We start from the raw sequence: 55,246 nt of genomic DNA on the forward strand, positions 1-55,246 counted from the left end.
TTCCTGTGCTGCGAGCAGATCGCTGCTGCTGAAGGTTTGGCTGTCGGCGCGGCTGAAGCTCTGGATCAGCCGCTGGGCGATCTGCTGCAGCGGGCCATGGCTCACCACGGCGAGTTTCTGGGGGCGATGGCGATAGTCGCGGATCAAAGCCAGATGTTGGCGTAGGGCTCCAAGGGCGAGCCAGCCATCAAACTGCCGCAGATCTAGCAGCACCCGCGGCCGCTCCACCTGGCTGAACAAATTGGCCAGGTCATCGTCGATTCGGGCGTAGACATCGGCATCGAGTAGCCCGATCAGGCTGATGGTGATCACCTCACCCTGGCGCTCGAGGTGCACGGTGCCCAGCGCCTCGCTCAACCAACGCCGGGCGTTCTCCTGCTCATCCAAGCCAAACAGCTGCACCGGGTAGGGCAACAGCAGGGCCAGGGCGCGGCTGGCCTGCCGTAGCCAGGCCAGATCGGTGACCACAGCCAGGCGCTCAAAGCCATCCCAATGACGTAGCGCGAGGTTCGTGTCGTCCCAGGCGGCCTCCAGGTTGAAGCCTGTAAAGCCTGGATCGAACACCACCAGCGCCTTCACCCGCTCCTGCTCGCGCAATGCCGCTTCCACAGTGGGAATCACCTGCCGTTGCATGTCCTCGCCGCTGATCAGGCCACTGCAGCTGAACCCCAGGGTTCCGTCTGGAAGGTTGTCGATCAGCTGGATCATGGCCGCCAGGGTGCAGTGCCGCCGAAACCTATGGATGGGCCAGGCGGCTGGCGGGGTGTGCGTTCTGGTTTGCTGCAGTCCTGCTGCGTTCGCGCTCGAGGCGCCAGCCGGAGCCGTTGGTGCGCCATCGCCACCCCTCGGCCGCTATCTCCAGGCTGAGTTGGTGCTCGAGTAGCTGTCGGTCGGCGGTGCTGGCTTGGTGGAGCTGAAAGCCGCGCAGCACAAATGGCTGCAGCTCAAGCGCGTGCAGTGCACCGCTGCTGCGCTCCAGCTCCACCCCGTAGAGGCACACCAGATCGGAGCGCCAGGGGGCGTGGGCGGGCAGCCCTTCGTAGTCGTTCATCAGATCACCGCAGCCGTAGAGGATCAGCCTGCCCTGATGGATCTCCATGGGTAAGGGGTGATGAGCGGAGTGGCCAAATACCACATCCACGCCTGCCAGCTCGATCAGTTGGCGGGCTAACCAGCGGTGTTGCTCCGGAATCACCGGCACCCAGTTGGCACCCCAGTGGAGCGAAACCACCACGATGTCGCCGTTGCGGCGGCGGCGCTGGATGCTGCGCACCAGCCAGCGCACTGTGGCGCTGTCGATCCGGGTGAGCAGCGCCAACCCCGGATGGCAGGGGGTGGCACCCCAGGCTTGCGGCACACCGCTGCTTGTCAAAGCCCAGGCGAACAGCAGTAGGCGTCTGCCCTGGGGTAACTCCCAGCTAGCGGGTCGCTGGGCCTGGTGGGGCGTGTGGCCTGCCCCGGCGCTTTGAATGCCAGCCAGCCGCAGCACCTGCAGGGTTTCGGCCAGGCCGTTGAAGCCCCAGTCGAGGCTGTGGTTGTTGGCCAGGCTGCAGCCATCGATGCGGGCCGCCTGCAGGCAGGCCGTGTTGGCGGGGTGTAGGCGGAAGTGGGCGCCTTTCCCCGGCCAGGCTTGATGGCTGGTGGTGATCGCAGTTTCCAAATTCACCAGCCGCAGCTGCGGCTGGAACTGCTCCATCCAGGCCAGGCTTTCGCCCCAGGCTGTTTCGGGGCCGAAGGGCGCTGGGATCGGGCCGTGGCGCTGCTCGGCGAGCTCAACGACGTGATGGGCATCGCGCACACCTGCCTCCTGCAGGCCTGGCTCGCAGTGGCGGGGCATCAGCTGATCGATGCCGCGGCCGAGCATCAGATCGCCGCCAAGCAACAGCTTCAGGGTTGGCGCTTCCACAGCTGCTGCAGCGAGGCCAGAACGAACACGAGCAGGCCGGCGGCAATCAGCGCCGCGCAGAGTTGCACCGCTAGGGAGACCGGAATTACAGGGATCACCGCTGCGCTCCTGCTGTTCACGATCTACATGCAACCCGTGGATGCAACGCGATGGGCAGCAGAAGCGCGCGCGTTCTGCGGCGGTGGCGCTGGAGCCTGGATTGCTGCGGTTTGGAGCGCTCACCCTGTGCGGAGTGTCTGAGTTGGCTGGCCGATGGGGAGCAGCAATGGAACCTTCCATTTGGAATCGCCGGCTTTCCGTGATGGCGAGTTGATTCCGCTGATTCACACCAGCGAAGGGCTCAATTTGTCTCCCCCGCTGCGTTGGAGCGGGGCACCAGAGGCCACCCGCAGCTTCGCTCTGGTGCTGGAGGATCTCGATTCGCCGGCCGGCGGCTGGGTGCACTGGCTGCTGTTCAATATCCCGGCTTCGCTGCGGGCGTTGCCGGCCGGACTGGAGCGGGCCCCTGAACTGCCCAACGGTGCCCGCCATGGCAGCTGCTGGGGCGTGGGGCGGTTCGAGCGGATCGGCTACCAGGGGCCGCTGCCGCCCCAGGGTGCGGCCCATCGCTACGTGTTCCAGCTGGCGGCTCTGGATGCAGCCCTGGATCTGCCGCCGGGCTGCACGGTGTTCGACGTGCGTGAGGGGATCGAGGCTCATGCCCTGGCACGGACAGAGCTCACTGGGCTCTATGCCAGCGGTGCATAACCCCTCCGCTGCTTTAGAAGGGGTGCAGCAGTCTGCTGCAAAGTGCTGTGGTGCGTTTGTGTGGTCTGGGGTTGCGATGGCCTTTGCGCGTTGTTCTGGCTCTGCCCTTACTTGTTTTGAGTGGGAGTTGATGTGATCGATCGCAGGCAGCTTTCGATGGTGTTGCCGGTTGAGCTGATCGAGGCGATCAAGCAGCGCGCCCGTGGCCTGGGGCTGAGTATCACGGCCTATGTGTCGGCGCTGGTTCGCGCCGATCTGGGCCAACCCGCCCCTGCTGATCTGCCGGAACTGGCCGAGCAGCTGCGCCAGCTCCAGGTGCGTGTTGAGCAGCTGGAGCGCCTGGCCGCCAGCAGCGTTGGCGCAGTGCCTGTAGATCCGATGTAGAAAGGACTCGTGTGGCTGTCGCGGCCTTGGTCGACTTGTCGAATCAGCGGGGAAACCGCAATGCACGCTTCACTGTGAATCTCACGCTGCACGAGTTGGTCACCTTCAAGGCGGCAGCAGAATCGGAGGGTCGCAGTTTGAGCAATCTCTGTTATCAGCTGATCCAGGCTTACCTAGAGCAGCGCGATCGCAGCAGCTAAGGAGCAATCGTGCGAGGTCAGCGGCGTCGCGGCTTGATCCGGCTTGGTTGGGGTGCCGATGCGCGCGAACCATGCAGATGCTGCACAACTGGGGATTCACCGAGCAGGCTGAGCGCTGGAACGGCCGGCTGGCGATGCTGGGCTTTGTGATTGGTGTGGCCACGGAATTACTCACCGGTGATGGTGTGCTCTCCCAGCTGCAGGCCCTCTGGCCCTAACCCTGCGCAGAACTGCAGCAGCACAGCTTCAGCCTGGGCATTGCTTGCTGGGATGGCCTCAGGCTGGTTCTGACCTCCGTGCGTGGAGCCGTGTGATGAATCACACCAACTGGGAGATCGGCGTGTCGGCCGACAGCCTCGATGAGCTGTTCAGCGGTGAGCAGGCCGGCATGAATCTGTGGTTTCTGGCCGGTTATGTGAAAGGCATTACCGATAGCCATGCCCTGCAGATCGGCGAGCGCCACATCGTGTTGGAGCCCGACGGTGAGCAGGGCTGGCGGCTGCGCTGTGCTGCGGGGGAGGAGCAGGCTGGATGAGCGCTTTGCCCACCACCACCGCCTGCTATCAACTGCGCATTACGGAGCTTCAGGTTCAGATTCAGAGCCTGCTCGAGCAGATGCGTGTTGGCTGTTGCACACCGCTTGAGGTGGAGCGGATTGGTTGCCAGATCCAGCCGCTCTATGCCGCCATCTGGGCCATGCATGCCGAGACCGACGCTTAATCGCCGTTGCCTCGCCATCCTCCTTGGCATGCCCAGCCCCTGGCGGCACTGCCGGCCGGTAGCGCCGCCGGGCTCAGCAGCGAGCAAGCTGCAGAGCGCCTGGCGCGCCTGGGGCCGAACCGCTTACCGCAGGCTGTGGCTCCCTCGCTGCTGCAGGTGCTGCTGCGCCAGTTCGTCAGCCCTCTGATCGCAGTGTTGCTGCTGGCGGCATTGCTGTCGTTGGCCGTGGGCGACCGCAAGGATGCCCTGTTCATCGCAGCGGTGCTGCTGCTCAATGCCCTGGTAGGAGGCCTGCAGGAGTGGAGAGCGGAGCGCCGCAGCCATGCCCTCCGCCAGCTGCTCAAGGTGCAGGCGCTGGTGTTGCGTGATGGCGAGGCGGCGCTGCGCGATGCCGAAACCCTTGTGGTGGGTGATGCGGTGTGGCTGGAGAGCGGCCAAGTGGTGCCGGCGGATCTGCGCCTGCTGCGCAGCCACAACCTCGAACTCGATGAATCGCTGCTCAGCGGTGAATCGTTGCCGGTCGCCAAGCAGGCCGATGCCGCGCTCCTGCCTGAGACCCCTTTGGCGGAGCGAAGCACCATGGCCCATGCCGGATCTTCGGTGGCCCGCGGCCGTGGGCTGGGGCTGGTGGTAGCAACCGGCCAGGCCACGCAGGTGGGCCGGCTGGCCATCGATCTGCAAACAATCCCGCCCGGGCGGCCGCCGCTGTTGCAGCGCATGGATCGCTTCAGCCGCAGCATCGGCCTGGTGGTGGCCGCCGCTGCGTTTCTGGTGGGTTGGTTGGCCATGGTGCGCGGTGGGCTGGATCGTCTCGACGCCCTTCTCTTTGCGGTGGCGCTGGCGGTGTCGGCGATTCCAGAGGGCTTGCCGGTGGCCCTCACGGTGGCGCTGGCGGTGGCCAGCCATCGCATGGCCCAGCGCCAGGTGATCGTGCGCCGGCTACCAGCGGTGGAAGGCCTCGGCAGCTGCACCCTGATCGCCAGCGACAAAACAGGCACGCTCACCTGCAATGAGCTCTCGGTGCGGCGGGTGCTGCTGCCAGATGGGCGGGAGCTTGGATTGGGGGATGAGCCGCCGGCGGCGCCACAGCTGGCTCTGCTGCAGCGAATGGCACGGGTGGCGGTGCTCTGCAATGAAGCGGATCTGCATCACCGCGATGGTCGCTGGCAGGGGCGCGGTGATCCCACCGATGTGGCGCTGCTGCAGTTCGCTCTGAAGCTTGGTTGGAGCCGGGAGCAGGCACTGTTGGCCGAACCGCAGTGTGATGGGGTTCCGTTTGAACCGGAACACCGCTTTGCCGCCAGCTTCCATGCCCGGGCTGATGGCCAGCTCAGCGTGCTTGTGAAGGGAGCCCCTGAGCGGGTGCTGCCGATGTGCGGTCTGGAGGCAACCGGCGCGGCGCCACTGGCCGGTGCCGGGCTGCGGGTGCTGGCCCTGGCAGAGGGTGTTTGCCCTGAACCTTTGGCTGAGCCCTCCGGTCTGCGGTTTCTGGGCCTGGTGGGCCTGCAGGATCCTCTGCGGCCGGGGGTTTGCCAGGCGATCGAGCGCTGCCATCAGGCCGGCATCCGCGTGTGGATGATCACCGGCGACCACCCCACCACAGCCGCCGCCATCGGCCGCGAGCTGGGCCTGCTGCAGAGCGCCGATGCCGTAGTGGAGGGCCATGAACTCGACCAGGCCAGTGAGCGGCAGCTCCAGCGCCTAGTGGCTAGCCGCTGTGTGTTCGCCCGGATGGCGCCGCATCAGAAGTTGCAGCTGGTGCAGGCGGCGCAGCGGGCTGGCCACTTTGTGGCTGTGACGGGCGATGGCGTGAATGATGCGCCCGCTCTCCGGGCGGCCCAGATCGGCATCGCGATGGGTCGCAGCGGCACCGATGTGGCGCGTGAGGCTGCCGATCTGGTGCTGGCCGACGATGGCTTTCCCTCGATCGTGGCCGGCATTGAGGAGGGTCGGATTGCTTACGCCAATGTGCGCAAGGTGATTGCCTTGCTGGTGTCGTCGGGGGCGGCAGAGATCGTTTTGATCGCCCTGGCTGTGGCCTGGGGCTTGCCATTGCCGCTGCTGCCGGTGCAGCTGCTGTGGCTGAATCTGGTGACCAACGGCATTCAAGATGTGGCCCTGGCGTTTGAACCGGCCGAGGGCGATGTGCTGGGCCAGCGGCCGAGACCGCCTGCCGAGCCGGTGTTTGAGGCACTGATGCGCCAGCGCACCCTGCTCGCCGCGGTGGTGATGGGTGTGGTCGGCTTTGGTCTCTACGAGCAGTTGCTGGCCAGGGGCTGGCCGCTCGAGCTGGCCCGCAACGCGCTGCTGCTGCAGATGGTGCTGTTTGAAAACATGCAGATCGGCAACTGCCGCTTGGAGCACTGCTCGGTGTTGGCCAGTTCGCCGTTGCGCTCCCCTTTGTTGTTGGCGGGCACCGCGGCGGCCTTTGCGTTGCATGTGGTCATGATGCATTGGCCACTGGGGCAGAGCCTGCTGGGCACGGCACCGCTACCGCCCCAGCAGTGGCTCGTGGAGCTGGGCTTGAGCCTCAGTGTGCTGCTGGCGGTCGAGATCCAGAAAGCGCTCCGCCGCCACCACGCTCCAGCGAGCTTTCCAGCAGGTAGGCGGCCAGGTTGCTGATCGAGCGGCCCTCGCAGCTGCTGCGCAGCACCAGGGCTTCCATGGTGGATTGAGCCACGGTGATGGTGAGGCGGTGGCTGGAGCGGAAGGCGCTGGGGCCCATCGGAAGGTCCGTAAGGATTGCTTAAGGATTCACTGTTTGTGGCTCTGTTGTCTAGTTCCTGTTTCTGGGACTCCTGATTAGGGGTGGCTAGTGGTAGCTGGATGTGGGTCTATGGCTTTTATGCAGATCCTGAATAAGCGCCCGATGAATGGTTCGTGTTTTCAAGATGTGTTGGTAATCTGATCTCTTCATTGCACAGTTGGCGGTGTTTGGCTCCGGCGTCGTGGTTCTTGACGACCACCGCATGGTGGCCCAGGCAATCGCGGGGGTTTTGTCAGAAGTAGGCGGCTTTCATGTGCTGGCGGTGTGCACCACGGCGTCGGAAGCCTGTGAGGTGATTCGGCGCTCGCCACCACAGCTTCTGGTGTTGGATGTGAACTTGGGTGGCGACAGTTATCGCCTTGCAGCTGATCTGCTGCATCAACGCAACCCTGGCTCACAGCTGTTGTTCGTTACGGCTCTGGCGGAGACCTTCACTCCGCCTGCTGATCTGGCTGCAATCACCGTGGCTGTGGTGGATAAGGCTCAAGCCTGGGATCAGCTGTTGGCAGTGCTGCATCGCTGGGGGGATCAGAGAAGGCAGGCATGGGCCGCACCGCTGAGGCCCTGTGATCAGCAGTTGCTAGCGATCAAGCGGCTCAAGCCGCGGGAGCAGCGCTTGCTGCGGGAGTTGGGCTGCGGCCTGTTGAACAAAGAAATCGCCCAACGGCTTGATCTCAGTGTTGCCACGGTGGAGACCTACCGCAAACAGGTGGCCGGCAAGCTCGGCATCAGCGGCGCTGAGCTGGTGCGGCTGGCCACCCTGTATCGAGCCACGGCCTGGGCGTTTACGGAGCCGCAGGAAAACTGAGGCTCACCTCAGCGCCCCCTAGATCGGTTGATGTCCCCAGCTGCAGTTCGCCGCCATGGCCTCGAGCAATGCTGCGCACCATCAGCACGCCTAATCCCATACCTCCGGACTTGTGGCTGTTCAGCGTCAGAGCCTCTGGATCGTTGCTCGGTAATCCCGCACCGCTATCGGCGATGTGGAGCACGATCCGCCCGTGCGCCTGGCTGAGTGCCACGCGCAGCAGCCGTTGGGCCGGTGCTACTTCCAGCAGGCTGTGCTCAGCATTGCGCAAGAGGTTGTTGATGGCGATCGCGAGCTGTTGGGAATCACCCATGACGAAGGCTGATTGATGCAGTCCATCGAGCTGGAGCTGGATCCCGGCATCTAGGGCTGTTCGCTGTAGCGGCAGCAGGCATCGCCGTAGGAGATCACTGAGATCCATGCGCTGCACGGCGGCCTCATTTCTCAGCAGCCGGCGGATCGCTGCCGTGAGCTCATGGATGTGTTCACCGCTTTGCTTGAGCTGCTCAAGCGGCTTGAGCGCTTCGCTGGGAATCTGATCCACTTGCTCCAGCCGGTAGTGCACCAGCCTTGTTTGCAGTAATAGCTGGCTGAGGGGCTGCCCTAGCTCATGGGCCAAGGCCGAAGCCTGCAGGCTGCTGTGTAGTTTCCGTTCGAGATCGCCTTGTTGACGAAGCAACTGAAGCTGCTGTGTCTTGCTGTGCAGCCGTAGCTGAGCGAGCCACACCAAGGCGAGCATGAGCGGTATGGGGCCCAACAGCGAGAGGATGAAACGCGGTGTCCATGCATCACTGCCGATTCGCGTGATGATCCAGCTCGCGAAGAACACCAGGCATACGCCTAGTTCCTCGAGTGGTGAGAGCAGAAAAGGCCCAATCATCGCGGGTAGAAAACACAACGGCGGTCCAGCGTTGTGGGGGAGTTGTCCGATGTTGAGATCTACGCTTGTGAGCAGCACTGTTGTCAGAGCGAGAACGGCGGCCATGGGCCTGTTGTGCCGCGGGCTCTGCTGCATCCAGCCTGTCCAAGCCTTCATTTGTTGAGGCTCTCTACAGCCACTATCAGGCTTGCTTGGCTGGGCTGTCTCTCAGGGGTTGCAGGTGTGCACCGTTTGTGATGTCGCCACCGCTGGTTGCTTCCAGGCTGCGCAGGCTTGAGATCGATCCAGGTGTGGTGTTTAACGGATGGCCCCCTTCTGGAGCCGAGAGCGTCTGCAGGGGCTCATCCGAGAGGGGTTGGGGGGACTGCCGTTGATCGTGGTCTCCAACCGGGAGCCCTGGATGCATCAACGCGATGGCCACGGCCTGATTCAGGCGGAGCGCCCCGCCAGTGGTCTCGTAACAGCCCTCGAACCCTTTGCCGAAGCCAGTGGCGGCACCTGGATCGCCCATGGCAGTGGTGATGCCGATCGCTGCAGCGTGGATGCCCGCGATGCTGTGGCAGTGCCGCCGGGCAGGCCCTGCTATCGCCTGCGGCGGGTGTGGCTGAGTGATGCTGAGCAGGAGGGCTACTACACCCATCTCGCCAACCGTGCACTCTGGCCCCTATGCCATGTGGCCTTTGTGCCACCTCGCTATGAGGCGGCCCACTGGCACACCTACCGCCAGGTGAATGCCCGCTTCGCAGAGGCGGTTCTGCAGGAGGCGGCCGGCGAGGCGGCCCTGGTGTTTCTGCAGGATTACCACTTGGCGCTGGTGCCACGGCTGCTGCGCCAGGCCAATCCCCATCTGCTGCTGGTTCAGTTCTGGCATGTGCCCTGGCCCAACCGCGAGCTGCTGCGCACCTTCCCGCAGGCCGATGCCCTGATCGAGGGGCTTTTGGGCAACGATCTGATCGGCTTTCAGATCCCAGCCCACGCCAGCAATTTTCTCGATGCCGCCGATCGCCTCGTGGAGGCTCGGGTGGATCCCGATGGCGATCTGGTGCATCAAAACGGCCATCGCACCCAGGTGGGTGCCTATCCCATCAGCATCGACTACCAGCAATGGAATGAGTCGGCCGCATCATCAGCTGTGGCTGAGGCTATGCAGTACTGGCAGCAGCAGATCGGTGTGCATGATCCAGCTCTGCTCGGTGTGGGCATGGAGCGGCTTGATTACACCAAGGGTTTGCCACAGCGGCTGCTGGCGGTGGAGCGGCTGCTGGAGGATCACCCCGAATGGCATGGCCGTTTTTGTTTCGTGCAGTTGCTGGCCATCTCCCGCACGCAGATCACTGAATACCGCCAGCTACGCAGCGAGCTCGAGCAGATCACCGCCCGCGTGAATGCGCGCTGGGCCTCGGGGGGTTGGCAGCCGCTCCAGCTGCGCATCGAGCAACGGGATGTGCAGGAGCGACTGGCGTTGCAGCGGCTCGCTCGTTTCTGTGTGGTGAGCTCCCTGCACGACGGCATGAACCTGGTGGCCAAGGAATTCGTGGCCTCCCGCTGCGATGGTGATGGGGTGCTGATCCTGAGCCGCTTTGCTGGCTGTGCCCTCGAGCTTGGAGGTGCCCTGCAGGTGCATCCCTACTGCGTGGAGCAGATCGCTGTAGCCATGGCGCAGGCCCTGGGCCTTGAGCCTGCCGATCGGCGCCTGCGTATGGCGCAGATGCGCCGCCAGGTGTCCGACTACAACGTGTATCGCTGGGGCGCCTCGATCTTGGCCGACAGCCTGCGGCTGCGGGATCAGATGCAGCTGCAACCTGCTGCGCTGCTGGGGTGAAATCGCTGCAACGCAGTCGGTGATCGAGGGTTTCGGTTCAGGCTGATGATATGCATGCACATCTTTCTCCACTCCTGCTGGCTCAGTTCGCCAATCGCGCCTCTCTGGCTGCGGCACTGGCGGTGGGATTGCTGGTGGTGATAGCGATGGTGATCGGTGATGTGCTCGATCGCGAGCAGCGCCGCCACCACCAGGAGTGAGCATTGAATGAGCGACTTTGCTTTCAGCAACGGCGCTAGCCATTGGCACCTCGATGCTGTGTTCTATCAGGTGTATGTGCGCGGATTCAAAGACAGCAGCCGTGACGGTAATGGTGATCTGCGTGGCCTGATTGAAAAGCTTGACTATATCCAGAGCCTTGGCGTGAGCTGCCTTTGGTTGATGCCCATCGTGCGTTCCCCCCTGCGTGACGACGGCTATGACGTTTCCGACTTTCTCGATATCGATCCCAGTATCGGCAGCCTAGCTGATTTTCAGCAGCTCACCGATGCGGCTCATCAGCGAGATCTACGTGTGATCACTGATCTGGTAATCAGTCACACCTCTGATCAGCACAGCTGGTTTCAGCAAGCGAGACAAGGGCCAGAATCGCCCTACTTCCATTACTACGTGTGGAGTGATCGGGATGATCGTTATTCCGAAGCTCGAGTGATCTTTGCCGATACCGAACACTCCAATTGGGCTTGGGATCCCAAGGCTAGGCGCTACTACTGGCATCGCTTCTTCAGTCATCAGCCCGATCTCAATTACGACCATCCACCGGTGCAGGAGGCGATGCTCGATGTGATGCGCTTCTGGCTCGATCTCGGGATTGATGGATTTCGTGTGGATGCGGTGCCCTATCTGTTTGAGCGCGAGGGCACCAACTGCGAAAACCTGCCGGAAACCCATGCCTTCTGCAGACGTATGCGCCAGCTGATCGATGCTGAATTTCCAGGGCGCATTCTGTTGGCGGAGGCGAATCAATGGCCCGATGATCTGGTGCCCTACTTCGGTGATGGCGATGAATTTCACATGGCCTTCAATTTTCCCTTGATGCCCCGCTTATTTTTGGCGCTGCGTCGTGAGGAAAGCCGTCCCTTGATCGATGGCATTGAGCACCTACCGGCGATTCCAGAGGGTTGCCAGTGGGCCACATTTTTACGCAACCATGATGAGCTCACCCTGGAGATGGTCACCGATGCCGATCGCGATTATCTCTACAGCGAGTATGCGCGTGATCCGCGCATGAAGCTCAATTTCGGCATTCGCCGCCGTCTGGCTCCGTTGCTCGATCATGACCAGCGCCGTATCCAATTGCTCTACAGCCTGCTATTCAGCCTGCCGGGTGCACCAGTGATCTACTACGGCGATGAGATCGGCATGGGCGACAACATCTATCTCGGTGACCGCAATGGCGTTCGCACGCCGATGCAGTGGAGCGATGAACGCAATGCTGGCTTTTCCACCGCCGATCCCTCGATGCTCTACCAGCCGGTGATCGCCGATCCGCTGGTGCATTATCAGGCCGTGAATGTGGAAGCTCAGCTGCGCTCACCAGCTTCCCTGCTGCATTGGTTGCGCCATCAGCTACGGCTTCGCCGTAGCCAACCCCTGCTGAGCCGGGGAGATATTCGCTTCCTCACGGTGAGTAACCGCAGCGTGGTGGCCTTCAGCCGCAGCCATCGCGATGCCACAGGTTTGTTTGTGCACAACCTTTCAGCCTCGGTGCAGCCGGTGCATCTGGATCTGGCTGCCTATGCCGGCCTGCGCCCGGCCCAGTTTGGAGGCAATCACGGTTTTCCCCTGATCACCCCTGAGCCTTATTTCCTTAACCTCGCGCCCTACGAGTCGTTGTGGTTTCTGCTGGAGCCAGTGTGAGCGATCTCGCAGCGTTGCAGGAGGCGATCGCCCAGGCCAAGGCCGTGCTGCTCTACCTCGACTACGACGGCACCTTGGCGCCCTTGCGCCGCGATCCAAGCCACTGCCCCCTGCCGATAGGTGTTGGCAATGTCCTGCAGCGCTTGCGTGAGCGCCATGAGCCGCCGGCGCTGGATCTGGCGGTGATCAGTGGACGCAGCCTGGCGGATTTGCGCCGGCAGCTTGGCCCTGGCCTCGATCGCCTGGCCTTAGCCGGTAACCATGGCCTGGAGATCGGTTGCGGTGACAGCAGCTGGTGTGATCCGCGTGCCGTTGCACTGGTGCCCCAGCTCGATGCTGTGGCGCAGCGCCTGCAGGCTGAGCTGGAGGCTTGGCCGGGGGCCTGGCTTGAGCACAAGGGCCTCAGCCTTAGCCTTCATAGCCGCTGTCTCTCCGGCCAGCAACGGCAACAGCTCGAGCAGCAGCTTCAGCCGCTGCTGGCGGAGATTCATCAGGCCGGTGTGTTTGTGCTGCGCCGTGGGCGGATGGTGCTGGAGGTGCGCCCGGCGATCCTTCACACCAAGGCTGATGCTGTGGAGTGGCTTGAGGCGGCGGCACGGCGCCGCGGCCTCTGGTCTGCGGACGATCTCCACGGCCCATTGCGCTTTTATTTCGGCGACGACGAAACCGATGAAGACGTGTTTCGTCTCTGGCCTGGTGTGATCGGTGTGCGCGTTGGCCCCGGGGCTTCTCACACGGCCGCCAGCCATCGCCTCAGCGGGCCCGCTGGCATGGCCCGCTGGCTCAAGGGGCTGGAGCGGCGGTTGTCGATCAGCGGTTAGCGCTGCTTCACCAGAACGGTGATCATCGGTAGCCGCGCGCTCACCACATCGGGCACCCCCAGCCCCCGGTGCCGGGGCCGTGGTGCCAACCGCCGCCAGTGGTGCGTTGGCAGCTGTCGAGCTCGCTGAGGTTGGTGGCAGCATTGAGGCAGCGCAGGCGTTGTTGCAGCCGCGCCTGCATCTGTTGCGTCACCTGGCGCATCAGCAGGCGGCGCTCCTGCAGCTCAGCGGTGTCAGCGGCGGCTGGAATCGTGCTCATCAGCATCACCGCAACCGCACGCGTTGCAACAGCGACTATTCCAGGCTTCATGGCGCCTAACTGAGGAGAGAGACCTCTTGCCTATCGGCACTGTGCCGCCGTGTTGTCTCCCTCAGCAGTTGTGCTCAGCATCAGCGCACGGCCATGAGCTGCTGCATCAGCAGCGCTGCATTCCGGCGGGAGTGGCCCACGCTGGTGGCCCCCAGCAGGCCGTGTTCGCTCAGGGCGCCCAGTCGCATCGGGATGCAGCCCCTGCGGCTGGCACTGCTGAAGTACACACCACGCTGCACGAGGGCATCAATCAGCTGTTCTGGCAGTAGGCCGCGCCATGGGGGCTGATGCAGCTCATTGCTGGCTTCGTAGAACACCGCCCTGCCATCGCTGTTGAGCAATTGACCGCTGCTGCAATCAAAGCCTGCGCCTGTGGCGGTGGCGGCTAGCTGGAAGGGATGGGTGGTGCCCCCCTTGCGCAGGTTGATCTCGATCGCCCACAGCTGCCAGCCCTGTTGCCTGCGCCGCATCCAGGCTCTGGCGGCGCTTGCCTGGCGATTGCAATCGCCAGCTGTTGAACGACAGCTTCAGGAGGGCATTGCCCCTGCCGCCTGCCATGTGGTTGAGCTTCACCACCACCTGTCAAATGTCTTGATGGCTTAGAACCAATGCTTCGGTGGCATCGCCAAGCTCTTGCAGCGATTGGCACAGCTGCGTGGTGCGAGGATGCGGCAGGCCTAGGGCCTCAAACACCTGCGCCGATCCCGCCTTGCTGCCTAGTGGTGCCAGCTCAGCCGGGCTGCCCTCCAGCTGCAGCTGGAGGCGTTGGGCGAGGCTCGTCTCCTACCCCGAGACGCTGTAGCAGGCGAGCACCGATCCCGGCCGGAGCTGCGTTGCCAGTTGATCGAGTAGGCGGGGGCGCTGCAGCAGCTTGGCTGTGAGGCTGCGGGCGGAGTGGTCGTTGAGGCTGATGCAGTTCAGGCGGCAGCGCCACCAATGGGGCGGTGCTGCTGGCATCAACTGCAGCACTGCATCCAGGCAGGCGTTGCTGATGGGGGTGGGTGTGATCAACACCAGGCGATTGCCTGGCTGCATCAGATGGCGCAGCTCGATGAGATGTCGCTCTGCCCAGCTATCCAACCCATGAATGCAGCTCAGGGTGCGTGGATCGGCGCTGTAGGAGGGAACGAGCAGCAGATCGGTGCCGGCTGCGTGCTGCTCCATGGCGATCGCTGAGAGGCGTTGAACTCCGCTATTGAGTCTTCTTCGTTTTGGCAGTTTGCTGGCTGCAGATTGCTGGCAGCTCTGCCGCTGATGCGTTGGCCTTGCAAGCCGCTCAGGTGTGGTTCTTTGTTGAAACTGGAGGGTGTGCAACAACCCTGTGAATTCTGCTGCGTTGCGTGTCGCTGGCCTGTGGGGAGCTTGGTTGCTGTTGATGCTCTTTCATGTGGAATTGGGCTTGATGCCCCTCTTCCATGGGGCCTCAGTGGAGATCAAAAGCAAGGTGCCTACAGCGCAGTTGCCGCGGATCTTTATGGCGATGCTGGTGTATTTTTTAATTCCCGTGATTGCCATGCTCCTGGCGATTCATGCCGTGTCTGAACCGACGGGTTGGAGTAACACCAGGCCTTGGCGGCAAGCTCAGTTTCTCTTAACTGTGATCTACAGCATCACGAATGTTGCTCACACGGTTGCTGATATTCGCATCCCCGATTCGCGCCGCGATCAGGTGGTGTTGATGCTGGTGCTGACCTTGGTGGGTTTGTTGCTCAATCTGGACACCTGGCTGTGGTGGCAGGCATGAGCAGCGGTGCCACGATTGTGATCGGCAGCCTGGTGATGTCGCTGGTGGCGTTGGTGGGGGGCGTCACGTTGGTGTTGCCGCCTTGGCGCTTGCAGCAGTTGCTGGCTCCCCTCGTGTCATTGGCAGCTGGCTCGTTGTTAGGTGGAGCTCTGTTTCACATGATGCCGGAGGGATTCATCGTGTTGAAGCCCCTGCAAGCGGGCGAATGGATTGCCGCAGGTTTTACGGCTTTTCTTGCCCTTGAACAGTTTCTTCACTGGCATCACTCCCATCGCACTGGGCGTAAGGGACAGAGCAGGCACGAGCCGATGGGATTGCTGATTCTTCTCGGTGATGGCCTGCACAACTTTATTGGTGGACTGGGAATTACCAGCACCTATCTCATCAATCCACCAGCAGGAGTTGCGGCTTGGCTAGCCGCTATCGCCCATGAAATTCCTCAGGAGATGGGCGATTTTGGTGTGTTGATACGCAGCGGTTGGCGGCCCCGCAAAGCACTGGCCTGGAATCTGGTCTCAGCTTTCACCTTTCCTTTGGGCGCTGTTCTGGCCTGGTGGGTGCGGGATTCTGTCTCACTAGCCCCTTTGGTGTTGTTTGCAGCTGGAAATTTCTTTTACATTGCGGCTTCTGATCTGGTGCCTGAAATCAAGCATCATGCCGAGCCAGGTTTTGCGCTCAGAAGCTTTGCTTGCTTTGTCTCTGGCTTGCTGTTCATGTGGTTGATGGCAACGATCGCCTAACAAAAAGCTTCTGAAAGCAGGCGCCGAGCTGCTCCCAGAAGCTTTCATTGGGTGATGGCTGATGGTCTCAGATGATTGTGATGTCGCTGCTGCTGATTAGGGGTGAAGACTCAAGAATGGCGAACAAGCCTCCCTTTTTGCCGAATCCTTTGCTGTCGTCGTTAGCATTGAAGTAAAGCTTGCCTGATGATTCATTGTAAATGATGTCTGTATCCGTGCGCGCTGCTCGCTTGCTGCTGCGCTTGTTGGATGCAGTTGTGAAATCTAGCTCGCCAATTCCCTTGAATGCTTTCCGTGAAAGCTCCATGCCATCACCAGCTTCGCTGCTGAAGTTGGTGATGCGATCCACGCGTGCTTTTTTGCGACCACCACGGAAATACCTGCGCGAGTCAAAGCGATAGATTCGTCCAATCCTGGAGCTGCTCACACTGCAGTTGAAGTCATCGCTGCTTGCTCCCATCAGCTCAGCGCTCGGCTGGCCGAGCTGATTGGTCAGGCTCTCTTGGCTTTGAGTTGAGCTGTAGTTGTACATGGTGAATGTGTTCACCGATTGGTCGATGTTGGAGTTCACGTACACCTGGTTGTCATTGGAGGTGTTCGGTGAACTGTCTTGCTCTGGTGCCAAGCCAGTGATGGGATCAAGGGGTTCTTCTACTACAGGATCCAAGGTTTCAGTGGCAGCAGGCTCGATTACAGCTGGATCAACAACTGCTGGATCAAGAACTGCTGGATCAAGAACCTGGGTGTCGTTAGCCATCCTAAAAGGTGTAGGGATGATTCACCAGTAGCCTATTGATGATAGTGTTGATTGATCGGCGTAGAGATGCTCCATCTCCGCTGCATCTGTGTGTGTTCAGGCGCCTGTTGATAGGCGCAGCTTGGTGAGAATGAAGCCAAGAATGGTGGTTTGTCGTGTCACAATGTCGGCCTGCACATCCATGCCATGGCGCAACATGCACTGGCGGTTTCCGCTCCTGAGGGGTTTACTGTTTGGTTGTAGGGAAATCTGAAAGCCAGGTTGGACGTTGCCCTGGCCCGTAGCAGTAGCGATTGTGTCGGCGGAGATACTCAGCACCTTCGCTTTGAGCACACCGAATTCGGGATACGGACATCCAGCGATCCGCAGGTATGCAGGCTGACTGGCTTTGATATTCCCCACATCTGTGCTTGGTACCGTGAGCTTCACCTGCAGATGTCCTTGATTGGGGGCAATCTGCGCTAACACCTCTCCACCGCGGATCACCTGTTGGGCGTGCCTGAGGTTGTTCACAATCACGGTGCCAGCTTTTGGTGCCTTGATCACGCTGTTGAGCAAGGCACGTTTTACCTCCTCCAGCCGAGCACGGGTTTGATCCACCTGCTTGAAGAGTTCCCTGCTGTCGCGCGAAGCCTGGTTAGATCCCTGGCCCAGCCGCGCTAGTTCTGCTGTGCCCCGTGCCTGCTGTTCGCGCAGTGCCTGCCGGGCTTTGGCTAGATCGTTGCGGGCCAAGATGGCCTGGGCCTGCTTTTCTTCAACCACTGTCATCGCCACGGCACCGCTTGAGAGCAGGCCTCTGTAGCGCTGCAGCTCTACCTCCCGGTAGCGCAGGGTGGAGGCTGCACTGTCGAGGTCCCGCCGGGCTGAATTGAGTTGTGCCTGGTTCAGCAGTCGCGTAGCTGCGGTTTGCTGCTCAACATCCAGAGTCTGGGCTTGGCTATCACGCTGCTGGGCCAGTGATTGGTTCAGCTCAGCTTCCAACTTGCGCCGTTCATTCTCCAAGCTGCGCCGATCCAGCTCCGCCAGTGGCTGCCCCTGTTTCACCTGTTGGTTCTCCTTCACCAACACCCTGGCGAGCACCCCATCCAGTTGGCTTTGCACGATTGTGTTCTCGCCCGCTGGCCGGATCACACCACCGGCCCGCACGGTTTCCTGCCATGGCCACAGTGCAAGCGCCATCACGCTGGCGGCACCCACAGCCAATGCTCTCTGGCCAAGGGTTTTGCTCCAGCCACCTAATTCCGGGAGGAAATCGTCAGCCTGCAGGGGAGTGAGTAAAGCCGGGATCTGCTCGCTGCGGCGTTGGAGGTTGCTCATCGTCAGGCTGCCTTGAGATAGGGGGAAACCATGGCGCTGTCGCGCAGAACAGTTGGGTTGTCCTGCTGTTTCACCTGTCCGCGTTCGATGTACACAATCCAATCGGCACGCAGGATCACCGATGGGCGATGGCTCACCAAAATCGTGGTGCGTCCCTTGCGGTGATTGAGTAGGCGATTCATCAACCTCTGCTCCAGGACTGGATCGAGGGCTGAGGTCGACTCATCCATAATCAACACCGGTGGATCGTTGATCAGGGCGCGAGCAATCGCCAGGCGTTGTTTTTGACCGCCAGAGAGGTTGGCGCCGAATTCACCCAGTACCGTGCCGTAGCCATCGGGTAAGTCATGGATGAAGTCGTCGGCCATCGCCAGCTGGCACGCCTCTACCACCTGAGCGAAATCCACGCCCGGATGGGTGAAGGCGAAGTTGTCGAAGATGCTGCGATTGAAGAAGTGAGATTCCTGTGGCACCAGCACCACCTGCCGGCGCAGGCTGTCGAGATTGAGATCCCGTGAGCTGAAGCTGCCGTAGTGGATGCTGCCGTGCTCCAGGGGGTAAATGCCGGCGATCAGTTTGGTGATGCTGCTTTTGCCGCAGCCCGATTCGCCGATCAGCGCAGTGGTTAGCCCGCCAGGAATTTCCAGGGTGAAGCGATCGAGCAGGGCCCTGCGGCCGGGATAGTGCCAGCTGATGTCGTTACAGCGAATCGGTGCCTGCGAGCTGATGCCGGCATGATGTTTCTCGGCTTCATTGGCATTCTCTGGATCGCGCTCGAGCACTTCAGAGAGCCGCCGCAGCACCACACCGGAGGTGATCAGCTCCTGAGAGAGGCCACTGAGACCCGCCAGAAAACCGAGCACATTGGCCCCCATGCCATTGAAGGCCAGCAGTTGGCCGATGCTCAGTTGGCTATTGATCACAAAGCTGCTGCCGTACCACAGCAAGGCAATCGAGGTGAGCCCACCCAGCAGGCTGGTGGCGGTGCTCTCGTTCAGTCGCAATTTTGTGGTGTCCCAGCTCAGCCGTGCCAGCCGCCCGAAATTGCGTTGGTATTCCTGCCAGGCCTGGGGTGTGGCCTCAGTGGTTTTGAGCACGGTGGCAGCGCGGAACACCTCCACCAGATAGCCCTGGTTTTCAGACGAACCCACCAGCAGTTTCTTGATCTTCGATTGCACTGCCGGCAGGAAGCTCAGATTGCAGATCACAACCGCGGCGTAGCAGGCCACGGCTGCCAGAGTGAGCGGTGCGCTGTAGGTGAGCATCCAGATCAGTGAAATCGCAGCGATGCACAGTTGGCTGGGTAACCCGGTCACCACACCGGTGAGCAGGCCGTTGATGTGTTCGATATCACCGATGCGGCTCACCACCTCTCCACTGCGGTGGCTTTCGAAATAATTGATCGGTAGATGGAACAGGCGCTGGCCGTAGTGCATGATCATCTGCAGCTGCAGTTTCTGGCCGAAGTGCCCCACCATGTGGCCTTGCACCCAGCCCAGGCCATTGCGCAGTGCTGTGAGCAGCATGATGCCAATGGCCAAGCTGGTGAGCATGTGGTAATCCCCCCGCACCAGCACGTCGTCGGTGAGGATTTGCATCAGCACAGGCATGCTCAGGGCAAGCGTGCCGATCACAATGTTGAGCATCAGCACCTGCAGTAGCAGGCCCTTGAACGGTTTCACGAATTCCGCGAGCACCCACAGGCCTTTATTGGGCTCTCTCTCTTCCCTGTTGTTGAATCGAGCTGGATCAGGCTCTAATAACAGCACAACTCCGTTTTGCCAGTGCTGAAGAAAGCGATCCCGTGAGATTTCTCGAATTCCAACAGCCGGATCAGCGATCACCAGCTTTTCCGCCTTGCGGCCGTGTAATACAACCCAATGGTTGCCATTCCAATGGCAGACCATCGGGAGGGGCAGGTCGTCCAGGTTGTCGATCAGTGATTCATCGGCCCGAGCTGCTCTTGCTTGTAGACCCAACTGCTCAGCGCCACGTTTCAGGCCAAGCAGTGTGGTGCCGTTGGCCATTGTGCCCACGCACTCACGCATCTGCCCCAGGCCGATCTTGCGGCCATGGTGCTCACAGATTGTGGCAACGCAGGCAGCACCACAATCTTCTTCATTGAACTGGCGTACGCAGGCATATTCCTTGCCCTGACCAGTAATGACTGCATGGACCTGGTGTTTGAAGGTTCGCCACGATGGAGCTTTGATGTGTGGGATTAGCATGGGCTCGGCATCGCCGAACAGTAAGGGCTTAGAAAGGCTCTGGAGCAGCCAGAGCCATTGATGTCATCACCTTGAGGGTTCCTGAATGAACCTCAACGCCTACGACGAGAACCAATCAATGTGGTCAGACTGTTCCAGAGGAATGCCCCATTGCCTTGGCCTACATTGGCGCTGCCTCCCAGAACTCCGACTGCGGTCCCGGCATTGATCTGAGGGACAGCATTGACCAAGATGCTTGGGCTGATCTGGATGTTGGGTAAGGTGATGCCGAATCCCCCGCAAAGGCTTTCGGCTTCTAAGTCGCAGAGTGTATGCATGTTGAGAGTGGATAAATGCAGACTAAAAAAGGGCCGCGAATGGCGGCCCAGTTTGTTGTTGATGCCTCAGAAGGCCAGGCTGAAGCCAAAGTTGTTCAGCGCCAGGAAGTTCTTCTGGATGTTGGTGGCTTCGGCTTCCACCTCGCTCTTGCCGCCGCCGCCGTTGCCCTTGCGGCCCCAGCCACTGTGGCCAGTGCCAGCACCAGCGAGGGCTCCAGATGCCCATGCAGAGCCCACATTCGACTGGCTGATCAGGTTGTTGATCTCCATTGAAGATGTGGTGCTGGTCAGGCTGGGGGCACGGCCCCACCCACCGGCGAGCTGTTCGGTTTGAACGTCGGAGAGCAGTTCAATCTTGGTCATGTGTTTGTTGTTGGGTTGATGATGGGCAGCGCCCAACCTTGTTGTAGCCCTCGTCAACCCTGAGGATGCTTGTTCATCATTTCTGCATCACTCTGGAGTTTTGTCGATTCACAATCTCTTTCCTTTGGTTCCTGGGCTGGATTTTGGATGAAGTGGCGCTGCGGTTTGTTGCCGAAATGCGCTCTTGCATGCGCTAGCAACTCCTTTTCGCTACAGGCGGTGTCGTCAACACTGATCGTTTCAATTCGTTCGAGGGTGGCTGGATGGTGGCTTTCGATCTCCTTCAGGAGGATGTCTCGAAGATCGCTTTGGCCGTGGCCGTGCCCCAGAAGCAGAACCTGGTCTGCTTGCACAATCGCTTGCCTCAGTTGATAGAGATACGCGTAGTCGAGCGGTGCCCTTTGTCCGGCCACGTCGCGGTCGTGGCGGTGGCTAAGACGTTGATGACTTGCCCATAGGCCATGGGGTTTCATGGTGGTGGCTTCGATCGCGTCGCCCTCAAGCCACCACAGACGCGCTCCGCGGTGATCAAGGTGGATCACGAGGCGTTTGGTTTGATCGTGATGGGCGTGGGGCTTTGGCGGTTCAGGATGCTCGGGTGTGATACCCGCGCGTTCAAGAAAACGCCTGAGGCGCAGGATGCCCTCTTCATCAAGGAATTGATGTTGCAAGCCGGGCGCTGCATGCAACATCAGCGTTTCGCCGCTGGTTAGACGGAGTTTGAGGCGGTGTTCAGACCCATGCTCCACCTGCGCATTCAAATGCAGCATAAGCGCTTCTACATCACGCATGCGCAAGTTGTGCTGGAGTGGATGGCTGAAGAGTGCCTCTAGTGTGTGGGCGTGCTGGTGTTTCATCAGCGCTGTGCATAGAGTTCAATCAAACGCTACGGAGCTCCGCTCGCTTTGATGTTGGTTGGCATCGCGCTTCAACAGATGCGCGGTAATCGTTCACCCCGACCGATATCGAGCGGTCGAAGGATCCCCAAACTGTTGCGTAGAACTACTGGATGGAGATTCCTCGCGTCCGTCCCAGCCTTCAACGTGCCTATCTTCGAAGCAGCTGCGTGTTGGCGCTGCAGCACTGTGAGAGTTCTATCCACCTCTGATGCTGGGCAGATCACCAGCATCCGCCCTTCATTGGCCATCGATAGCGGATCTAGGCCTAGTAGATTGCATGCACTGCGCACTTCCAACTGCACTGGAATTGCCTCTTCCTCAAGTTCGATCGTGCAGCCTGCTGCTCGGGCGATTTCATCTGCAGCACTGGTCAGGCCGCCCCGGGTGAGATCACGCAAGCAATGCAGCTCAACTCCCTCATTGATCAACTCTTGCACCGTGGTGTGTAGCGGCGCCAGATCGCTCTCCATGGTGGAGCGAAATCCCAGTTCTTCTCGAGCGATCAGGATCGCTACGCCATGGCGGCCTAGATCACCGCTCACCAGCAGTGCGTCGCCCTCTCTTACCGCTGTGGGGTGGATCCAGAGCCCTCGCTCCACCGCTCCGATGCCACTGGTGTTGATAAACAGACCATCGCCTTTACCGCGCTCCACCACCTTGGTGTCGCCGGTGATCACCTTCACGTTGCAGCGATCAGCCGCCGCTCGAATGGCTTGCACCACTCGCTCCAAGGTGGCCATTTCGAGCCCCTCCTCCAGGATCAGGCCAAGGCTGAGGGCCACAGGTATAGCTCCGGCCATCGCCAGATCATTCACGCTGCCGTACACCGCCAGCTCACCGATGTTCCCCCCTGGGAAGAACAGGGGCCGCACCACATAAGAGTCGGTGGTGAAGGCCAGCGTTTGCCCTGGGCTTGGCAGCAGCGCCGCGTCATGGAGCACCCCGTTGGCGGGTCCGAAGGCCGGCACCAGCAGCTCCTGGATCAGCTGTTGGCTCAGGCGGCCACCTCCGCCATGGGCCAGCTGGATGGTGGTGTCTGATGAACCCATGGCTCAGCGCTGGTAGCGGTGATACGCCGCGCAGGCTCCCTCGCTTGACACCATCGGCGCTCCCAACGGTGAATCAGGAGTGCACAACGTGCCGTAGTTGGGGCACTGGTTTGGCCGCATCAAGCCCTGCAGCACGAGGCCGCTTGGGCAATCCGTCTCGGTTGTGACGTTGTGACAGGCGTTGTTCCTCTCGAGGGCGCCTTGCTCCAGGCGATCAAACGGTGGTCGCAGCCGGTATCCGCCTCCTTTGATCGCTCCAAGTCCCCGCCAGGTGGTGTCGATCGGCTCAAACACCCGTGCCAGCAGCGTTTGTGCTTCCCGGTTTCCCTCTGCCGCTACTGCCTTGGTGTAAGCGTTCTCCAGCCGCTTTTCTCCCCGCTCCAATTGCTGCACACACTGCAAAATTGCTTCGAGCAACTCCACTGCGCTGAAGCCGGTGATCACCACCGGCCGTTGATGGTGTCGCACCAGGGATTGCAGCTCTCCTGCGCCCATCACCGTGCACACATGTCCTGCAGCGAGCACCCCCTGCACAGCGCAGGCCGGATCGCCAAGCAGCTGATCGAGCACCGGCGCCACCCGCACATGGGCAACCAGCAGCTGCAGATTATTGAGCCCCTCCGCTAAGGCCCGTTGAGCCAGCAGGGCCGTAGCCGGGGCGGTTGTTTCAAAGCCCACGGCGAAGAACACCACTTGCCGCTCGGGATGCCGCCGCGCCAGATCGAGCACATCGAGCGGCGCGTACACCACGCGCACATCGGTGCCGCTGGCCCGCAGGCTGAGCAGATCGCGCCCATTGCTGCCGGGCACCCGCAACATGTCTCCGTAGGAGCAGAGAGTCACCCCCGGCTGCTCGGCCAGGGTCAGCGCTCGATCGATCCGCTCGGTGGCGGTCACGCACACCGGACAGCCCGGCCCATGGATCAGGCTGATGGCTTCCGGCAGCAGTTGGTCGATGCCATGGCGCAGCAGGGCGTGGGTCTGGCCACCGCACACTTCCATCAAGGTCCAGGGCCGGCTCGTGATGCCGTGGATCTGATCAAGCAGGCCCTGTGCCGCACTCATGAATAGCTGCTGAGCACCCTTCGATATTGGGCACGCTCGAAGGCTTCTGGGTTGGGGCTGCGCTGTTGGCTAAGGCTGCCGCGGATGCTGGTGAGGTTGTCGATCTGCTGCTCTTCCATCCACTGGATCAGCTCCACGTGCATCCGCTGCAGTTGGCCAGGGCCCTGGCGGAGCAGGGCGCTCACCACCTGACAGGTCTGGGCGCCCACCATCAGCATGCGCAGCACATCACGGCCGCTATGGATGCCGGTGCTGGCCGCCAGTTCGAGCTCTACCCGCCCATGCAGCAGCCCGATCCAGCGCAGTGGTAGGCGTTGCTCTTCCGCATGGCTCAGTTCCATGTGTCCATCCGTTTCGAGCGTGTCGATGTTCACCTCCGGCTGCAGGAATCGGTTGAACAGCACGGCGCCACGGGCGCCCGCCTGGGCCAAGGCGCGGGTCATGGCAGCCAAGGCTGTGTAAAAGGGGCTGAGCTTGACAGCCACTGGCAGGTGAACGGCACCGCAGACCTGCCGCACGATCTCTAGCTGTTCGGCCTCCAGCTCGGCGCCGCTGCGGCTGGTGCTGGTGGGCACGCTGTAGAGATTCAGTTCGATCGCCGAGGCCCCGGCCTGCTCCAGGGCGATCGCGGCATCGCGCCAATGGCCGGGGTGGTTGCCATTGAGGCTGGCGATCACCGGGATCGATAGGGCTGCTTGGGTGCGTTCAATCTCCTTGAGGTAACCCTCAAGGCCCAGGTGCTCGGGCTCGCTCGCCGGCAGGTAGCTGGTTGCCTCGGGATGGCTCTCGCTGCTGCTCTCTTGGTGGTGGATCCACTCCTTCCAGTCGCGTTCGATCTGCTCAAGAAACAGTGAATGCAGCACCACGGCTCCTGCCCCCTCCTGCTGCAGCTGCAGCAGTCGCTGCAGATCTCCGCTCAGGGGTGCGGCAGCACCCACCACAATTGGGGAGGGCAGCTCCAACCCCAGATAGCGGGTGGCGAGGGAGATGGTCATGGTGCGGAAGACCCTGGTTGGGCCAGGTGCTGGTACAGCTCCCAGCGCTGCTGCACGTCTTGTTGGGCCTGGCGCGTGAGGAGTTGGGCCTGCTCTGGGTTGCTGTAGCGCAGCATGCGAAAGCGGTTTTCCGTGGCCATCGCGTCCGCCAGCGGCAGGCTCGGGCTGCGGGAATCGAGGCTGAGGGCTGGTAGTCCCTCGTCTGTGCGGCGCGGGTCGTGGCGGTAGAGCAGCCAGCGTCCTGAATCCACCGCCTGCTTCTGCTGCGCCATGCCCTTCGCCATGTCGATGCCGTGGGCGATGCAATGCGAATAGGCCAGGATGAGTGAAGGCCCTGGGTACGACTCCGCCTCGAGGAAGGCCCGTAGGGTGTGTTCATCGCGCGCGCCCATGGCCACGCTGGCCACATAGACGTGGCCGTAGGTCATCGCCATCAGACCCAAATCCTTCTTGCTGGTTGGTTTGCCGCCACTGGCGAATTTCGCCACAGCGCCCTTGGGCGTGGCCTTCGACATCTGCCCGCCGGTGTTGGAATACACCTCGGTGTCGAGCACCAGCACGTTCACATCGTGGTGGCTGGCGAAAAGGTGATCGAGGCCGCCAAAGCCGATGTCGTAGGCCCAGCCGTCGCCGCCCACGATCCAGACGCTGCGCTTCACCAGGTCGTCTGCAAGATCGAGCAGTTCTGGAAGCTGCGTGCGCTGTTTCAGTTCGGCCACTCGTTGGTGTTGCTCATGAATGCCGGCTTCATCGGTTTGATCGGCGTTGAGCAGACCATTCACCAGCGCCTCCGGTAGACCTGCCTTGTGGAGACGCAGCAGCTGCTCAGCGCGGCGGCGGCGCTGATCGAAGGCCACCCGGAAGCCAAGGCCGAATTCGGCGTTGTCTTCAAACAGCGAATTGCTCCAGGCCGGTCCGCGCCCATCGGCATTGGTGGCCCAGGGAGTGGTGGGTAGGTTGCCGCCGTAGATCGACGAACACCCGGTGGCGTTGGCCACCACCATGCGGTCGCCGAACAGCTGGCTGGCGAGTTTGAGGTAGGGCGTTTCGCCGCAGCCGGCGCAGGCTCCGGAAAACTCAAACAGGGGCTGCTGCAGTTGCTGTTGGTTGATGTGGTGCAGGTTGAGTGCGCTGCGATCAGCCTCCGGCAGCTGCAGGAAATAGGCCCAGTGCTCGCGGCTCTGCTGGCGCAGGGGTCGCTGTGGCGCCATGTTGAGCGCCTTGCGCCGCGGCTCGCTGCGATCGCGCGCCGGGCACACGTCGATGCAGAGGTTGCATCCGGTGCAGTCTTCTGCTGACACCTGAATCGTGAAGCTCTGGTCTTTCCAGTGCTGGTCACGGGCCGGTGCGCTGCGGAAGCCGGCCGGTGCGGTTGACAGGATCGGGGGATCGCAGACCTTGGCGCGGATCACCGCGTGTGGACACACCATCACGCATTTGCCGCACTGCACACAGAGATCCGGCTCCCATGCGGGCACCTGCTCGGCGATGTTGCGTTTCTCCAGCCGGCTGGTGGCTGTGGTGAAGCTGCCGTCGCAGGGCAGAGCACTCACAGGCAGTTGATCGCCACGACGCTGCAGCTGTGGCAGGAGCAGATTCTGGAGCTCAATCGTGGCCTCGGCCAGGGCTGCAGGGATGGGGAGCTCCACCAGCGGCGTGGGTGCCCCGGCCGGCACCATCAGCTCCTGCAGGCTGCCGCGGGCGGCCTCGATTGCCGCCAGGTTGGCTGTCACCACCTGTTCGCCCTTGCCGCCATAGCTCCTCCGGATCGCCGATCGCATGGCCGTGAGCGCCTGTTCAAGAGGCATCAGCTCGGCCACGGCGAAGAAGGCCACCTGCATCACGGTGTTGATGCGCCCGCCCAGGCCGTGCGCGCGAGCGATGGCTGCGGCATTCACCACAAACACCCGCAGCTGCTTGCGCTGAATGAGCTGTTGCACCCGCTGCGGCAGGTGCTGCCAGCAGTGCTCCGCAGGCCAAGGGCTGTTGAGCAGCAGCTTGCCTCCCACTGCCGCGAGATCGAGCAGATCAAATCTCTCGAGAAAATCCCAGTGGTGGCACGCCAGTAGCTGGGCTTGCTCGATCAGGTGGCTGGCCTGAATCGGCCTGGGGCTGAAGCGCAGGTGCGACACCGTGACTGAGCCTGCCTTTTTGGAGTCGTAGACGAAGTAGCCCTGACCGTTCAGCCCAGTGGCCTCCCCAACGATCTTCAGGGTGTTCTTGTTGGCTCCCACCGTGCCATCGGAGCCCAGGCCGATGAACACGGCCCGCAGGGTGTCGGCCGCCTCGATGGCAAACGCCGGATCCTCCGGAAGGGAGAGGTGGGTGACGTCGTCGACGATCCCCACCGTGAAGTGCCGACGCGGATGGTTGGCGGAGAGGTTGTCGAACACCGCTTTCACCATGGCCGGTGTGAACTCCTTGGAGGCGATGCCATACCGGCCGCCCACCACCAGGGGCTGTTGCGGCTGGGGCCAGTGCTCATTCAGGGCTGCCAACACATCGAGGTAAAGCGGCTCGCCTTGGCTGCCGGGGTCTTTGCAGCGATCGAGCACAGCGATGCGAAGCGTGCTGGCTGGCAGCGCCGCCACCAGAGCCTCACCGGCCAGGGGGCGGAGCAGGCGCACCTGCAGCACACCCACACGATCACCCGCAGCAATCAAGGCATCGGCCGTGGAGCAGGCCGTTGTGCAGCCGCTGCCCATCAGCACAATCACGCGCTCGGCCTGGGGATGACCGTGGTAATCGAACAGGTGGTAACGCCGGCCGGTGAGCTGGGCGAACTGATCCATGGCCGCCTGCACGTGCTGTGGCATGGCGTTCTGGAAGGGGTTCACCGCTTCATGGGCCTGGAAGCACACATCCGGGTTCTGGCTGCTGCCCCGCAGTACCGGATGGTCGGGGGAGAGGCCGCGGACCCGGTGGGCCGCTACGCCTGCAAGCGGCACCAGCTCGCGCAGCACTGCATCACTGATCAGCTCCACCCGCTGGATCTCGTGGGAGGTGCGGAAGCCATCAAAGCTGTGGAGCAGCGGCACCCGCCCAGCCAGGCTGGCGGCGGTGGCGATCGCGGCGAAATCGCCGCATTCCTGCACCGAGGATGAGCAGAGCAACCCCCAGCCGGTGCCACGGGTGGCCATCAAATCGCTGTGGTCGCCAAAGATTGACAGCGCTGAAGTGGCCACAGCGCGCGAGGCCACATGGATCACCGCCGCCGTGAGCTCGCCGGCGATTTTGTAGAGGTTGGGCAGCATCAGCAGCAGCCCCTGCGACGCGGTGAACGTGGTGGTGAGTGCGCCGGCCTGCAGGGCGCCATGCACCATGCCGGCCGCGCCGCCTTCGCTCTGCATTTCCACCACCTGCGGCACCTGGCCCCAGAGGTTGGGGCGCCCTTGGCTGGCCCAGGCGTCAGCCCATTCGCCCATCGGTGAGGCCGGTGTGATCGGGTAGATCGCCATCACCTCGTTGAGGCGATAGGCCACCCGCGCGGCCGCTTCATTGCCATCCAGCCAGGCACTGGTGCCGTTGGAGCGCGTCATGGCTCTGGCTCCAGCACCGTGAGCGCTACGCCCACATGCACCAGCAGCTGATCGCCCACGCGGGCGTCGGGCACGCAGGCCAGGCTCACCTGGCGCAGCACCCCGCCGAAGCTCACATCGCCCATGCGCCAGAGCGGATCGGCATGCTCACTGATGCTGATCAGGTCACCGGCAACGGCCAGACACATTGCAGTCGGCCTGGGGGGCTACCTGCTTTATAGGCATGGTTTCGCTGGCCAGCAGCTGGCCGATGGGCAGGGCGGCGTCATTGCAGGGAAGCCGCTGCGGCCATAGGGCCTGACACCCCCGCTCGTCCAGGGCTGCCGTGGTCAGTTCCAGCAGTAGGGCGTTCTGGAAGCAGCCTCCCGCGAGCAGCAGTTGCTGGCGGCCCTGCAGCTGGGCCAGATCACCGATGCCGTGCGCCAGCGCCTGGTGGAAGGCCAGGGCGATGGCCTGGGGGGAGATGTTGTGGCGCTGGGCCTCCAGCAGCTGCTCCAGCAGCGGTTGCCAGTTCCATTGCCATGGCTCCCCGGGCTGCATTTGCTGCAGCGGCAGGTCGAGCTGGCACGAAGCCCCTGGGTGTTGCTCAAGGGCGTGTCGCCCCAGCCCCTCCAGGGCCATCGCCGCCTGGGCTTCATAGCTGCACTGCTGGACGATGCCCAGGAGCGCTGCTACTGCATCGAACAGGCGGCCGACGCTGGAGCAGCGCGGGCTGTTGATCCCCTGCAGCGTGCTGCGTTCCAGCACGACGCGCTCCTCGGCCGTGAAGGCTTCGGCTAGTGGCGTGGGCTGCTCCCGCCAATGGCTCCCGAAGGCCTCCAGGAGTAGCCCAAGAGCAGCACGCCTCGGTTCACGCTGGGCGCGCTCGCCCCCCGGCAGGGGCCAGGAGCGCAGATGGGCAATCCGCTTGTAGCCATCGCTGTTGATCGCTAATGCTTCACCACCCCAAAGGGTGCCGTCGTCTCCTTGACCGGAGCCATCCCAGGCCACACCCAGCGCAGGGCCGCTGATTCGGTGCTCGGCCATCACCGCCAGAAGATGGGCGTGATGGTGCTGAACGCCCTGGAGTGGCAGCTGGTGGCGGCTGGCCAGATCGCCGGCCCATTGGCTCGCGCTGTAGCCAGGGTGCCGATCGCAGGCCAGGTGGCTCACTGCCAGGCCATGGCGTTGCAACCATTGCAGGCAAGTGTTTTGGTGATGCTGCGCGCCGGCCAAGCTGCTCAGATCCCCCAGATCGGGGCTGAGCAGGTGGTGGCTGTGGGTGCCCAGCGCAAAGCTGCCTTTCACCTGGGCGCCAAGGGCCAGACCGCCGGCGTGATCGGAGCCGCCCGGGACAGCCAGAGGGGCCAGGCCGCGCCCCATCCGCAGGATCAATGCCCCCCCTGCAGCCCAACGCAACACGCTGTCGTCGATGCGGTTCACCACCCGCAGGCTGTGGCTGAGCACGTGATCAGCGAGCGCGTGCAGCACGGGCGCGTCGGCTAGGCCATCAGCGCTAATCGGTTCGCCGGAGCGGTTGGCGCTGGTGGCCACCACCACCCCACCGCAGCGCTCCAGCACTCGGTGATGCAGCCCGCTGCAGGCCCGCATCACCCCAAGCCAGGGGCTGCTGCCGGCAACCGCCTCCGCCACGGCGCGATCCGCAAGGGTGTTGCGGCGCAGGAGCAGGATCGGTGCCGCCGCTCCCTGCCACAGAGCGCGTTCCTGGGGGCTGATGCGGCAGTGCTGCTCCACCCAGGCCGCGCTGGCTAGGAGTGCCAGGGGCTTCTCGGGCCTGCCTTTGCGCCGCCGCAGTTCTTGCACTGCTCGCTTGTTGGCCGGATCCACCAGCAGCTGGAAGCCACCGATGCCCTGCAGAGCCACGATGGCTCCATCCTCAAGGGCGCGAGCGGTGGCCTCAAGGGCAGCTGCTGAGCTGATGGGGGCTCCGTTCCAGGCCAGCTGCGGGCCGCAGGCCGGGCAGCTGATGGTTTGTGCGTGGAAGCGGCGATCGGCTGGGTCGCTGAATTCGCGCTGGCAGGCGGGGCAGGGCTGCAGCGTCCGGAAGCTGGTGTGTTCGCGCTCAAAGGGCAGCTGCTCCAGCACGCTGTAGCGCGGGCCGCAGTGGCAGCAGCTGATGAAGGGGTAGCCATGGCGGCGGTTGGCAGGGTCTTGAAGCTCCGCCAGGCATCGCGGGCAGATGGCCAGATCTGGCCCCATCAGCGCCGCGGCATCGCCAGTGCTGCTCGGCGGCAGGATCCGCATTCCGGCCGGCATCGCGCGGTTCGAGCTCCAATGGATCTGGTGGGCGTCGATGCGCGCTAGCGGTGGTGGTTGGTGAAGCAGGCTGGTGAGGAAGGCCCGAAGATTTGGCCTCAAGCCCTCAAGCTCCAGCTGCACGCCGGCCGAGCTGTTGCACACCGTGCCGCGCAGACCATGCGCTGCCGCCAGGCGCACCACATGGGGGCGGAAGCCCACCCCCTGCACCAGCCCTTGCAGCTGCAGGCTCAGGTGTTGTTGGGTATCAGCTGCTTTGCCCATCGAGCCACTGGATCAGGGCATCCAGGCCGCTGCCGCTGCGGGCTGAAAGCTCAAACAGCTCAGCCTGTGGCGCGATGGCGCGCAGATTGGCGAAGGCGGCGCGGCGATCAAAGCCCACGGCCTCGGCCAGGTCGCTCTTGTTGATCACCACGGCATCAGCGCTCTTGAACAGGGCTGGGTATTTGAGTGGTTTGTCTTCCCCTTCCGTGACCGCCAGCACCGCCAGGCGCCGCTCCTCCCCGAGATCGAAGGCGGTGGGGCAAACCAAATTGCCCACGTTTTCGATCATCAGCAGATCCATGCCACGGCAATCGAGCTGCGCAAAGGCCTGATCCACCAGCGCCGCATCGAGGTGGCATAGATCGCCGGTGCGGATCTGCACCGCTCGCGCGCCGGCAGCCTGGAGGCGGCGGGCATCGTTATCGGTGGCTAGATCCCCCACGATCACCCCGATCGGTGGTCGCGGCCAGCGACGGGCCAACTGCTCCAGCAGGGCAGTTTTGCCAGAGCCCGGGGCAGAGAGCAGGTTCACGCTGCGCAGCCCATGGGAGCGGAAGTGGGCGCGGTTGTGGGCGGCCTGGTGGTCGTTACGGCTCAGCAACCCCTGATGAAGCTCCAGCCGTTGAGGGGCGGGGGGCTGCTCACAGCCGCATTGCCCGCACATCTAGGACACCTCCAGGGCCACCAGCTCCAGCTCGCGGCCCTCCAACACTTGGCGGCTCAGAGCACCGCAGGTTGGGCAGGCGTGAATCACGTCGGTTGGCCGGAAGGGCTGTTCACAGTGTGAGCAGAAACAGCGCGTTGGCACCACCTCCAGCTGCAGTTCCACCTCCTGCCAGGGAGCCGTGGCCGCCACTACGGCGAAGGCCTGACGCAGGGCTTGTGGATCCACACCGCCCAGTTCTCCCACCCGCAGCTCGAGCCGATGGATGCGGCTGGCCCCCTGCTCGGCAGCGGCTCTGCTCGCGAGGGTGCAGAGCTCTTGCAGCAGGGCTAACTCATGCATGGGCCGCTACCCATTCCAGGAGCAGGGGGAGAGCCGCGGCGGAGGCAGCAGCGGCAGCGCTGGAGAGCTCATCTCCCAGCTCCCAGCGCTGCCCAGGGATCAGGAGTTGCCAGGCTGGTGGGCAGGATCCATACAACGCCTGGCAAAGGGCCAGCAAGCGGCTTGGCGTGAGTGCGTGGCTGCTGGGATCACCGCTCGGGCTGGCTTGCAAAGAGATCAGTTGTGGATGGCATAACGGGGTTTCCGGCTTCCAGGCATCCACGAACAGCACCACCCTGGCCTGGCTGATGGGGTCGGTGAGCTCGGGGGTCAGTTGGGCGCACAACATCACCTGCAGGGCTGGCATCTGTGTTGCCAGGCTTTCGGCCAGCTGGATGCCGGTGCCGTCATCGCTGCGCAGGCGGTTGCCGATGCCAATCACGAGGGCTTGGGCGCATTCCATCGCTAATCGCGCTGCAGCTGCTCCAACAGCTCCCCCTCAGGGCCGAACAGCTGCACCCTCATCGGCATCTGGCCGGCGGCGTGGGTGCTGCAGGAGAGGCAGGGATCAAAGCAGCGGATCCCCGCTTCCACGCGATTGAGTAACGGTTCGCTCAGGTTGTGGCCATGGATGTAGTGGCGCGCGATTTGGGTGATCGTGCGGTTCATGGCGTTGTTGTTTTGGCCGGTGGCGATGATCAGATTCACCCGTTCGATCAGGCCATTGGCATCCACGCGGTAGTGGTGCAGCAGTGTGCCGCGTGGCGCTTCGCTCACGCCCACCGCTTCGTAGCAGTTCACCCCAGCGCGGGCGCGCACATGGGTTGCCGTGATTTCGGGATCATCCAGCAGCTGGTCCATCTGCTCGAGGCAGGCCACGATCTCGATCAGTCGCGCTAGGTGATAGAGGAAGGAGGCGGTCACTACGCGGCCGCCGCGCTGACGCAGCTCGAGTAACTCGCGATCGGCTCGCTCGCTGCCGATGCGCTCACACAGGTTGAGCCGAGCCAGGGGACCCACCCGGTAGCTGCCCGCTTCGGGTCCCAGCGCCTGGATGTAGGGGAATTTGAGATAGCTCCATGGCTCCACCGCCTCTGCCATAAAGGAGCTGTAGTCGTCTTCCCGCAGACCATCGGCCACCAGGGAGCCGTCGCTGGCCATCAGGCGAATGCCGGCACAGTGGCGGCCGCTGGCGTGCTCCCAGTGGCCATCGCGGCTCACAAGACCCATGAACAGCGATGGGAAGTGGCCGAACACCTCCAGCTCTTCCCTCAGCTGCGTGTCGAGTAGCTGTTTGAACAGCGTCAGCCCCTGATCAGCGATGGCCAAGGCTTCTGGGAGGCGGCTCCTGATCTGATCGCGCGTTTCCTGGCTCATGGGGCTGCGCACACCTCCGGGCACGGCCCAGGCGGCGTGGATCTTGCGCCCCCCCAGGGCTTCGATCACCCCTTGGCCGAACTGGCGCAGGCGGATGCCGCTGCGGGCCAGTTCGGGGTTGGCGGCAATCAGCCCGAAGATGTTGCGCTGCGCCGGATCGCTGTTCCAGCCCAGCAAAAAATCGGGGCTGCTCAGGTGAAAAAACGACAACGCGTGCGACTGGGTGATCTGCGCCAGGTTCATCAGCCGCCTGAGCTTTTCGGCCGCTGGTGGGATCTGTACCGCCAGGATCTTGTCGCCGGTGGCGGCCGCGGCCAGCAGGTGGCTCACTGGGCAGATGCCGCAGATGCGCGCGGTGATGCCCGCCATCTCGGTGAAAGGGCGGCCCTCGCAGAACTTCTCGAAGCCGCGGTATTCGGTCACATGGAAGCGAGCCGTGTCCACGACACCGCTGGCGTCCAGGTGGATCGAGATCTTGGCGTGCCCTTCGATCCGCGTGACCGGATCGATCGTGATCGTGCGCCGCTTCGGTTGGTTGCTGTCGGTGGAGGGATTCATCGGCATCACAGGGTTGTCGCGTCTCCTTCTCTCCTCAGCCGAAGCGGATCTGATCCGTACCGCTCAGCTGCGGTAGCTCCCCACGAAGCAATGGCTCCAGGGCGGCGCGGATGCGCTCGGCCGGTGGCGGGCAACCCGGCAAATACACCTCAACTGGCACCAGCTCGTGCACCGGAAGCACCCGCTCCAGTAGCTCCGGCACGATTCCCGGGGCATGGGGCAGTTGGCCGCTGCCATCAGCCAACTCCAGATAGCCCCGCCGCAGCACCGGATCGCTGCCGCGCAGCATGTTGCGCATGCCGGGAATGTTGGCGGTGATGGCGCAGTCGCCGAAGCTCACCAATATTCGTGTGTTGGCACGCACCCGTAGCAGCAGCTCCAGGTTGTCGGTGTTGGCCACCCCGCCCTCTACCAGGGCGATGTCCACATCGCTTGGGTAGGTCTTGATGTCGGATGCCACAGGGCTGTAGACGATGTTTGCTCGATCGGCGAGTTCCAGTAGCCATTCATCGAGATCGAGAAATGACATATGGCAGCCGGAGCATCCCGCCAGCCACACGGTTGCCAGGTTGGGTTTTCTCATGGGGTCCACTTCTGGTGGGTGCGGGCGTGCACCAGGGCCTGCAGCCGTTCAGGGTGACCCTGCTTTTCTTCGCTGGTGTCGGCCTTGTGGAACAGGGCGCCGGTGGGGCAGACATCCACGCACTTGCCGCAGTGGGTGCAGGCTTCCACGGCACCCCAGGGATCGTTGAGGCCGCTGATGATCTGGCAGTGTTCGCCGCGCCAGCCCACATCCCACACGTGGGCACCCTCCACCTCATCGCACACACGCACGCAGCGGGTGCAGAGGATGCAGCGGTTGTGGTCGAGCCCGAACTGGGCATGGGAGAGATCCACACCGCGCTCAGGGAAGCGATAGGGAAGTCGGCTGTGATCCATCCCCACCTCCACCGCCAGGTTCTGCAGTTCGCAGTGGCCATTGGCCACGCAGGTAGCGCACACGTGGTTGCCTTCGGTGAACAGCAGCTCGATCACCGTGCGGCGGATCTCCAGCAGCCTTGGCGTGTCGGTGTGCACGCGCATCCCCTCAGAGGCTTTGGTTACACAGGCGGCCAGTAGCCGCGGTTCGCTCTGGCCATCGACGCCACTCACCTCCACCAGACAGAGCCGGCAGGCGGCCACCGCCGAGAGCCCCTCCAAAAAACAGAGGGTGGGGATGTGAGCCTCCGCCTGGCGGGCGGCTTGTAGCAGCGTTGTTCCTGCTTGCACGGCAACATCGCGGTTGTTGATGCGCAAGGTGCACGCACTCATGGCAGCAGCAGCTCCAGGTAGTCGCTGCGGAAATGGCGCAGGGTGCTGAGCACCGGTTTCGGGGCGCTCTGGCCCAGGCCGCACAGGCTCGCGTCGGCCACGGTGTGGCATAGCGATTCGAGCTGGCTGAGATCGGCGGCGCTGCCCCGACGCTCCAGCAGCTTGCGCAGCAGCAGTTCCAACTGCACCGTGCCCGATCGGCAGGGAACGCATTTCCCGCACGACTCCTCGCGGCTGAAAGCGATAAAGAAGGCGGCGATGTCCACCATGTTGGTGGTGTCATCCATCACCACCATGCCGCCTGAGCCCATGATCGTGCCCAGGGCCTTGAGGCTGTCGTAGTCCACAGGGGTGTCGAGGGCGCTGGCTGGCACGCAGCCACCCGATGGGCCGCCGGTTTGCACGGCCTTGATGCACCGGCCAGGCGGAGCGCCGCCCCCCATCGTTTCCACGATGGTGCGTAAGGGCATGCCCATCGGCACTTCCAACACACCACTGCGCTGCACATGGCCAGTGAGGGAGAACACCTTCGTACCAGCGCCGTAGGCCTCAACCCCCAGCTTCAGCAGCGCTGGGATATTTCCGAAGGTTTCCACGTTGTTGATCAATGTGGGCAGACCGAACACTCCGTGCTCGGCCGGATAAGGCGGCCTGGGCCGCGGCACCCCCCGCCGCCCTTCGATCGAGTGGATCAGTGCTGTTTCTTCCCCGCACACGTAGGCCCCGGCACCCACCCGCAGCTCGATCTCGAAGCGGAAGCCGCTCCCACCAATCGCCTGGCCCAACCAGCCGCGTGTTTCGGCAGCAGCGATGGCCGTGCGCAGGCGTTCGATCGCCAGTGGGTATTCCGCCCGTACGTAGAGGTAGCCCAGTTGGGCGCCCACGGCGAAGGCGGCGATGGCCATGCCCTCCAGCAGTGTGTGGGGATCGCCTTCCATCAAGGTGCGGTCCATGAAGGCGCCGGGGTCGCCCTCATCGGCATTGCACACCAGCCGCTTCTGGTTGCCTGGCATCGCCGCCACCGTGGCCCATTTGAGGCCCGTGGGGTAACCGGCCCCGCCCCGCCCCCGTAGGCCGCTGCGGCGCACGATCTCGATCACACCATTTGGATCGTTGCCGGCCAGCACTGCCCCCAACTGCTGATACGCGCCAAGGGCCAAGGCGTCATCGATGCAGCCTGGATCCACAACCCCGCAGCGGGCCAGCACCAGGCGCCGCTGCAGGGTCAGGAATGGATCGTCAGCCTTGATCTCATCGCTGCTGGTCAGCGCCGCTGCAAGCGAGTGCTCCAGCGTCGCTCGCTCCACGTGCTGCAACGACAGCAGCTGCTCGTCCACGGCCAGGAGTGGACCTTTACTGCAGGGCCCGAGGCAACCCACCTCCTTGACCGGCAGATCGGCGTGCCGCAGCAGCGCCGTGGCTCCGCGGCTTCGGCAGCTGGCCGCTGTGCACAGCCGCAGGCAGCCGCTCATCGCTTTAGCTCCTGTAGCCGCTCCAGCACGTCCGAGGCGCCCACGTGATTCCACACCACCCCATCCACCACCACCAGGGGTGCACCGCTGCAGGTGCCGATGCAGCGCACGGAGCCCAGCTCCACCCCTAGCTCCATCAGGCCTGCCTGCTGCAGCGCCGCCAGTAGCTGGGCTGCCCCCTGCACATGGCAGGCGGTGCCCGTGCACACCAGACAGCTATGGCGTGCTGCCGGTTGGAAACGAAACAGGTGGTAGAAGCTGGCGGTGCCCATCACTCGGCTGAAGGGCAGCTGCAGCTGCCTGGCGATGTGGCGCAGGAGCGGTTCGCTCAAATGGCCGTAAAGCTGCTGGCTGCGGTTCAGCACTTCGATCAGGCCGTGTGCCTGATGGCCGTGGCGTTGCAGCACAGGATCGAGCTCCCTGAAGCTCCGCTCCAACTTCGGCATGGCGAGCCCCGGCCGGCTATTCGCAAGCTAGGCAGCGTGCTCGGACCTGGCAGCTGCATTGGAGCTGAGCTCCGCTTCGATCGCGGCCACCTTCAGGCGGGTATTGAGCACGGCATCGGGGTTGAGGCTGATCGAATCGATCCCTTCGCGCACCAGTAGCTCGGCGAACTCGGGGTGATCGCTCGGGGCTTGGCCGCAAATGCCGATCTTCCGGCCGCAGCGTTTGGCGGTGCGGATGGCCATGCGGATCAGTTCCACCACAGCGCTGTTGCGTTCATCGAACAGATCCGCCACCAGGGCGGAATCACGGTCGAGCCCCAGGGTGAGCTGGGTGAGGTCGTTGGAGCCGATGGAGAAGCCATCGAAGCGCTCAGCAAAGGCCTCAGCCGCGATCACATTGCTTGGCAGTTCGCACATCACATACACCTCGAGGCCGTGCTCGCCCCGCACCAGCCCCTCGCGGGCCATCTGCTCCAGCACTCGATCGCCCTCCTCGGGAGTGCGGCAGAAGGGCACCATCGGGATCACGTTGGTGAGGCCCATCTGCTGGCGCACGCGCTTAAGAGCGCGGCACTCCAAAGCGAAGGCCTTCCGGAAGCCTTCGGCGTAATAGCGGGAGGCACCGCGCCAGCCGATCATTGGGTTCTCCTCGTTGGGCTCAAAGCTGCTGCCCCCCAGCAACTTGGCGTATTCATTGCTTTTGAAATCGGAGAAGCGCAGGATCACCGGCCGCGGGTGGAAGGCCGCGGCGATGCGTCCCATGCCCTGCGCCAGCAGATCCACGTAGTAATCGGCTGGCTCCTTGTAGCCAGCGGTGAGTGCTGTGATGGCCTGGCGTTCGGCTGGGTCGTGGAGCCGCTCAGGCTGCAGCAGCGCCATCGGGTGCACGCGGATGTGGTTCGCAATCACAAATTCCAACCGCGCCAGCCCCACGCCATCGCAGGGGATCGCCGCCTGCTTGAAGGCCTCTTCCGGATTGCCCACATTCATCAAAATGCGGGTGCGTGTGGAGGGCATCTCGCCGATGTCGCGTTCTTCAACGCGAAAAGGCAGCGCGCCGCGATACACGCGGCCCTCATCGCCCTCGCAGCAGCTGGCGGTGATCATGTCGCCATCGGCAATGCGCTCGGTGGCATCGCCGGTGCCCACAATCGCGGTGATGCCCATCTCGCGGGCAATGATCGCGGCGTGGCAGGTGCGCCCCCCTTGGTTGGTCACCACACCGCTGGCACGCTTGAGAATCGGCTCCCAATCGGGATCGGTGCGTTCGGTAATGAGGAGATCGCCGGGTTCGAAGCGCTGAATGTCGCTGGGGTGGCGCAGGATGCGGGCTCGACCGCTGCTCACCGACGCGCCGATGGCGCGGCCGCGGCAAAGCACATCAGCGTCGTGGGGGTCGAGCTGCCAGCTGCGTAGCAGCGTGGCGCTGCGCCGTGATTCCACGGTTTCTGGCCGTGCCTGGAGGATGAACAGCTCGCCGCTTTCGCCGTCCTTGGCCCATTCGATGTCCATGGGGCTGGCTTCATTGCGGCGCTTGCTGTAATGGCGCTCGATCCGGCAAGCCCAGCGGGCCAATTGCAGCGCTTCCGCCTCGGTGAGGGCGTAGCGGCTGCGATCGGTGGCTGGCACCGGTTCGTTGCAGGTGGAGCCCTGATCCCCATACACCATCCGGATCGCCTTGCTGCCCAGGCGTTGGCTCACGATCGGCGCGAAACCCTGCTCAAGGGTGGGCTTGAAGATCAGGTATTCATCCGGGTTCACCGCCCCCTGCACCACGTTTTCCCCCAGGCCGTAGGCGGCGGTGAGCAGCACGGCGTTGCGAAAGCCTGTTTCGGTGTCGATGCTGAACATCACCCCTGAGCAGGCAAGATCGGAGCGCACCATCCGTTGAACCCCGATGGAGAGAGCCACCTCGAAGTGATCAAAACCGTTGATCTGCCGGTAAGAGATGGCTCGGTCGGTAAACAGCGAAGCGAAGCAACGCCGGCAGGCCGCCAGCAGCTCCCGCTCGCCCCGCACATTGAGATAGGTCTCCTGCTGCCCGGCAAAGGATGCATCGGGCAGGTCTTCGGCGGTGGCGCTCGAGCGCACCGCCACCGGCGGCGAGCCAAGGGCGCGATAAGCCGACACGATCGCCTCTTGCAAATCCATCGGTAGGGGGCTGCCCAGCAGCAGCGCCCGTGCTGCGGCGCCGGCGGCCTGCAGCTGGGCGATGTCGCGGCCATCGAGGCCGTCGAGTGTGGCGTGCAGCTGCTGATGCAGGCCACCAGCGCTGATGAAATGCCGATAAGCCTCCGCGGTGGTGGCGAATCCACCGGGAACTTGCACGCCCTCCGTGCTCAGCTCGCGGATCATCTCGCCGAGGGAAGCGTTTTTACCGCCCACCGCTGCGATCGCCTCAAGGCCCGCGGCCTCGAGCGGCAGCACAAGTTCAGCCACGGCTCAGCTGCAGCCGGGCGGAGGGCGGCACCCCAGGCCCCAGATCAAATGGGCTGCTTGCGGCTTCAGGCCGCACCTTCGCTCCTTGGGCCCGCAGCTTCAGGGCCGTGCACAGGGGCTGGGGCTTGGCATTGGCGCTGAACCACTGCAGATCCCAACCGGTCCGGCCTGCTGCCTGCACCGAGGCCAAAGCGCTCATCAAACCGGTGTCATAGCCGGCGCTTTCCACGACACCAGGCGCGTAGCCCCAGCGTTGCTGGAAGCGCTGGGCGAAGCGGGTCCAGCCGGGTCCGCGACTGAGGGGGTTCACCCCAATCTGCTCCACTGCCAGGGGCTGACGCACCGGTGCTGTCCAGGCGATCAACACCGTTGCTGGCCAGTTGGCGGCCTTCAAGGCCTGCGCTAGCTCACTGCCCGGTTGTGTGATCACCACCAGTGCCGGAGGGCGATACCAGTCCACGTCGTTTTCCAGCTGCGTGATCGCGGCTTGGTCGGTGGATTGCATCGCTAGGGGTGCCGCGGTGGGGCCGATCACCTGGCCATTGCCAACGGCGAAGCTGGCTGCGAAGCGTTCGGTGAGTGCCCGGCTCTCGGCGCTGCGATCCCGCACCACCATCACCCGTTTGATCTTGTCGGCCAGCAGGGCTTCCGCCAAGCGATCGGCCTCGAGGCTGCGGCCAGGTATCAACGGCCAGAGCCGATCGGATCCCTTCAGCAGCGGCAAGCCATCGAGCGACTGCCCTCGCTGCAGCGGCAGCAGCACGCTCAGGCGCTGTTGATCCGCCAGTAACCCATAGGCCTCCAGCGGTGCGGCAGGCGGTGCCACCAGCAGGGCAGAACGCTGGCTCGCCAGCACCGGACCACGCGGATCGGCGCCCGGAGGGAGCCAGCCAATGTGCAGGCTGGGTGGAACCACGCCGCAGCTTCGGCTTTCCCGCATGGCCACGTCGTAGCCACGGCGTAGTCCGTCTCCCAGGCCAGCCAGCAGCCCCTCACTGGGCAGCAGCATTCGAACATCACTGCGCAGCGGTGTGCTTGCCGCCAGCGTCTGACTGCTCAGCAGCACCGTTGCCAGGCTGACCCCTGTCAGCAGCCTCTGCGGCCAGCGACTGGTGTCAACACTCGCGTGTAATCCGCTGTGGGCAGCGGTACGGCCGGCGGCGACGATGGTCTGTTCTGTAGTGGTCATGGCCGGCACCGTCCAGCCCTTGAAAGCTAGGAGGATTTCTCTGTCTAGGCTCAGTCTTTCAACAGTTGATCGCATGCAGTCACGCCTCATCGCCATGCGCCACTCCATGGGTCGCAAGATCGGCTCCGTAGTGCTGAGCGCTGGCATGGCGATGGGCGCGCTCTCGCTGCTGCCGCTTCCCGCTCAGGCGATCCCTGAAGCTGATGCGATCAAGAAGCTCCAAGTGGTGCCGGTGTTTGTTATCACCGATTCCAATGGTGTGCCGCTGCCGATTCCGCGTGAAAAAGAGTTGGTGCTGCCGCTTTATCTAGAAAGTGCCAAGGCCAATGAGCAGTTAGTGGCCCTCAACAAAAGCAACCCCAACCTCAAGGCAGGTGTGGTCGCCATCCCTCTCAACGTGATGAATGAGAAGGTTGTTGAGCTGAACAAACAGCTCAAAGATAAGAGCAAGCCTCTGGTGGCACCGATTGTCATTAACGACGGTGATCGCACCCAGGCCGTGAAGTTGCTCAAGGAGCAGGGCCTCAGCGACCAGCAGATTCGTGAGGGCCTGAATGTGCCGGTGTTCTTCACCAAGCCGTTCCTCACGATCCAAACCCCTGAGGGCCCGAGGGGTGTGTTTTTCTTCAGCTACGAAAATCTCCAGAACGCTCTGTCCAAATTGCCGCCTGCCGAGCGCCAAAAGCTCAAACCCCAGGTGGCTGATCTCACCGCTGTTTTGCGTGAGATCATCAACGCCCCTACTGACTCCTTCACCATCTATCCCACCCCGGAATACTTCCGTTTGGTGAAGGAGAATCAGTCAAACAACAAACCTGCTAATTGAGTGAGCGAGCGGCTCAGTCGCCGGGGTTGGAGGGTTGATCCTGCTCCGGCTCACGTTCCGGCAGCAATTGGGCTAGTAGGCCCCCGCCCATGAGTGTTGCGCCGAGCACAAGCGCCAGGGTCTTGTTGGCCTCTGCTGCTGCATCACCCCACACAGCTGCCGCCAGGAAGGCGGAACCGAGCAACAGGCAGGGCACCAGCACGATCCCTTTGGCGGTGCGGTTGATGCTCATCGCGCGCTCAGCAACCTGGCGTTGAACGAGCCAACCCAGCCGACACCAGGCCGTCTCCCATGTCGGTGGTCGACGGATTGTTCGATTGCCCAAGCCGTTGCACCTTCGCCACGAGGATTCCGCTGTCGTTACCCACGGGCCGGAGGTTCACCTTGGTGCGCCGCGGCAAGGCTGCTCGTAACCAATCTGTTGCTGCCTGCTCGCCGCCTGAGGGGATACTCACGCAGGCCAGCTCCACGGTGTACGTGCGGTTGTGATCGCCCACTTGGAGCAGCTGACCGCTGCGCACCTGCAACACCTCAGCTGCCCATACAGGTCCGCTGACCATCAACAGCACTCCGGCCAGCAGGGCTGGCAGCAACCAACGCCGCATCAAAGTTTGGCGCCGCAGTTGGGGCAGTAGAGGCTCGAGCTGGAGGTCACGTGGTGGCAGCTATGGCACTCGCGGCTCGTGTCGATCGCCAGCTCCGGATGGGAGGGCAAGCCCACCATCTGGGCGTTGCTGGCACCGGGAGGCACCATCGGGTAGCAGTTTTCGTTGCGGCGCACCTTCACTTCAATGAAGGCCGGGCCGGGGTGAGCCAGGGCTTCCGAGAGTTGCTGCCGCAGGTCGGCGCGCTCGCTGATGTGAACACCCTTCACCCCGAATCCCTCGGCCACCAGGGGGAAATTCGGCATGCCCCCGGTCATTTCGGAGGCGGAGTAGCGCTCGCCGTAGAAGCTTTCTTGCCACTGGCGCACCATGCCCTGCCATCCGTTGTTGAGCACCACCACCTTCACCGGCAGGTTGTATTGGTTGAGGGTGCCCAGCTCCTGGATGTTCATCAAGATGCTGGCGTCGCCCGCTACGCAAATCACTTGCTCTTGGGGGAAAGCCGTTTGCACGCCCATAGCGGCGGGCATGCCGAAGCCCATCGTGCCGAGGCCCGCAGAGCTGATCCAGCGGCGGGGGCCTGTGTGCAGAAACTGTGCGGCCCACATCTGGTGCTGCCCCACATCGGTGGTGACGTAGGCCTTGGGCGCTAACTCCTGCAGCATCGCAACCACCTCTTGGGGTGCGATGTCGCCTTCGGGGGCCGGTACCACCAGCGGGTAGTGCTGCTTCCAGCTGCTGATGCGCTCCAGCCAGGCTTCGGTGCGGCCGGCGGAATCCTCACCAGAGGAGGCGATCAGCATGGCGTCAAGCGCTGCCTTCACATCGGCCACCACGGGCACATCGGGGATGCGGGTCTTACCCAGCTCCGCGGCGTCGATATCGATGTGAATCACCTGAGCCCGCGGCGCGAAGCCGTCCAGCCGGCCAGTCACACGGTCGTCGAAGCGGGCGCCGGCGGCGATTAGCAGATCGCACTCGGTGACGGCGAAGTTCGCGTAGGCGGTGCCGTGCATGCCGAGCATGCCCACGGCCAGGGGGTGCTGCTCGTCGAAAGCCCCTTTGCCCATCAAGGTGGTGGTCACCGGCAGCTGGAATCGCTCAGCAAGCTGATGCACCTGTTGATGGGCACCACAGCTGATGGCGCCGCCGCCCACGTAGAGCAGCGGCCGCCGGGCCTGGCGGATCAGCGCCAACGCGGCCTCGATCGCTTCGGGGTTGGGTGCCGGTGTGGACTTGAAGCCCGCGGGTAAGGCGCTGCCGGGCTCCACCGGGGTGTAGTCGAACTCCTCAACACCCACATCCTTGGGTACATCGATCAGCACCGGGCCGGGGCGGCCACTTGCGGCGATCAGAAAGGCTTCGGCCACGATCCTGCCGATGTCACGCGGGTCACGCACCACCCAGGAGTGCTTCACGATCGGCAGGGTGATGCCGAAGATGTCGGTTTCCTGAAAGGCATCGGTGCCGATGGCGGCCCGAGGCACCTGGCCCGTGATCACCACCATCGGCACCGAGTCCATGTGGGCCGTGGCGATACCGGTCACCAGATTGGTGGCGCCGGGCCCCGAGGTGCCAAAACACACACCGACCTTGCCGGTGGCGCGGGCATAGGCATCGGCGGCATGGGTGCCGCCCTGCTCGTGGCGCACCAGGATGTGCTTCAGCCAGCCGCGGCTCTCCGCCTTGTGCAGCTCGTCGTAGATGGGCAGGATCGCCCCACCTGGGTATCCAAAGATGTGCTCTACACCGTGGCGGCGCAGGGAATCCATCAGGGCGTAACCACCGTTCACCCGCTGCGGGAAGCTCTGGCTGGCGGCGGCTGCCGTTGGCGATACAGACGTAACGGTCACAACAGCGGCTGGAGGCTCGTGATCTTGACCCAACACTAAGGTCTGGCCCGGGGATTGGGCGTGTGCAACTAGCGCCCCTGACGCTGTGACGCAGCCATGGCCCTCAGGATTGCTGCAGGATTGAGCCAGCGGCCGCCGTAGCGCACACCCCAGTGGAGATGCGGCCCTGTGCTGCGGCCGCTCACTCCCACATGGCCGATCAGCGTGCCGCTGGCCAGGCGATTGCCCGCCTGCAGGCTCACACTGCCACTGCGATACACCCCGCCCTGCACGCTGCCGCTGAGATGGCAGTAAACGTGCTCGTAGGGGCCTGATTGGATCACCAGTCCGAGGCCGCAGTGGCCATCGTTGATCACCTGCTGCACCACCCCGCTCCACCAGTTGCGGATCGGCGAACCCAGCGGGGCAGCGATATCGATGCCGTGATGAGGTTCACGACCGCCGAAGGGCCCGATGCGCGGGCCGAAGTGGCTGGTGTAGCCAGAGAACACGGCCACCGGAAACACGCCTTGGCTCCAGCGAGCCTCCGCCCAGGCCATGCCACCGCTCAGCAGCAGCACCGCAAGACTGCCGGCGGCAGCCTTAGAGCAATCCCAAAGAGTGGAGCGGGCCACGGCCGCTGAGCAGCTCCAGCAGGAAAGCGGAGAAGCCGAGCATTGCCAAGCGGCCGTTCCACACCTCGGAACTGTTGTTCCAGCCCCAGGCCCACTTGTCCTGGGGATAAAGCTTCACCTTGGTAGGCAGGGAAGCTGCCTGATCCAGGTTCACCTCCGGCCCCTCGAGCGCGTGTTGCACCAGGTTGGCCAACCCTTCGATGAAGGAAGGGGTGGTGTCGAGTGCCGGCACACGCCGGAAGTTGGTGATGCCGGCCTCGGTGGCGATTTCCCGGTATTCGATATCGATTTCTTCAAGCGTTTCGATGTGCTCGCTCACGAAGCTGATCGGCACGACCACCAGGTCTTTGACGCCCTGCTCGCCCAGATCGTGCAGGGCATCGTCGGTGTAGGGCTTGAGCCATTCCACTGGACCCACACGGCTTTGGTAGGCGAGGGTGAAGGGATTGCGGTGACCCAGCTGCTGCTCAAGGCGATCCATGATCAAGCCGGCGCAGGCCTCGATCTCCTGTTGGTAGGGATCACCCGCTTCTTCCACATAGCTCTTGGGCACGCCGTGGGCGCTGAAGAACACGTGGGCTGTAGCGGGATCTGGGCAGGCTTCGATCTCACGGGCGATCAGCTCGGCCATGGCGCCGATGTAGCCGGAATCGTCGTAGTAGCTGCGGATGCAGCGGATCGGCAGGCGGGCAAAGCCGGGATCGGCCTGGCGTAACCGCTGCAGCTCGCGGAAGCTTGACCCGCTGGTGCTAATCGAAAAGTGGGGATAGAGGGGCAGCACCACCACTTCATCGATGCCGTCGGCCTTGATATCGGCCACCGCCGATTCGGTGAAGGGATGCCAGTAGCGCATCGCGACATAGCTGGTGGCCTCGATGCCGCGCTGGCGCAGGTTGCTTTGCAGCTCGCGGGCCTGCTGTTCGGTGATGCGGCGCAAGGGTGAGCCACCTCCGATCGAGCGATAGGCCGCCTGGGATTTGCCGGCTCGGAGGGTGCTGATCAACCAGGCCAGCGGTTTCTGCAGGGCCGGATTGGGAAGTCGGATGATCTCCGGATCGGCGAACAGGTTGTAGAGAAACGGCCCCACGTCCTGAATGCGCTCAGGACCGCCGAGGTTCAGCAACAGCACGCCGACCTTGGCCATGCCCAGCGGTATTCAGGTGGATGTTGTGGGCGAGCGTAACGCTGCTGGTCCGCTTCTGGTCTGGTGCTGGCTGTTCTGCTGCAGGCTCGATAGGGTCCGCGCCATGACGGCTGCTCCCCCTACAGCACACCCGCTGGATGGCCTGATCCGCGAGCACAACGCCCAGCTGGCGGCCAGTGGGGTGAGCCTGCGGCTGGAGCGGCGGGGGGAGCGGCTGGCGATCCGCGGCCCATTGCCCAGTCGCCAGGGCCAGGGCTCGATCGCTGTGCAGCGCATCAGCCTTGGCCTGCCGGCGGATGCCGCTGGCCTCGAGGATGCGCGGCAGGCTCTGCGTCGTGTGGTGCAGCAGCTGCAACAGCAAAACTTCAACTGGAGCCAGTGGGGAAGCGGCGGACGCCGCACCGGTGCTGTGGGGGGGGCTGCCGGTTCGGTGGATGTGGAGGCTGCTTTGGAGCGTTTCGAGCACACCTTTTTCAACGATCCGCGCCGCCGCCGCAATCCCGCCGGTAGCCGCACCACCTGGACCAGCGCATATCTGCCCTACCTGCGCCGTCTGCGCCGGTTGGTCAGCAGCCAGCAGCAGCCCTTCGGCCCGGCGCTGCTGGAGGCGGCGCTCGAGAGCTATCCCCTGGCCAGTCGTAGCCGCCAGCAGTGCGGCACGGCCTTGGCGGCTCTGGCCCGCTCGGAAGCGCTGCAGCTGCCAGCCGACTGGGCTGAGCGCGCCGGGGGCTATGGCCTGCATGCGGCGCAGTTTCGCCAGTTGCCGAGCGACCGCCAAATTCTTGACTGGATTGAGCGCATTCCCAACCCCGGCTGGCGCCTCGTCTACGGCCTGATGGCCGCCTACGGCCTGCGCAACCACGAGGTGTTTTTCAGCGACCTCTCCGCCCTGGCCCCCGGGGGCGACCGTGTGATTCGCGTGTTGCCCACCAGCAAAACGGGCGAACATCAGGTGTGGCCGTTTCAACCCGAGTGGGTGGAACGCTTTGAGCTGCCGCGCCTCGGCGAGTCCCGCAGCCTGCTGCCGCCGGTGCGCACCGACCTGCGCAGCACCACCCTGCAGCAGGTGGGTCGTCGGGTGGCAGAACAGTTTCGTCGCTACGAGCTGCCCCTCACCCCCTACGACCTGCGCCACGCCTGGGCCGTGCGCACCATCCACATCGGCCTGCCCGACACGGTGGCGGCCCGAATGATGGGCCACTCGGTGGCGATCCACACCCGGACCTATCACCACTGGATCACCCGCCGCGACCAGCAGCAGGCCGTGGATGCGGCCCTCGCCCGTGCCCGCGCCGCCTGATCCGCCTCCTCGCGTTGCCAGAGTGCTGCGATCGATCTGCTGGAGCCCTGTGTCCGCCCAACCCCCCGAACATCAGCTCGATCTGGCCGCCGCCGAGCTGGGTATGGGCGGTGAACTGGCCCCAGAAACCAATGCCGATGCCTACCGCCGCCGCATGGCGCGCCGCAAGGAGGTGCAGCAGCAACGGGTGGGCGAGCGCAACCTGGAGAAGGGATTGGTGCTGGTGTTCACCGGCGACGGCAAGGGGAAAACCACAGCAGCGTTAGGTCTGGTGCTGCGCACCCTTGGTCACGGTGAGCAGGTGGCCGTGGTGCAGTTCATCAAAGGCGGCTGGCAGCCGGGTGAGGCCAAGGCCTTGGAGCTCTTTGGCGATGCCCTGCACTGGCATGCCCTCGGCGAGGGGTTCACCTGGGAAACCCAAGACCGTGACCGTGACCGCGACCTTGTTCAGCAGGCCTGGCAGCGCTCACTGCTTTATCTGGCCGATGCCGAGCGCAAGCTGGTGGTGCTCGATGAAGTGAACGTGGCCCTCAAGCTGGGCTATTTGCAGATCGAGCAGGTGCTGGAGGGGCTGGCCATGCGACCGGCCCTCACCCATGTGGCACTGACAGGCCGCGGTGCACCGCCGGCCCTGGTGGAGCGCGCTGATCTGGTGACCGAGATGAAGCTTCTGCGCCATCCTTTCCGCGAGCAGGGCGTCAAAGCCCAGGCCGGCATCGAGTTCTAACGCTCAGTTCTTCTGGTGGTTTTGCACCAGCGTGATGCTGGTGAGCAGCACCGAAAGGCCACTCACCAGCAGGGCGCGATGCACCACGGGCTCTCTCCAGCCCCCCGGCTCGGCCACCAGGCGCTCCACAGCGGAGAGGGAGAGCCGGGCCATCACGCTGGAGCACCGCGGCTCTCGGGGGGCAGGGCCGGGGGTGCCCGTCATCGTTGTTGCGCGGTTGACCCATCGAAGCGGCTGGATCCAGCGTCGGCAAGGGATCTCACGCTTGCTACTGTTCGGCCAACTGACGTGCAAGCGCGAACGGATGGCCTATCAGCGCGTTTTGCTCAAGCTCAGCGGTGAAGCCCTGATGGGCCAGCAGGGCTATGGCATCGATCCAGCCATTGTGAATGCCATCGCCAAGGATGTGGCGGAGGTCGTTGCCGATGGCACCCAGCTCGCGATTGTGGTGGGTGGTGGCAACATTTTCCGAGGCCTCAAAGGCTCGTCCGCCGGTATGGATCGCGCCACGGCCGACTATGTGGGCATGCTTGCCACGGTGATGAACGCCATCACCCTGCAGGACGGCCTGGAGCGCGCCGGGATCCCCACTCGGGTGCAGAGCGCTATCTCCATGCAGGAGGTGGCTGAGCCCTACATCCGCCGCCGCGCTATTCGCCACATGGAGAAGCGCCGGGTGGTGATCTTTGCCGCAGGCACCGGTAACCCCTTTTTCACCACCGACACCACCGCAGCCCTGCGGGCTGCTGAAATCGGTGCTGACGTGGTGTTCAAAGCCACCAAGGTGGACGGGGTGTACGACAAGGACCCCAATAAGCACACCGATGCCGTGCGCTACGAAAGCCTCTCGTTCCTCGACGTGCTCAGCGGTGAGCTCGAGGTGATGGACGGCACCGCCATCGCCCTCTGCAAGGACAACGCCATCCCCATTGTGGTGTTTGATCTGTTCGGCGCCGGCAACATTGGTCGTGCGGTGCGCGGTGAGCGCATCGGCACCAGCATCCTGCCCTCGGCCTGAGTCTTTTCTTTACGTCTGCATCCATGGATCTCGAAGCCAGCATGCGCAAGTCGGTGGACTCCACCCAGCGCACCTTCAACACCATCCGCACCGGCCGGGCTAACCCCTCCCTTCTCGACAAGATTCAGGTCGAGTACTACGGGGCTGACACACCACTGAAGTCGCTGGCGACCATCAGCACGCCGGATTCCTCCACCATCCAGTTGCAGCCCTTCGATGCGGGCTCATTGGGCTTGATCGAGAAAGCGATCTCGATGAGCGATCTGGGCCTCACCTGCAACAACGATGGCAAGCTGATCCGCATCAACATTCCGCCTCTTACCGAGGATCGGCGCAAGGATCTCTGCAAGCTCGCAGCGAAATATGCAGAGGAGGGCAAGGTGGCGCTGCGTAATGTTCGCCGCGATGCCATCGACAAAGTGAAGAGGCAGGAGAAGGAAGGCGAGTTGTCTGAAGACCAGAGCCGCGACGAGCAGGACAAGGTGCAGAAGCTTACGGATAAGTTCATCACCGAGATCGAAAAACTACTGGCTGAAAAGGAAGCCGATATCCTCAAGGTGTGAGCACAGCTCACCTGCACGATGTGATCGTTGTTGGCGCCGGTGCCGCAGGTGCAGCCGCGGCGTATCACCTCAGCGCCAGTGGTCACCGGGTCTTGATGCTCGAGGCTGAGGCCATGCCACGCCGCAAGCCCTGCGGCGGTGGCATGGCTGCTTCAGTGCAACGCTGGTTTCCTTTTGATCTCACCCCTGCGGTTGATCAGGTGATTGAGCAGGTGCGTTTCACCTGGTGCCTCGACGATCCGGTGACGGCTGTTCTCCCCGGCGATTCACCTTTCTGGATCGTGCAGCGCTCTCGCCTCGATCACTACATCGCGCAGCAGGCCGTGGCCGCCGGTGCAGAGCTGATGGATCGCTCTCCAGCTGAGAGCATCCAGCGCAACGACGACCATTGGGTTGTGGAGTCGGGCGGTCATCGCTATACCAGCCGCGCTGTGGTGCTGGCCGATGGCTCCAGCTCCCGCTTTGCGGGCTCTCTGGAGCTTGGCAATCCACGACCTCGTTATGCCAGTGCCGTGGCTGTGGAGGTGGAGGCTGAGGTCAAGGAGCCGAGCACGGCCCGCTTTGAATTCGGCCTTGTGCGCCACGGCTTCTGCTGGGCCTTCCCCCGCCATGGGGGCTACAGCATCGGGGTGGGCAGTTTCATCGGCAAAGACCCTGTCGACGCCGATGCTGTGCTGGACCAGCTGCTGCCTAGCTTGGGGCTACCGGCTGATGCGGGGTTGCGTCAGCAATCACCGCTCCGGGTTTGGGACGGCCACTATCCATTGCACAGCGCCGCTGGAGCGGTGGTGGTGGGTGATGCTGCTTCCTTGTGCGATCCCTTTCTGGCCGAGGGGCTTCGGCCTGCCTTGCTCAGTGGCGTGCGCAGCGCCGAAGCACTGCATCACTACCTCAATGCCACCAGCCAGCGCCAAGCTGGGCAGGCCTTGGCGAACTACAGCCAGGCGATGCGCGAGCAGTGGGGGGAATCGATGGCCTGGGGCCGCCGCATTGCTCAGGTGTTTTACCGCGTGCCCAAGGTGGGCTACCAATTGGGGATCAAACGCCCCACCGCTCCCCAGCGCATTGCCCAAATCCTCTCGGGCGAGATGGGGTATGGCGACATTGCCCAGCGGGTGATCAAGCGCTTGCTGTTCCAGCGCAGCTAAAGCAGTGGCCTAGCTGAATTTTGTGCAGTCTTTCAGCTGCCGCAGCCGCTTGTCGATCGAGCCGAGCAGTTCGATCGCAAACATCGGCGACTCCTGCACCGCAAACAGGAACTTCTCGCGATTCATCACCAGGATGCGGCAGTCGTTCAGGGCCTTGGCATTGCCATAGCGCCGGTGCTCAGGAGTCACCAGAGCACCGGCACCGAACACATCACCGGCCTGGATCACCTCCTGGCCGCCATCGTCGTTCCAACTGAGTTCCACGCTGCCTTCCAGCACGCCGAACATGCAGTCGCCGGTTTCACCGGATCCAAAGATCAGCTGACCGGCGGGAACATCCAGCACTTCACCCTGACTGGCCAGGGCACGCATGGTGTCGAGAGCGTTCAACGGAGGGCAGGAACAATCACCACAGTGTGGGGCAGAAAGGTTAAGAACCGCTGATGGCCAGTGCAGCACCTAGCCCACCTCGCACGTCGGCGGGGGTGAGGCGACCGTCGTGATCGGTGTCCAACGCATCAAATACCGCGTCGCTGCCCAGCCACTCCTCACGGGTGATGCAGCCATCGCCATCAAGATCGTTGAGCAGGAAGATTTCCTGGGCGGCGTGCTGGAAGGCGCCGGCACCTTCGAGTTCACCGAGGCGGTGGGCCAGCTGGGCCTCGAGGGTTTCGATGGCGCGGGAGAAGCCTGTGATGCCTTCTTGAAGCTTCTCAGTAGCCATCGGGTCTTTGTGCATCATTGCTTCGAAGCCGGCCCGATCGAGATGGATCTGCTCGTCGGTGGGAGCAGGGTTGAAGGCATTGAGCTTGCGGCTCAGCTCACCTTCGGTGTTGCGGAGCTGATCGAGCAGCTTGGGGGAGATGGTGAGCAGATCACATCCCGCCAGCTCGATGATTTCATCGATGTTGCGGAAACTGGCTCCCATCACCTCGGTTTTGTAGCCGTAGGTTTTGAAGTAATTAAAGATCTGGGTGACCGACACCACTCCAGGATCTTCCGGACCTGGGTAGCTATCACGCCCAGTGCTCTTCTTGTACCAATCCAGGATGCGCCCCACAAACGGGGAGATCAGGGTGACTCCTGCTTCGGCCGCGGCCACAGCCTGGGCGAAGCTGAACAAGAGCGTGAGGTTGCAGTGGATGCCCTCTTTCTCCAGCACCTCGGCTGCCTTCATTCCCTCCCAGGTGGAGGCGATCTTGATCAGCACACGATCGCGGCTGATGCCCACCTGGCGGTAGAGGCCAATCAGTTTGCGCGCCTTGGTGATTGTTGCTTCGGTGTTGAAGCTGAGGCGGGCATCTACTTCGGTAGATACGCGACCTGGAACGATCTTGAGGATTTCAGTGCCGAAAGTGACACAGATTTCATCAAGGGCTTCGCGCACCACATCTTCCGCTGGTGCTTCAGCGCCGCACACCTCTCGCGACTGCTGCAAGGAGCGATCGATCAGGCTCTGATACCTGGGGATCTGGGCTGCCGCCAGGATTAACGAGGGGTTGGTTGTGGCATCCCGCGGCGTGAACTGGTGAATGGCATCAATGTCGCCGGTATCGGCGACCACCACCGTCATGGCGGCCAGTTGATCGAGCAGGTTGGCCATGCAGGGCCCCATGAGATGGCCTCAAACTAGCCAGCACAACGCGAAAGCACCGCGTCTGTCACCAAGCGGTTACCCGGGCTTGGCTGCAATGGGCTTGGAAGGGGGGATCTTTTCGATCACCAGCAGTGCCTCGATGATCTGGCGAGCCACAGGCACTGCCACTGTGGAGCCGTAGGCGTTGCTCCCTTTCGGCTCATCCACCACCACCAGCACCACATAGCGCGGATCGTTGATCGGCAGGTGGGCCACGAAACTGGTGATACGCGCTCCGGCGATGTACACACCGTTTTCCGCTTTCTGGGCTGTGCCGGTCTTGCCGCCGATGCGATGGCCCGGGATGTAGGTGCCCTTGCCGCTGCCCTTCTCCACAACGGTTTCCATCCAATTGAGCACCGTCTGGGCGATCTCCGGGCGGATCAATTGCAGACCCGAGGCCGGCGGTGCCGTTGCTAGATCCTCGCCTGAGCGCAGGCCACGGGTGATGTGGGGACTCACCAACTTTCCGCCGTTGGAGAGCATGGCGTGCAGCTGGATCAGCTTCAGCGGCGTGAGGTTGAAACCCTGGCCAAAGGCCGCGGTGGCTGGTTCGATCGGTTGGGTGCGGAAGATCTCCTTGGGTTTGAGCTGACCGGCCACGGCACCGGGCAGATCGGTGTCGGGTTTGGTGTCGATGCCGAGGGTATGGAGCCATGTCCAAAACTTCTCGGGCTTCACCCGCTGCATGGCCTTCACCATCGCCACGTTGCTGGACACCTGGAGCACCGTGGGGAAATCAATCAGCCCATTGCCTTTGCGGTCGTGATTGAAGATCGGCCAGCCGCCGATGGTGAGCTGACCGTTGTCATTGACCTTTCCGGCCGGATCAATGGCGTTTTCTTGCAGGGCGATGGCCAGGTTGATCGGTTTGAAGGTGGACCCCGGCTCGTAGAGATCCTGCACCGACCACTCCCGGAACAGCCCGGGCTTGTACTTCCAGAACTGGTTGGGGTCGTAGGTGGGGGTGGAGGCCAGAGCCCGCAGTTCGCCGTTGCGCACATCCATCACTAGAGCCACACCCCGCTTGGCCTTCCATTGCTTCACCTGCTTGGTGAGGGCCATCTGGGCCACCTGCTGCAGGCGTGCGTCAAGGGTGAGCTGCAGGCGCAGATCGTCGCCGTAGAGCACCCCCGCTTTGAGGCCATCGGGCAGTGGGGTGCCGTCGGCGCCGCGCCGCAGCTGCCGTGTGGCCTCGTGACGACGCAGGTCGCTGTTACGGCTCTGCTCTAGGCCGGCCTGGGGCACCCGCTCCAGGTTGAGGAAGCCCACCACGTTGGCGAACAGGCTCCCTTGCGGATACACCCGCTGTGGGTAGGCCTCAAGATCAATCCCGCTGATCCCTAGCTCCCGCACACGCTGGGCGGTTTCTGGATCGAGATCAGCAGCGAGCTTCACCCCTGATTTGCGTCCCTCCATGGCCCGCACCAGATCTGCCATCGGCAGCGCCAGCACGGTTGAAAGCTTGCGGGCCACATCCAGGGGGCTGCGCAGTTTGCCGATGTCGTCGCCGAGAAAGGAGAAGTAGCGCGGATGCGCCCAGAGGGTGAAGCGCTCTTCATCAAGGGCCACCAGGCTGCCCTGGCGATCCACGATCGTCCGGCGCCGGCCCAGGGGGGTGATGGTCTGGGTTTGCACCGCTCGCGCACGGTTGAGCAACTCAGGTCCCTGCACCACCTGCACCCAGGCCAGCCGCAGCGCTAGGCCGCTCAGACTCGCCGCCATCAGCAAATACACCGCCCAGAGTCGGCGTGTGGGCACCGGCTTGAGTTGCAGCACGCGCCGCTGCTTCAGAGAGCTGCCGCTGCTGCGTGGCGCCGGCCGCCGGCTCTCGAGGCGGTGCACCGCCATCAGTACCCCGGCAGGATCTGGCGGGGATTCACCTGGGCCAAGAGGGCGTGCAGCCGAGGCTGCGTGCTGTGGGACGGTGGCTCCAGATACACCAGTTTTTCACTGGATGTGGGCTCGAGCAAAGCGGGTTTGTGGGTCATCGCCAGATGATGCTGCTCCAGCACAGCCGCCGATTCCTGAAGGCGGTGTTCCAGTCGTTGGGCTGCTTCCAGCTTTTGGAAATTCCGGGTCCACTGACCCTGCCAGTGCAGGGTGAGACCGCTGAGGCCAAGCACGGCTACACCCAGGCCCAGCAGGGCACCATCGGCGATGCGGTGCAGATTTCCCAGCAGCGGAGATTGCTGATCGGCGCGTCGTGTGGAGAGCGACCCTTGGATCAGCTCGAGCGGCCGGGCGGTGGATCGCCGTTGACCCTCCTGGGTCTGGTGCAGCGGTGCGGCGACCACAAAACCATCGATGAACTGCGCAAGTGAACCACGCGCTTGCCCCCCCAGCAAGGGGGGTGACACCGGCTGAGACTCACCGGCTGGGCCGCTACCAGCCCAGCACAACCAGATTGGCGAAGGTGAGGCCATTCCAAAGGGCGTGCATCAGAACGCAGCTGCCCAATCGCCCGGTGCTCCAGCGCAGCCACCCCAGGCCGATGCCGAGTACCAGCAAGGGCAGCAGCTCCCCCAGGCTGAGGTGCGCTACGGCGAAGACCGCCGCGCTCAACAGGATGCCGCCGGCAGCCCCGAGCCGACGCCCGGCTACCGGCAGCAGGGCACCGCGAAAGATCGTTTCTTCAAACAGCGGAGCCAGCACGATCGCGGTGAAGCCAAAGCAAGCCAGTGCCGCCACGTTGTGGCTGTTCAGGACAAGTTCCAGCAGCGGGTTGCTGCCACCTGGATCCCCCCAAAGCTGGCCCTGCAGCCAACCCACCAGGCTCACCAGCGGTAGCACCATCAACAGCCCCTTGAGCGCTTGTTGCAGGCTGCTGGCCAGTGGGGCCCAGCGGAATTGCAACCAGCCCGCTTCGGCTTTGCCTCGAAGCATCCAGAACAGAATCAGCAAAGGGCCCGTCATTAAGGCCAAATACAGACCCACCACGCTTAAGCCTTCCCGCAGGGGGCTTTTGACCGCCCAGTGCTGCAGCAGGCCTAACAGCAGCGGACTCACCAGTAGCGGGGTGAGCAGCTCCCCCACCACCACAAAGCCGCCGGCGATCAGCAGCACCGCATCCACGCCGCTGAGCTGTGGGCCCTGCAACGACGGTGTTTCCTCTGCTGTTCCCTTCCAGCGCATCCACAGCGCCCGCAGCAGAGTGGCAATCCCCAGCAGCAGCAGCAACACCGGAAGCACGGTGATGCTGACTAGTTGTGTGGCCGCTTGTTGGCTCACAGCCTTGCTGGAGCAGCTCGCGGCACCGCTGAGGGCTTCACAGCTC

The 55,246-nt window shown here is 63.3% G+C and carries 59 protein-coding genes (2 of these 59 cut by a window edge); 20 read left to right on the forward strand and 39 right to left on the reverse strand.

The features are described 5' to 3' along the window. Nucleotides 1-708, reverse strand: partial view of an STAS/SEC14 domain-containing protein gene (locus KJJ24_RS02635; RefSeq protein WP_214340715.1) — the 5' portion only. 18 nt of this gene lie to the left of the window's left edge; 708 of the gene's 726 nt are visible here — the first part of the coding sequence; it begins with the start codon at nt 706-708; the stop codon falls past the left edge of the window. A 28-nt stretch (nt 709-736) separates the two neighbouring features. After that, nucleotides 737-2,128, reverse strand: a complete 1,392-nt coding sequence (locus tag KJJ24_RS02640) for a CapA family protein (protein ID WP_214340717.1) — start codon at nt 2,126-2,128, stop codon at nt 737-739. Nucleotides 2,129-2,158: 30 nt separating this feature from the next. Between KJJ24_RS02640 and KJJ24_RS02645 the strand changes: the two genes are divergently transcribed. The 7 genes from KJJ24_RS02645 (at nt 2,159) to KJJ24_RS02675 (ending at nt 6,579) form a co-directional block, all read left to right on the forward strand. After that, a complete protein-coding gene (locus KJJ24_RS02645; protein WP_214340719.1) occupies nt 2,159-2,653 on the forward strand; it encodes a YbhB/YbcL family Raf kinase inhibitor-like protein in 495 nt (164 codons plus the stop codon). A 156-nt stretch (nt 2,654-2,809) separates the two neighbouring features. Continuing rightward, nucleotides 2,810-3,037, forward strand: coding sequence for a hypothetical protein (locus tag KJJ24_RS02650; protein ID WP_214340721.1), 228 nt, complete (start codon nt 2,810-2,812; stop codon nt 3,035-3,037). A gap of 26 nt (nt 3,038-3,063) precedes the next feature. Continuing rightward, complete coding sequence (locus KJJ24_RS02655) at nt 3,064-3,237, forward strand: hypothetical protein (protein ID WP_214340723.1); 174 nt, start codon at nt 3,064-3,066, stop codon at nt 3,235-3,237. A gap of 71 nt (nt 3,238-3,308) precedes the next feature. Next, a complete protein-coding gene (locus KJJ24_RS02660) occupies nt 3,309-3,455 on the forward strand; it encodes a chlorophyll a/b-binding protein (RefSeq protein ID WP_214340725.1) in 147 nt (48 codons plus the stop codon). Nucleotides 3,456-3,550: 95 nt separating this feature from the next. Continuing rightward, on the forward strand, nt 3,551-3,772 hold the full coding sequence (locus tag KJJ24_RS02665; protein ID WP_214340727.1) for a hypothetical protein: 222 nt from the start codon (nt 3,551-3,553) through the stop codon (nt 3,770-3,772). Next, nucleotides 3,769-3,957 carry a hypothetical protein gene (locus tag KJJ24_RS02670; RefSeq protein WP_214340729.1) on the forward strand — a complete coding sequence of 63 codons (189 nt, stop codon included), beginning with the start codon at nt 3,769-3,771 and terminating at the stop codon, nt 3,955-3,957. The genes KJJ24_RS02665 and KJJ24_RS02670 overlap by 4 nt, the downstream gene beginning before the upstream one ends. Nucleotides 3,958-3,963: 6 nt before the next feature. Next, nucleotides 3,964-6,579: an HAD-IC family P-type ATPase gene (locus KJJ24_RS02675; RefSeq protein ID WP_214340731.1), complete on the forward strand. Its 2,616-nt coding sequence runs from the start codon at nt 3,964-3,966 to the stop codon at nt 6,577-6,579. Here the strand turns inward: KJJ24_RS02675 and KJJ24_RS15110 are convergent. Then, entirely contained in the window at nt 6,488-6,682 is a 195-nt protein-coding gene (locus tag KJJ24_RS15110; protein WP_214340733.1) for a hypothetical protein, read from the reverse strand. The two genes, KJJ24_RS02675 and KJJ24_RS15110, sit on opposite strands and share 92 nt — an antisense overlap. Before the next feature lie 205 nt (nt 6,683-6,887). On the opposite strand from KJJ24_RS15110, the gene KJJ24_RS02685 reads away from it, so the two are divergent. After that, complete coding sequence (locus KJJ24_RS02685) at nt 6,888-7,532, forward strand: response regulator transcription factor (RefSeq protein ID WP_250544980.1); 645 nt, start codon at nt 6,888-6,890, stop codon at nt 7,530-7,532. Here the strand turns inward: KJJ24_RS02685 and KJJ24_RS02690 are convergent. Next, nucleotides 7,510-8,517, reverse strand: coding sequence for a HAMP domain-containing sensor histidine kinase (locus KJJ24_RS02690; protein ID WP_214340735.1), 1,008 nt, complete (start codon nt 8,515-8,517; stop codon nt 7,510-7,512). The genes KJJ24_RS02685 and KJJ24_RS02690 overlap by 23 nt on opposite strands. Before the next feature lie 199 nt (nt 8,518-8,716). Here KJJ24_RS02690 and KJJ24_RS02695 point away from each other — a divergent pair, with 199 nt between their 5' ends. Genes KJJ24_RS02695 through otsB form a run of 4 tightly spaced genes read left to right on the forward strand, consistent with a single transcriptional unit; the run spans nt 8,717 to nt 12,915 of the window. Then, the gene (locus KJJ24_RS02695; protein ID WP_214340737.1) at nt 8,717-10,234 is read left to right on the forward strand and encodes a trehalose-6-phosphate synthase; all 1,518 of its coding nucleotides are present in this window, start codon (nt 8,717-8,719) and stop codon (nt 10,232-10,234) included. Between the two features lie 50 nt (nt 10,235-10,284). Further along, nucleotides 10,285-10,434 (forward strand): hypothetical protein, encoded by a 150-nt coding sequence (locus tag KJJ24_RS02700; protein WP_214340739.1) that lies wholly within the window; start codon nt 10,285-10,287, stop codon nt 10,432-10,434. Between the two features lie 7 nt (nt 10,435-10,441). Continuing rightward, entirely contained in the window at nt 10,442-12,094 is a 1,653-nt protein-coding gene (gene treS / locus KJJ24_RS02705; RefSeq protein ID WP_214340741.1) for a maltose alpha-D-glucosyltransferase, read from the forward strand. Then, the gene (gene otsB / locus KJJ24_RS02710) at nt 12,091-12,915 is read left to right on the forward strand and encodes a trehalose-phosphatase (protein WP_214340744.1); all 825 of its coding nucleotides are present in this window, start codon (nt 12,091-12,093) and stop codon (nt 12,913-12,915) included. Before treS ends, otsB begins: the two co-directional genes overlap by 4 nt. A 40-nt stretch (nt 12,916-12,955) precedes the next feature. Here otsB and KJJ24_RS02715 read toward each other — a convergent pair whose 3' ends face one another. The 3 genes from KJJ24_RS02715 to KJJ24_RS02725 form a co-directional block, all read right to left on the reverse strand. Further along, entirely contained in the window at nt 12,956-13,174 is a 219-nt protein-coding gene (locus tag KJJ24_RS02715) for a hypothetical protein (protein WP_214340746.1), read from the reverse strand. 131 nt (nt 13,175-13,305) lie between these two features. Beyond that, nucleotides 13,306-13,695 carry a hypothetical protein gene (locus tag KJJ24_RS02720; protein WP_214340748.1) on the reverse strand — a complete coding sequence of 130 codons (390 nt, stop codon included), beginning with the start codon at nt 13,693-13,695 and terminating at the stop codon, nt 13,306-13,308. 313 nt (nt 13,696-14,008) lie between these two features. Next, nucleotides 14,009-14,389 carry a hypothetical protein gene (locus KJJ24_RS02725; protein ID WP_214340750.1) on the reverse strand — a complete coding sequence of 127 codons (381 nt, stop codon included), beginning with the start codon at nt 14,387-14,389 and terminating at the stop codon, nt 14,009-14,011. Between the two features lie 172 nt (nt 14,390-14,561). On the opposite strand from KJJ24_RS02725, the gene KJJ24_RS02730 reads away from it, so the two are divergent. Together KJJ24_RS02730 and KJJ24_RS02735 are read left to right on the forward strand one after the other, a co-directional pair. Continuing rightward, nucleotides 14,562-14,969, forward strand: a complete 408-nt coding sequence (locus tag KJJ24_RS02730; protein ID WP_250544875.1) for a hypothetical protein — start codon at nt 14,562-14,564, stop codon at nt 14,967-14,969. An 89-nt stretch (nt 14,970-15,058) separates the two neighbouring features. Beyond that, complete coding sequence (locus KJJ24_RS02735; RefSeq protein WP_250544876.1) at nt 15,059-15,709, forward strand: ZIP family metal transporter; 651 nt, start codon at nt 15,059-15,061, stop codon at nt 15,707-15,709. Nucleotides 15,710-15,776: 67 nt separating this feature from the next. Here KJJ24_RS02735 and KJJ24_RS02740 read toward each other — a convergent pair whose 3' ends face one another. From KJJ24_RS02740 to KJJ24_RS02840, 21 genes are all read right to left on the reverse strand, one after another. Further along, complete coding sequence (locus KJJ24_RS02740; RefSeq protein WP_214340756.1) at nt 15,777-16,466, reverse strand: hypothetical protein; 690 nt, start codon at nt 16,464-16,466, stop codon at nt 15,777-15,779. Nucleotides 16,467-16,562: 96 nt separating this feature from the next. Further along, nucleotides 16,563-17,783, reverse strand: a complete 1,221-nt coding sequence (locus KJJ24_RS02745; protein WP_214340758.1) for an HlyD family secretion protein — start codon at nt 17,781-17,783, stop codon at nt 16,563-16,565. 2 nt (nt 17,784-17,785) lie between these two features. Continuing rightward, entirely contained in the window at nt 17,786-20,011 is a 2,226-nt protein-coding gene (locus tag KJJ24_RS02750; protein WP_214340760.1) for a peptidase domain-containing ABC transporter, read from the reverse strand. 383 nt (nt 20,012-20,394) lie between these two features. Further along, nucleotides 20,395-20,691, reverse strand: a complete 297-nt coding sequence (locus tag KJJ24_RS02755) for a hypothetical protein (RefSeq protein WP_214340762.1) — start codon at nt 20,689-20,691, stop codon at nt 20,395-20,397. A gap of 53 nt (nt 20,692-20,744) precedes the next feature. Further along, on the reverse strand, nt 20,745-21,548 hold the full coding sequence (locus KJJ24_RS02760) for a hypothetical protein (protein ID WP_214340764.1): 804 nt from the start codon (nt 21,546-21,548) through the stop codon (nt 20,745-20,747). A 71-nt stretch (nt 21,549-21,619) separates the two neighbouring features. Beyond that, nucleotides 21,620-22,639, reverse strand: coding sequence for a hydrogenase expression/formation protein HypE (gene hypE, locus KJJ24_RS02765; protein WP_214340766.1), 1,020 nt, complete (start codon nt 22,637-22,639; stop codon nt 21,620-21,622). 3 nt (nt 22,640-22,642) lie between these two features. Further along, entirely contained in the window at nt 22,643-23,704 is a 1,062-nt protein-coding gene (gene hypD, locus KJJ24_RS02770) for a hydrogenase formation protein HypD (RefSeq protein WP_214340768.1), read from the reverse strand. Continuing rightward, nucleotides 23,701-24,699, reverse strand: a complete 999-nt coding sequence (locus tag KJJ24_RS02775) for a dihydroorotate dehydrogenase-like protein (RefSeq protein WP_214340770.1) — start codon at nt 24,697-24,699, stop codon at nt 23,701-23,703. The genes hypD and KJJ24_RS02775 overlap by 4 nt, the downstream gene beginning before the upstream one ends. Continuing rightward, nucleotides 24,696-28,238, reverse strand: a complete 3,543-nt coding sequence (gene nifJ / locus KJJ24_RS02780) for a pyruvate:ferredoxin (flavodoxin) oxidoreductase (protein ID WP_214340772.1) — start codon at nt 28,236-28,238, stop codon at nt 24,696-24,698. The genes KJJ24_RS02775 and nifJ overlap by 4 nt, the downstream gene beginning before the upstream one ends. Further along, a complete protein-coding gene (locus KJJ24_RS02785; protein WP_214340774.1) occupies nt 28,235-28,426 on the reverse strand; it encodes a HypC/HybG/HupF family hydrogenase formation chaperone in 192 nt (63 codons plus the stop codon). The genes nifJ and KJJ24_RS02785 overlap by 4 nt, the downstream gene beginning before the upstream one ends. Beyond that, complete coding sequence (hypF, locus tag KJJ24_RS02790) at nt 28,404-30,758, reverse strand: carbamoyltransferase HypF (protein ID WP_214340776.1); 2,355 nt, start codon at nt 30,756-30,758, stop codon at nt 28,404-28,406. Before hypF ends, KJJ24_RS02785 begins: the two co-directional genes overlap by 23 nt. Continuing rightward, entirely contained in the window at nt 30,742-31,422 is a 681-nt protein-coding gene (gene hypB, locus KJJ24_RS02795) for a hydrogenase nickel incorporation protein HypB (RefSeq protein ID WP_214340778.1), read from the reverse strand. The genes hypF and hypB overlap by 17 nt, the downstream gene beginning before the upstream one ends. Beyond that, nucleotides 31,423-31,764 carry a hydrogenase maturation nickel metallochaperone HypA gene (locus KJJ24_RS02800; protein WP_214340781.1) on the reverse strand — a complete coding sequence of 114 codons (342 nt, stop codon included), beginning with the start codon at nt 31,762-31,764 and terminating at the stop codon, nt 31,423-31,425. Next, on the reverse strand, nt 31,757-32,206 hold the full coding sequence (locus tag KJJ24_RS02805; protein WP_214340789.1) for a hydrogenase maturation protease: 450 nt from the start codon (nt 32,204-32,206) through the stop codon (nt 31,757-31,759). Before KJJ24_RS02805 ends, KJJ24_RS02800 begins: the two co-directional genes overlap by 8 nt. A 2-nt stretch (nt 32,207-32,208) precedes the next feature. Then, nucleotides 32,209-33,684: a Ni/Fe hydrogenase subunit alpha gene (locus tag KJJ24_RS02810; RefSeq protein ID WP_214340791.1), complete on the reverse strand. Its 1,476-nt coding sequence runs from the start codon at nt 33,682-33,684 to the stop codon at nt 32,209-32,211. Between the two features lie 28 nt (nt 33,685-33,712). Continuing rightward, complete coding sequence (locus KJJ24_RS02815) at nt 33,713-34,261, reverse strand: oxidoreductase (protein WP_214340793.1); 549 nt, start codon at nt 34,259-34,261, stop codon at nt 33,713-33,715. Continuing rightward, nucleotides 34,258-34,989 (reverse strand): bidirectional hydrogenase complex protein HoxU, encoded by a 732-nt coding sequence (gene hoxU, locus KJJ24_RS02820; RefSeq protein ID WP_214340795.1) that lies wholly within the window; start codon nt 34,987-34,989, stop codon nt 34,258-34,260. Before hoxU ends, KJJ24_RS02815 begins: the two co-directional genes overlap by 4 nt. After that, nucleotides 34,986-36,461 (reverse strand): NuoF family protein, encoded by a 1,476-nt coding sequence (locus KJJ24_RS02825; protein ID WP_214340799.1) that lies wholly within the window; start codon nt 36,459-36,461, stop codon nt 34,986-34,988. Before KJJ24_RS02825 ends, hoxU begins: the two co-directional genes overlap by 4 nt. Beyond that, nucleotides 36,458-36,907, reverse strand: a complete 450-nt coding sequence (locus KJJ24_RS02830) for an NAD(P)H-dependent oxidoreductase subunit E (RefSeq protein WP_214340805.1) — start codon at nt 36,905-36,907, stop codon at nt 36,458-36,460. Before KJJ24_RS02830 ends, KJJ24_RS02825 begins: the two co-directional genes overlap by 4 nt. A gap of 27 nt (nt 36,908-36,934) precedes the next feature. Continuing rightward, nucleotides 36,935-39,346: a phosphoenolpyruvate synthase gene (gene ppsA / locus KJJ24_RS02835; protein WP_214340807.1), complete on the reverse strand. Its 2,412-nt coding sequence runs from the start codon at nt 39,344-39,346 to the stop codon at nt 36,935-36,937. Then, a complete protein-coding gene (locus KJJ24_RS02840; RefSeq protein WP_214340809.1) occupies nt 39,339-40,535 on the reverse strand; it encodes an ABC transporter substrate-binding protein in 1,197 nt (398 codons plus the stop codon). The genes ppsA and KJJ24_RS02840 overlap by 8 nt, the downstream gene beginning before the upstream one ends. Before the next feature lie 73 nt (nt 40,536-40,608). Between KJJ24_RS02840 and KJJ24_RS02845 the strand changes: the two genes are divergently transcribed. Then, nucleotides 40,609-41,361, forward strand: a complete 753-nt coding sequence (locus KJJ24_RS02845; protein ID WP_214340811.1) for a Tic22 family protein — start codon at nt 40,609-40,611, stop codon at nt 41,359-41,361. 13 nt (nt 41,362-41,374) lie between these two features. On the opposite strand, the gene KJJ24_RS02850 is transcribed toward KJJ24_RS02845, so the two are convergent. The 5 genes from KJJ24_RS02850 to hemH form a co-directional block, all read right to left on the reverse strand. Further along, entirely contained in the window at nt 41,375-41,593 is a 219-nt protein-coding gene (locus KJJ24_RS02850) for a GIVxVP protein (RefSeq protein ID WP_214340812.1), read from the reverse strand. Between the two features lie 7 nt (nt 41,594-41,600). Further along, complete coding sequence (locus tag KJJ24_RS02855) at nt 41,601-41,966, reverse strand: nuclease (protein WP_214340814.1); 366 nt, start codon at nt 41,964-41,966, stop codon at nt 41,601-41,603. Beyond that, entirely contained in the window at nt 41,966-43,819 is a 1,854-nt protein-coding gene (ilvB, locus tag KJJ24_RS02860) for a biosynthetic-type acetolactate synthase large subunit (RefSeq protein WP_214340816.1), read from the reverse strand. Before ilvB ends, KJJ24_RS02855 begins: the two co-directional genes overlap by 1 nt. 68 nt (nt 43,820-43,887) lie before the next feature. After that, on the reverse strand, nt 43,888-44,433 hold the full coding sequence (locus KJJ24_RS02865) for a M23 family metallopeptidase (protein ID WP_250544877.1): 546 nt from the start codon (nt 44,431-44,433) through the stop codon (nt 43,888-43,890). Further along, nucleotides 44,402-45,577 (reverse strand): ferrochelatase, encoded by a 1,176-nt coding sequence (gene hemH, locus KJJ24_RS02870; protein WP_214340818.1) that lies wholly within the window; start codon nt 45,575-45,577, stop codon nt 44,402-44,404. Before hemH ends, KJJ24_RS02865 begins: the two co-directional genes overlap by 32 nt. 103 nt (nt 45,578-45,680) lie before the next feature. On the opposite strand from hemH, the gene KJJ24_RS02875 reads away from it, so the two are divergent. Together KJJ24_RS02875 and cobO are read left to right on the forward strand one after the other, a co-directional pair. Then, a complete protein-coding gene (locus KJJ24_RS02875; RefSeq protein WP_214340821.1) occupies nt 45,681-46,877 on the forward strand; it encodes a site-specific integrase in 1,197 nt (398 codons plus the stop codon). A gap of 103 nt (nt 46,878-46,980) precedes the next feature. Continuing rightward, nucleotides 46,981-47,604 (forward strand): cob(I)yrinic acid a,c-diamide adenosyltransferase, encoded by a 624-nt coding sequence (gene cobO, locus KJJ24_RS02880; protein ID WP_214343193.1) that lies wholly within the window; start codon nt 46,981-46,983, stop codon nt 47,602-47,604. A 3-nt stretch (nt 47,605-47,607) separates the two neighbouring features. Here cobO and KJJ24_RS02885 read toward each other — a convergent pair whose 3' ends face one another. Further along, on the reverse strand, nt 47,608-47,757 hold the full coding sequence (locus KJJ24_RS02885; protein WP_371811764.1) for a hypothetical protein: 150 nt from the start codon (nt 47,755-47,757) through the stop codon (nt 47,608-47,610). 151 nt (nt 47,758-47,908) lie between these two features. Between KJJ24_RS02885 and pyrH the strand changes: the two genes are divergently transcribed. The 3 genes from pyrH to KJJ24_RS02900 are packed head-to-tail and all read left to right on the forward strand — an operon-like array spanning nt 47,909 to nt 50,333. Further along, complete coding sequence (gene pyrH / locus KJJ24_RS02890; protein ID WP_214340826.1) at nt 47,909-48,622, forward strand: UMP kinase; 714 nt, start codon at nt 47,909-47,911, stop codon at nt 48,620-48,622. Nucleotides 48,623-48,645: 23 nt separating this feature from the next. Next, on the forward strand, nt 48,646-49,185 hold the full coding sequence (gene frr / locus KJJ24_RS02895; protein WP_214340828.1) for a ribosome recycling factor: 540 nt from the start codon (nt 48,646-48,648) through the stop codon (nt 49,183-49,185). Continuing rightward, complete coding sequence (locus tag KJJ24_RS02900; protein ID WP_214340830.1) at nt 49,182-50,333, forward strand: NAD(P)/FAD-dependent oxidoreductase; 1,152 nt, start codon at nt 49,182-49,184, stop codon at nt 50,331-50,333. Before frr ends, KJJ24_RS02900 begins: the two co-directional genes overlap by 4 nt. Nucleotides 50,334-50,342: 9 nt before the next feature. Here KJJ24_RS02900 and KJJ24_RS02905 read toward each other — a convergent pair whose 3' ends face one another. The 5 genes from KJJ24_RS02905 to KJJ24_RS02925 form a co-directional block, all read right to left on the reverse strand. Then, the gene (locus KJJ24_RS02905) at nt 50,343-50,723 is read right to left on the reverse strand and encodes a Crp/Fnr family transcriptional regulator (RefSeq protein WP_214340832.1); all 381 of its coding nucleotides are present in this window, start codon (nt 50,721-50,723) and stop codon (nt 50,343-50,345) included. Nucleotides 50,724-50,763: 40 nt separating this feature from the next. Next, nucleotides 50,764-51,936, reverse strand: a complete 1,173-nt coding sequence (locus KJJ24_RS02910) for a transaldolase (RefSeq protein WP_214340834.1) — start codon at nt 51,934-51,936, stop codon at nt 50,764-50,766. Nucleotides 51,937-52,005: 69 nt separating this feature from the next. Then, nucleotides 52,006-53,820, reverse strand: coding sequence for a penicillin-binding protein 2 (locus KJJ24_RS02915; protein ID WP_250544878.1), 1,815 nt, complete (start codon nt 53,818-53,820; stop codon nt 52,006-52,008). Beyond that, the gene (locus KJJ24_RS02920) at nt 53,820-54,329 is read right to left on the reverse strand and encodes a hypothetical protein (protein WP_250544879.1); all 510 of its coding nucleotides are present in this window, start codon (nt 54,327-54,329) and stop codon (nt 53,820-53,822) included. Before KJJ24_RS02920 ends, KJJ24_RS02915 begins: the two co-directional genes overlap by 1 nt. 25 nt (nt 54,330-54,354) lie before the next feature. Continuing rightward, nucleotides 54,355-55,246, reverse strand: partial view of a CPBP family intramembrane glutamic endopeptidase gene (locus KJJ24_RS02925; RefSeq protein ID WP_250544880.1) — the 3' portion only. 512 nt of this gene lie beyond the right edge of the window; only the last 892 of its 1,404 coding nucleotides appear in the window; the start codon falls outside the window, past its right edge; it ends in the stop codon at nt 54,355-54,357.

This window comes from Synechococcus sp. LA31 (assembly GCF_018502385.1).
GTDB lineage: Bacteria > Cyanobacteriota > Cyanobacteriia > PCC-6307 > Cyanobiaceae > Vulcanococcus.

Bases quoted from the DNA above. Each gene is read 5' to 3' on its own strand.
- KJJ24_RS02645 (WP_214340719.1), top strand. From the start codon at position 2,159: ATGGGGAGCAGCAATGGAACCTTCCATTTGGAATCGCCGGCTTTCCGT.
- KJJ24_RS02650 (WP_214340721.1), top strand. From the start codon at position 2,810: ATGGTGTTGCCGGTTGAGCTGATCGAGGCGATCAAGCAGCGCGCCCGT.
- KJJ24_RS02660 (WP_214340725.1), top strand. From the start codon at position 3,309: ATGCAGATGCTGCACAACTGGGGATTCACCGAGCAGGCTGAGCGCTGG.
- KJJ24_RS02665 (WP_214340727.1), top strand. From the start codon at position 3,551: ATGAATCACACCAACTGGGAGATCGGCGTGTCGGCCGACAGCCTCGAT.
- KJJ24_RS02670 (WP_214340729.1), top strand. From the start codon at position 3,769: ATGAGCGCTTTGCCCACCACCACCGCCTGCTATCAACTGCGCATTACG.
- KJJ24_RS15110 (WP_214340733.1), bottom strand. From the start codon at position 6,682: ATGGGCCCCAGCGCCTTCCGCTCCAGCCACCGCCTCACCATCACCGTG.
- KJJ24_RS02690 (WP_214340735.1), bottom strand. From the start codon at position 8,517: ATGGCCGCCGTTCTCGCTCTGACAACAGTGCTGCTCACAAGCGTAGAT.
- KJJ24_RS02695 (WP_214340737.1), top strand. From the start codon at position 8,717: ATGGCCCCCTTCTGGAGCCGAGAGCGTCTGCAGGGGCTCATCCGAGAG.
- KJJ24_RS02700 (WP_214340739.1), top strand. From the start codon at position 10,285: ATGCATGCACATCTTTCTCCACTCCTGCTGGCTCAGTTCGCCAATCGC.
- treS (WP_214340741.1), top strand. From the start codon at position 10,442: ATGAGCGACTTTGCTTTCAGCAACGGCGCTAGCCATTGGCACCTCGAT.
- KJJ24_RS02715 (WP_214340746.1), bottom strand. From the start codon at position 13,174: ATGAGCACGATTCCAGCCGCCGCTGACACCGCTGAGCTGCAGGAGCGC.
- KJJ24_RS02720 (WP_214340748.1), bottom strand. From the start codon at position 13,695: ATGCGGCGCAGGCAACAGGGCTGGCAGCTGTGGGCGATCGAGATCAAC.
- KJJ24_RS02725 (WP_214340750.1), bottom strand. From the start codon at position 14,389: ATGGAGCAGCACGCAGCCGGCACCGATCTGCTGCTCGTTCCCTCCTAC.
- KJJ24_RS02740 (WP_214340756.1), bottom strand. From the start codon at position 16,466: ATGGCTAACGACACCCAGGTTCTTGATCCAGCAGTTCTTGATCCAGCA.
- KJJ24_RS02745 (WP_214340758.1), bottom strand. From the start codon at position 17,783: ATGAGCAACCTCCAACGCCGCAGCGAGCAGATCCCGGCTTTACTCACT.
- KJJ24_RS02750 (WP_214340760.1), bottom strand. From the start codon at position 20,011: ATGCTAATCCCACACATCAAAGCTCCATCGTGGCGAACCTTCAAACAC.
- KJJ24_RS02755 (WP_214340762.1), bottom strand. From the start codon at position 20,691: ATGACCAAGATTGAACTGCTCTCCGACGTTCAAACCGAACAGCTCGCC.
- KJJ24_RS02760 (WP_214340764.1), bottom strand. From the start codon at position 21,548: ATGAAACACCAGCACGCCCACACACTAGAGGCACTCTTCAGCCATCCA.
- hypE (WP_214340766.1), bottom strand. From the start codon at position 22,639: ATGGGTTCATCAGACACCACCATCCAGCTGGCCCATGGCGGAGGTGGC.
- hypD (WP_214340768.1), bottom strand. From the start codon at position 23,704: ATGAGTGCGGCACAGGGCCTGCTTGATCAGATCCACGGCATCACGAGC.
- KJJ24_RS02775 (WP_214340770.1), bottom strand. From the start codon at position 24,699: ATGACCATCTCCCTCGCCACCCGCTATCTGGGGTTGGAGCTGCCCTCC.
- nifJ (WP_214340772.1), bottom strand. From the start codon at position 28,238: ATGACGCGCTCCAACGGCACCAGTGCCTGGCTGGATGGCAATGAAGCG.
- KJJ24_RS02785 (WP_214340774.1), bottom strand. From the start codon at position 28,426: ATGTGTCTGGCCGTTGCCGGTGACCTGATCAGCATCAGTGAGCATGCC.
- hypF (WP_214340776.1), bottom strand. From the start codon at position 30,758: ATGGGCAAAGCAGCTGATACCCAACAACACCTGAGCCTGCAGCTGCAA.
- hypB (WP_214340778.1), bottom strand. From the start codon at position 31,422: ATGTGCGGGCAATGCGGCTGTGAGCAGCCCCCCGCCCCTCAACGGCTG.
- KJJ24_RS02800 (WP_214340781.1), bottom strand. From the start codon at position 31,764: ATGCATGAGTTAGCCCTGCTGCAAGAGCTCTGCACCCTCGCGAGCAGA.
- KJJ24_RS02805 (WP_214340789.1), bottom strand. From the start codon at position 32,206: ATGGAATGCGCCCAAGCCCTCGTGATTGGCATCGGCAACCGCCTGCGC.
- KJJ24_RS02810 (WP_214340791.1), bottom strand. From the start codon at position 33,684: ATGCCGATGAATCCCTCCACCGACAGCAACCAACCGAAGCGGCGCACG.
- KJJ24_RS02815 (WP_214340793.1), bottom strand. From the start codon at position 34,261: ATGAGAAAACCCAACCTGGCAACCGTGTGGCTGGCGGGATGCTCCGGC.
- hoxU (WP_214340795.1), bottom strand. From the start codon at position 34,989: ATGAGTGCGTGCACCTTGCGCATCAACAACCGCGATGTTGCCGTGCAA.
- KJJ24_RS02825 (WP_214340799.1), bottom strand. From the start codon at position 36,461: ATGAGCGGCTGCCTGCGGCTGTGCACAGCGGCCAGCTGCCGAAGCCGC.
- KJJ24_RS02830 (WP_214340805.1), bottom strand. From the start codon at position 36,907: ATGCCGAAGTTGGAGCGGAGCTTCAGGGAGCTCGATCCTGTGCTGCAA.
- KJJ24_RS02840 (WP_214340809.1), bottom strand. From the start codon at position 40,535: ATGACCACTACAGAACAGACCATCGTCGCCGCCGGCCGTACCGCTGCC.
- KJJ24_RS02845 (WP_214340811.1), top strand. From the start codon at position 40,609: ATGCAGTCACGCCTCATCGCCATGCGCCACTCCATGGGTCGCAAGATC.
- KJJ24_RS02850 (WP_214340812.1), bottom strand. From the start codon at position 41,593: ATGAGCATCAACCGCACCGCCAAAGGGATCGTGCTGGTGCCCTGCCTG.
- KJJ24_RS02855 (WP_214340814.1), bottom strand. From the start codon at position 41,966: ATGCGGCGTTGGTTGCTGCCAGCCCTGCTGGCCGGAGTGCTGTTGATG.
- hemH (WP_214340818.1), bottom strand. From the start codon at position 45,577: ATGGCCAAGGTCGGCGTGCTGTTGCTGAACCTCGGCGGTCCTGAGCGC.
- KJJ24_RS02875 (WP_214340821.1), top strand. From the start codon at position 45,681: ATGACGGCTGCTCCCCCTACAGCACACCCGCTGGATGGCCTGATCCGC.
- cobO (WP_214343193.1), top strand. From the start codon at position 46,981: ATGGGCGGTGAACTGGCCCCAGAAACCAATGCCGATGCCTACCGCCGC.
- KJJ24_RS02885 (WP_371811764.1), bottom strand. From the start codon at position 47,757: ATGGCCCGGCTCTCCCTCTCCGCTGTGGAGCGCCTGGTGGCCGAGCCG.
- pyrH (WP_214340826.1), top strand. From the start codon at position 47,909: ATGGCCTATCAGCGCGTTTTGCTCAAGCTCAGCGGTGAAGCCCTGATG.
- frr (WP_214340828.1), top strand. From the start codon at position 48,646: ATGGATCTCGAAGCCAGCATGCGCAAGTCGGTGGACTCCACCCAGCGC.
- KJJ24_RS02910 (WP_214340834.1), bottom strand. From the start codon at position 51,936: ATGGCCAACCTGCTCGATCAACTGGCCGCCATGACGGTGGTGGTCGCC.
- KJJ24_RS02915 (WP_250544878.1), bottom strand. From the start codon at position 53,820: ATGGCGGTGCACCGCCTCGAGAGCCGGCGGCCGGCGCCACGCAGCAGC.